A 57,671-nucleotide genomic window follows, 5' to 3' on the forward strand; every position below is an offset into this window, starting at 1 on the left:
CCTCCCCTGGGGGCCTGGGCGAGACTGGTGTGGAATCCGTCGGAGACCTCGGTCAGACGGGTACGGCCGGGTCCGGGTCGGCGGCCGCGAGGACCGTCCACGAGCCCTGGTCCGCCGGTACCGGCAGCGCCGCCGGGTTGCCGACCAGTCCCTCGTAATCGGTGCGGCCCTCAGCGGCGATCACCTTGGAGACGTATTTGCGCAGGACCGGGGCCATGTCGTCGGCGAGGTAGCAGCCCCACAGGTGCGCCACGGCCCCGGGCGCGAACGCCCGCGCGTCGGCCAGCCGTTCGTCGAGCCGGTCTTTGGTGATGATGGCCTCCCCTCTGACGCCGGTCGGGTCGCCTTTCACGTTCTTCCAGCCGTACTGGAGGAAGAACGCGTCGGAGCTGGAGTGGCCGAAGTAGTCGAACCGGGAGATCTTCACCTTCGAGCGGTCGATGGCGGCGTCGTCCCAGTACCGGGCGGCGGCGCTGTTCGGCGGGACGCCGAAGGCCACGAACCAGGTGCGGGTGTAGTCGCCGCCGCCGGGGCCCTCCAGGTCAGGCTGGTCCTCCTCGCTGCCGCCCGCGTCGAGGGCGTGCACCCACTTCTGTCCGGCGAGCAGGCCGTGGGAGATGTAGTCCACGGCCTCGCTGGCGTCGGTGATCATCAGGAGTTTGACGAGCACGCCGGGCAGGCGCGAGGCGCCGCTGAACGTGGGGCCTTTGAGGAGCCTCCTGGGCAGTTCGTAGATGTGGTCGAGGTTCTCCTCCAGCCGGGTCGGGCGCATCTCGTAGGTCTGGCCGGGGCGACGGTCCTGGCTGGTGCAGCGCATGAGGATCTCGTGGTCGATGCGGTCCTCGTCCACGTCGTCGGTGTTCATGCTGGGGCGCGGGCGGGTCCTCTTGGGCGTCGGTTCGGTCTTCGTCGGAATCGCGCCCTGTTGGCTGGCACGGACCCGGGGGTCGTAGGGGCTGCGGCCGAGCACCCAGGGTGAACCCCGCCACTTCGGGTTGTACGGGGACGCCTCCCAGTCGGTGTCGTTGCGCATGCCGAACGGCGGGTAGAACACGATGATGGTCACGATGTCGCCGGGTCGCGGGGTGGCGAGGCCGCGTTCGAAGAGGCGGGGAACGGGCTCGAGGAAGCTGCCCCAGTACTTGTCGTGCGTGACGTTGCCGAGGTTGGCGTTGATGTACTCGTTCACCTGGTCGACCGTGACCGGCGGGGGGTTGAGTTCGAACTCCACCTCGCTGCCGGGCGGGTCCTCGATCTCCTTGCCGAACCCGTTGTACCAGTTGGACGGCCCGCCGACGAGGATGACGTGCTCGGTCGGCAGCCGGCCGCGCGACCCCGCTGCCGCGAAGACGGCGTCGGGTTGTTCCACCGCGCCGCCCTCCATCCCGTAGGCGAAGGTCATCGGGTCGCTGGTGCCGTCCGGGGTGGTCACGGTGACGCCGGCCGTCCCGTCCCCGGGCGGCACGGTGAGCGTGATCTGGGAGTCGTCGTCGACGAACACGTTGGGCGCGGGCGCGGTGCCGAACATGACGGCCGTGGCCCCGGTCAGGCCGGTGCCCCGCAGGACGACGATGTCGCCGGGGTACCCGCCGGCCGGTTCGACGGACGTGACCGTTGGCTGCATCGTGGCTCCTTCAGGCGGCCGGGGGCGGGGCGAACGTGACGCCGTTCCAGACCCACGACAGCTTTGGGGCCAGCGCCGACGCGGCGATCTCCTGGGGCGGGTAGAGCAGCGCGAGTTCGTCGCCGAGCCGGGTGACGCCCGGCACGAGGCCGGCGACGTTGACCAGGCGGGCCCACGCGCGGTCGTCGGGGCCGGCGGGGGCTGCGAGCCGGTCGGGCGGGGCGAAGCCGGTGTCGGCGAGCAGCGGCCCGACCGGCAGCAGCCGGAACCCGACGAGCGGGAACTCGGTGAGGCCACCGGTGGCCCGGTCGACGGTCAGGGCGCGCCAGTCCTGGGGCGGGACCTGGTCGTAGCCGGGGGCTCTGGGGGTGACGTGGGTGGTCACCTGGTAGCCGCCGGGCGGGGCCGTCGCGAGCCGGGCCAGGACGATGGGGTCGGTGATCGGGTCGGTGAACGCTGCGGTGGACACGAGGTTGAGGACCCGGCCGAGTACGGCGAGGAGGTCCACGTCCCCGGACGGCTGGTTGCCCGGCGGGAGGACGGCGGGCGGGCTGGACAGCGGCAGGGCGCTGCCCCGGGCGCGGATCTGGTCGAGTGCCGCGCCGAGGGCCGGCGCGAAGTCGCCGCGCACCCCGATGGACAGCGGGGCGCTGAGCCCCGCCGCGCCGGGCGGGCGGTCGTTGGCGATGCTGACGGTACTGAGCGCCGGGGCCGTCGCCGTCCACCCGACCGGAGTGGGCGGGCCGGCGATGCCCAGGACGCTGGCGAGGGCCTCGGCGCGCAGGTCGGGCTGGTGGAGCGTGTCGAGGAGGTTGAGGTATCCGCCGACCTCGGTGATGTTGCGCGGGGCCGGGAGGCGTGAGGCGACGACGTCGCCCTGCAACGCCAGCCTGCGCAGCATGATCGCCTGGGCCTCGCCGACGGCCGGCGAGCCGCCGTAGCGCAGGACGTCGAGTAGCGCGTCGAGGGCGCGGTCCTCGAAACTGCTGGAGCCCGGACTGGTCATCGGTTCCCCCTCACGCCGGGACGGGTTCGCCGCCGGGGCCGGGCCCCTCACCGGTCGGTGTCGGGGGTGTCGCGGGCGGCGGGGTCGCGGGAGTGCCGCCGGGGCCCGGGGCCGGTTTCGGCGCGGGGGTCGGCTTCGGTGGTGGCTTGTCCGCGGCGGGCTTGGCGGTTGTCTTGGAGGTGGAGCCGGGCGTCGTTGCTCCCGTGGCGCCGGCCGGGCGGTAGTTGGCCGCGTACGCCTCGCCGCCCTTCGCCCCGAACAGGTTCCCGATCTGGGTCATCGCCTGCGACTGCAGCTCGGTGGCCCGCTTGAGCGCGTCGGCGCGCGCGGACTCCGCCGTGGTCTGGGTGGTCTTGACCAGGCCGGCGAGTTCGGCGGCGTTGGTCAGGCCGGTGAAGTCCTTCTGGCTCGCGCCGGCGGTGATCAGTGAGCCGAGCAGTTTCGTGTCGACGGGGATGGGTGGAGCGTTGTTGAAGTTCGTGATGAGCGGCGCGACACCGGTGAGCGCGTTGGGTGCCGTCAGGCCGGCGGTCAGGGACGGCTGTCCCGTCGGGAGGGTCACGTCGCTGATGCCGGGCGCGTTGTCGGCGGGCGCATCGGCCCAGTTCCAGAACCGGGTCAGGTCGATCTTCTCAGCGGAGGCGCAGTGTCCGAGCACGGCCTCGCCGAGCACACCGCGGGTGGGCAGGGCGATGCGGTTGCGGGGCGGGTCGAAGCCGACGCGGTGGAAGGCGGTCAGCGCGTCCTCGACGGCCGCGTTGGTCACGTCGTGGGTCTGGGCCACGATCTGCGGGATGATGAACGGCAGGATCATCGAGTTGCCGAAGAACCCGAGGACCTCGTTCGTCACGCAGTTGAGCAGGGGCACGTCCTGGGTGTCGTCGGTGATGCCGCCGTCGGGCACGCCGATCGTGAATCCCTCCAGCAGGATCGCCCGCTCCTCGTTGCTCAGCGAGGACCACACGAACCGCGAGTAGCGCAGCGCGTTGGCGACGACGTGGTGCAGGGTCCGCTCGATGCGCAGCAGGTCGTGGAAGCGCAGGATCGGCGCGAGTTGCACGGCGGCGATCGGCAGCGCGCCCGGGGGCAGCTGCACCCTGGCCCCGGCGTCGATGTGGTCGGAGACGAAGGATTCGGTGCCGGCCGCCGGCCCGGGGATCGTCGCCGTGAAGTTCCAGACGTAGGGCCCGCCGAGTTCGTGTTCCAGGCGGGGCGCCCGGATCCGCACGTGCCGGTCGGGCGCCGGGTCGATCGTGAGGTTCCCGATGGTGATCCGCGCCGGGTCGAACGGCTGCAGGTTGCTCACCCGGGCTGCGGCGCGCAGTTCGGGGGCGACGAAGTCGTAGTCGAGGTCGGCGATCCGGCGGGTCACCTCGAAGCCGACGACGTCGGTGCGGGCGAGCGCCGGCGGCAGGGCGAGGCGGGCGGTGAGCGTCGTGCCGGCGCTGGCGGGGCGGTTGCGCTGGTCGCGGAGGTACCCGAAGAGTTCGCCCTCGTGCGAGAACGCCTCCTGCGGTTCGGTCAGGCCGCCGGGGAGCGCGGGGACCGTGCCGGTCATGCGGACCGGGCCGATGCGGGTGCCGTGCCGGGTCACCGCCGCCACGTGGATCTCGTCAACGGGTACGAACGTGCCCTCGACGCTCACCGTGACGACGTCCTCGGCCTGGCTGGTGGACGGGTCCTGCACGTCGGCGCGGGGGTCGGCGGCGAACTCCCGCAACAGCGCCAGCCCGTGGTGGTGCGTCCGGGGCAGGAACCGGGCGAGCAGGTCGGCGTGGCGCAGCAGCTGCCCGTAGCGGTGCAGGACCTGCCGGCGCTGGGTGACCGGTCCGACGGAGTCGAGCGTGAGCGCCTCGCCCACGGGCAGGAACCGGATGACCTGCAGCGGGACGAGACACACGAGGGTCGCGCCCTGGATGGCGGTGGTGACGTCGAAGAGCCGGTGCACCTCCCAGTACTGCACGGTCAGCGCGCGGGTGTGATTGTGGTTGGTGATCACCTTCGTGGTGACGTCCTCGGACTCCGACGCCGACGCCAGCCGCACACTGGTGCGCTGGGCGGAGCGGCGGGCCGCCGCCTGGCGCTCGACCGCTGCGTGGGTGTCCTCGGCGGCCCGGGACGTCACGTCGCGCTGCCCGGCCATCCAGCTGGAGGTGCTGCCCGACGCGTGCGAGGAGCCGCCGCCCCCGCTGGCGATCAGGAAGTTCGTGCCCCAGGACTCCGACTCGGCGGCGGTCTCATACCGGCTGCCGCCGTTGGCCCGCTCCCGGAACGCCTGCGCGAACGTGGCCTCCGCGGAGGTGTCCTGCTCCTGTTGGAAGGACTGGGCCTCCACGATGTCGAGGGTCTCGACGTCGCGGACCGCCGAGGTGTCGCGCCGCTCGAAGATGGCCAGCCGTTGCTGCTCCCCCGGCGCCAGCGGCAGGGAGTACGTCAGGTCACCCAGCGTCAGGCCGACCGGGGTCCATCGCTGGGCCATCCGCACCACGTACCCGAGGCCGAGAGTGCCGGCCATCGGGACCAGTTCGTTCGGGAGCACCCGGCCGTCGGGGCCGATCCCGGTCAGTCCGTCGCGGAACCCGTCGACGCTGATCGGCTGGCCGATGGCGACCCGCTGCACGTACCGGGAGGCGAACCCGTCCGCCAGTTCCGTGAACGCCGGCACCGTCCCGTACGACTTGCCGTCCCGGAAGGTGAACCGCATGGCCTTCGCCATGACGCTGGTCCTCGGTTCGACGAGCCGGAAGAACACGGAGTAGGGGAACCGCTGCTCGGACGCGCCCTGGCCGAAGACCTGCCCGCACACGCCGTCGGTGTCCTCCCCGAGGCGCAGCACGGGCCGGTTGACCACCGGTTCGGCGGCGGGCTGGGCCGAACTGTCGAGGTCGGGTAGCGCGTCGATCAGCCCGGCGATGACGCTCTCGGGAAGCGCCACGAGGTGCCGGGGCAGCGTGAACTCCCCCACCAGCCCTGTCGTCCCGGCCCGGCGGGCGGGGACCGTCAGGGACTCCTCGCCGTTGGCGCCCCGGACCGTGAGCGTCAGGTGGTCCCCGGCGGACAGGCCGGTGCCGCGCGGCAGCCGGAGCGTGAACCCGCCGTCCGGGCCGGTCAGGCCCTGCGGGTCCGGTCCCCGCCGGGCGTCAGGCAGCCGCACCTCCACGTGCAGCCGGCGGCCGGGTGACCCGTCGGGTTGCGCGATCGTGCCCACGAGGTTCGGGGCGAGCAGCAGGTCCGGCAGGGCGTCGATCACCAGGTCGAGGTGGCTTCGCAGCCCGACGAGGCCCTGGTAGAAGTGGGTGGCGGACAGTCGGAGCTCCGCGCCGAGCGCGGCGGCGTCCACATGGTCGCGGGCACCGAGCAGGTCCACGGTGGGCACGGTGCGCCGGAACGCCGCGGTCAGCGCGCGGCCCGGGTGTTCCTCGGGAGCTGGCACCATCGGAACCTCCGGACGCAGGCCAACCTTTCCTGATGGTACGAGAGCCTCGCCGGATCCGAGGGGTTTTCCCGGTTTTGTACTGAGATCATCAGCCCGACGCCGTCCAACCACCCCTACATACTGGAAATTCCCTGCATAGGGGCACTTGAGTGTCCAACATGGACTTCTTCATACTCACGTTGGCAGATTTCAGCCTCCCCCGCCCCAGGAAGGTGCTGCTCATGCCAGCGCAGCAGCGCACGACCAACGTCCGCCGACTCCTCGGAGGGGTGCTCGCCCTGGCCACCGCCGGGCTGACCCTGACGGTCGCCGCACCCGCGACGGCCGCACCCGCGACCATCACCTCCGGCAACGGCACCGTGAACAGCCCCTGGGTGCCGATGCTCAGCGCCCACACCACCTGCCAGTCCACCGGCCTGTACGGCAACTACTACAACGGCCGGCACCTCGACAAGATCACCGACCTGCCGGCCGGTACCTGGATCGGCGTCCGCTACATCACCTCCGACGGCAGGTCCGCGGACGTGCTGTGGCACAACCACGGCACCTGGGGTTTCATGCTGACCAGCTGCTTCGCCTTCGACTGACAGGAATGGCCCGAGATGACAAGCAGACTCGCCGCGCTCGGCCTGATCACCGCCGCGCTACTCACCTCCGTCGGCGCGGCCCCCGCCTCGGCCTCGACCCCCACCACTCTGACGACCCGCCAGGTGTGCGCCCAGAGCCTCTACGTCCGCGCGACCGCCGCCGGCGTCATCATCGGCACGCTGTACTACGGCGACAACTTCGCCGTCGACCATTACTCCCCCAGCCGGCAGTGGGTCTACGGCCACGCCTACGGCAACGTGCACCAGGACGGCTGGGTCCAGAACGGCTGGTTCTGCTAGGCGACCTCGCACCGCCGACCTGATCGTGGATCGGGGCCCGGGTGATCTCGACGGACCTCCGGGCCTGCGAACCGCGGGCCTCGTGCGGCACACTGCCTGGGTGAGTGCGACCGAGTGGCACCCCGCGAACGGTGCGCGGCTGGCCAGACAATGGCTGGCCGCGTGCGGCGTCGTCCAGGGCGACGACGGCCTGTGGCATGGCCTCGGGACCGACGCTGCCACCGGCGTCACCGTCGGGCGCGTCTGGACGGCCACCGAACTCGCGCACGACCCGCCGGAACAGCCCGATCACCTCGCGGTCCTCGACGACCTCGACTCACTCAGGTTGTCGCTGGGGCTGCTTGACCTCCTCGACGACTACGCCGAGGCCATGTACATCCGGCTCAACTTCCTGGACAAGCCCGAACTCTGGGGCACGGTGTGGCAGGCCTACCGATACCGGCTTGAGGCGCCCGAGCCCGCCGATGTCGTCGAGTACTCGCTGTGGGTGGACTGGTTCGAGGATCGGACAACGGTGGAGACCGCGTTCGAGGCGGTGCTGGCCGGCGACGTGCGCGACGCCGAGGAGCGGGGCAGGATCGGTGACTTCGCCTCCGGCGGGTGGCGTCGGCGCGCCCAGCGGGTGCTCATCCGGTCCGGACCGGTGCCCTGGAGACTCAAACATCCGGTCTACACCGCGCTCGCGGAGGTCCCCGAGTTGCGCCACGCGCTGTTTCGGGGAGTGTTGCACAGCTACCACGACTACTTCGGCGACCTCGAGCCCGCGGCCGGACTCGACCTGCTCACCCACCTTGGCCTGCCTCCGGACACCGAACACCTCGCACCCCTGCTCACCGTGCTGCGCGCCGGGCACACCGGCCACCACCGCCAGGGCTCCGAGCACGCCTGGGACGAGGCCGTACCGTCATCGTCCATGACGTGAGGATCGCCAGTGTCTCGCCGGGCGCGTGAGAATCCGCCACTCAGGCGGACTCGCAGACGCAGAGTTGAAGCGGCGCGTCCCCGGCGAAGGGTCGACCGGACCAGTCGCCGAAGCGCTCGACGAGCCGAAGGCCGCCGAGAGTAAGGAGTAGCGGCAGCTCCTGCGGGAAGATGCTCCTGATGTCCAGCGGTGCGACTACGAAGTCGGGCTCGGAGTCAGTCGACAGGTGCCACGTCCCGCGTGTGACCTGCGCGGGCGCGTCGTAGATCTCAGCGACATCGACACTGACCTCGCCACGGTCGGGATCCGTGAACGACAACGATTCCCGGGTCCGCCGCACGCCATCGGCTTCGGCGAGAAGGCGCACGCTCGGGTTGAACACATCGAAGACGAACCGTGCTCCCGGTGCCAGGTGTCTTCGAACCGACCGGAAGCAGCTCACCAGATCCTCAGCCTCGTGCAGATGCAGGAGGGAATTGGCTGTGATGAACACGAAGTCGAATGTGCGGCCCAGATCGAAGGCCCGCATGTCGCCCTGGATCCATTCCACCGCCACGCCGCGCGCGTCCGCCTTACGCTGCGCCTCGGCCAGCATGTCCGACGAGTAGTCCACGCCGACGCACGGATGCCCGTCGGACGCGATGGGGATCAGCTTGTGCCCGGTGCCGCACCCCAGTTCCAGTACGCGCCCGCCCTGCCGACGGGCGTCGGCCCGGTAGAAGTCGACCGCGGGCCCACCGCCCGGGAACATCAGGTCGTACAGCCTCGCGTGCGAGTAGAACGCCTCACTCATCCAGCACCTCCTCCTTGCGACTCATCAGCGGTTGGCCGTGGTGGCCTGCTGTTTCCAGCGTGTCCACCGGTGGCCGGGTAGCAGGATACGGGCCCGGTAGTGCCGGTGGCTCCAGCTTTTCACCGCGCCCGGTGCGCTCGACCCGGACGACCATTGTTCATCCGTTCCACACCCGACACTTCTCCGTTGATCAACTTGGCCGGTTCCAATCGGTTCCCAAGATCAAATAGGGGGCGGTCGTGCGTCGCAGGATCCTGTTGGCGGGGTTGGGTCTGATCTCGGTTCTGGCGTTGCTCCCCGCACCGCCACCCCTGGCCGTCCAGGCGGCCCCGCCCGCGGTCGCCGGCCGGGACGCGGCGCCGACGAACACCCGCGACAGCGGCGGTCATCCGGCAACCGCGCCCACTGTGGACCCGGCTCCGGCCCCGGTCCTCCCGCCGGCCGGCTCCCCCGAACGCGAGCGCCTGGACCGGTTCACGGCGGAGAGCCAGGCCGTCCGGGAGCGGATCTCCGCCCGGGAGAACCCGGTCCGGGTCGAGGCCGTCGACCGGCCGGCCGAGCAGGGCGGTGTCCCCGCGCGGCGGTTCGGCAAGGCGGCGGAGGGCACGGCTGCCGCCGTGGACCCGTGCGCGCCGAACGGCTCCGAGCAGTGGTTCGCCCAGTACGCCGACGGGGCGGTCCTTGTCACCCCGACCGCGAACGCCACCGGCTCCGCCCGGCTCAGCCTGACCAACCGGGGCTCGGCGACCTGGCCGGCCGGGCGGACCTACCTCGGCTACCACCTGTTCGACGCGAACGGGAACCCGGTGGCCGGCGACTACCCGAAGACCGCGCTGCCCGGTGCCGTGCCCACCGGGGCCACCGCCACGATGAACGCGGCCATCGCCCCGCTCGCCCCGGGCGTGTGGCGGATCGGCTGGGACGTCTGGGTCGACGGGCTCGGCTGGTTCTCCGGCAACGGGGTGTGCGCGTTCACGGTGCAGTACACGATCCGCAACCAGGCGCCGAACCTGAGCCTGCAGAGCCCGCCGGCGTACGGCACGGTCACCACGCTCACGCCCCGGCTGTCGGTGGACGGCGCCGACCCGGACGGCTGGCCGGGCCAGCTCACCTACCAGTTCCGGCTGTGCCACGACCAGGCGCTGACCAGTGGCTGCGTCGAGTCCCCGTGGGTCGGCCTGTCCGGTTGGCGGGTGCCGGCCGGCACCCTGGCGTGGAACGACCTGTTCTACTGGTCGGCCAGGGTCAACGACGGCGAGCTGACCACCCCGCCGAGCGGCTGGCCGGCCCCGAACCAGGTCACCACTGTGGTGCCGGCGGCGGAGACCTGGCGGACCGTCGGCGCCGGGTTGGGGCTGACGAACATCGCCGGGGTGATCCTGCCGTACGGGATGTGGATCCACCCGGAGACCGACGCCAGCGTCCAGGGCGTCGGCCTGCCGTTGCAGGTGCAGCGGACGTACTCGACGGCGGCCCGGTACACCACCGGCGCGTTCGGCAACGGCTGGCTGTCGATGTTCGACGCCAGCGCCCGGTACAGCCAGGACTTCTCCCAGCTGACGGTGACCTACCCCGACGGTCGGCAGGAGATCTTCGCCCGGCAGGCCGACGGCTGGGTGACCCGGGCCGAGACCGGCTCCACGAACCGGCTGAAGACGGCCGGGGACCGGATCGTCGTCACCGGCTCCGGCGGCGAAGTGCTGACGTTCCTGCAGACGGGCGAGCTGGAGTCAGTGGCCGCGACCGGCGTCGGCCGGCTGGAGTTCCGCCGCGACGGCACCGGGCTCGTCGACCGGGTGACCCAGCGGCCCTCGGGACGGTCCATCGACGTCGGCTGGAGCCACGCCGGGGGCGCGGGCTGCGCCACCACCTGGCCGCCCATGGTGTCCTCCATCGACCTCGGCCCGGCCGAGGACGGCGGGCAGACCGTCCGGTGGGCGTACACCTATAAGTGCGGTGAGCTCGTCAAGGTCTGCGACCCGTTGAACACCTGCACCCAGTACGAACCGAACTACACCGCCACGTCGCCCTGGTGGCGCAAGAGCGCCGCCGGCCGCACGATGGCGCGTCCGCTGGAGACGTTCGCCTTCCGGGAGCAGACCCTCGACGGCCGGGCCGAGCGGGCCTTCCTGCGGGTGGACACCCCGGACAACAAGACCGTGTTCCTCGACGTGTGGCGGCCCCGGGCCGGGCAGCTCGACGGATACATGAACACCTACAACCCGTTCGGCGGGGTCACCGTGCAGGTGGCCAGCGCGGACAACGGCGCGACGCCGGACACCTACCGGTTCGACGAGCTCAACCGGTTGCGCGAGCTGAAACACGGCGGGTACGCCCAGACCGGCACCACCTCCCGACGCTGGGGCTACAACGCCACCAACGGCCAGTTCACCGGCTTCACCGACGAGAACCAGCACGGGGTCGAGACCCTCTACGACCCCGACGGCAACCTGCGGACCAGCCTCAGGTCGCGCGACCTGCGGACCGTGGTCGCCAGCACCGCATACTACGACCAGCCGTCGGCCGGGGGCGGTTGGCTGATGTCCAGCACGTACACCACGCCGCGGCAGGACAACCCGTACCAGGACCAGATGTTCCGCTACGACGGCCAGGACCGGCTGATCGAGCGGCGGGGCAACCCGACCCCGGAGAACCCGGCCGGCGCGCTGACCACGTACGAGTACGACACCTACAACCTGACGAAGGTGACCTCCGCCGGACAGGTCACCAGCTACCGGCACGACCCTCGCGGCGACCTGACGTCGGTCACCGACCCGGCCGGCCGCACCGTCGGCTACGAGTACGACCGGCTCGGCCGCCGGACCGCCCAGGTCGAGACCAGCACCGCCTACCCGGCGGGGCTGCGCACCGCGTACACCCTGGACCGGGCCGGCCGGGTGGTGCAGGAGCTGCCGCCGGCCACGGTCAACGAGGTGACCGGCGTCCGCCAGCAGCCCCGGATCTGCCGGACCTACGATGCCGACGGGCTGGTCACCCGGGTGGTGACCACGGCAGCCGCGCAGTGCCCCGCGCCGACCGCCGGCCGGCTCGCCGGCGACCGGACCACCGACACCCGGTACGACAACGCCGGCCGGCCGCTGGAGCTGACCGACCCGGCCGGCGGGAAGACCCGGTACGAGTACGGCGTCGGCTACCAGGGCACAGTGCTCACCGACTACGTCAGGGTGATCACCCCGGCCGGGCACTGGACCACCTCCTGGTACGACCACGCCGGCCGGCTCCTCAAGGTCGAGCGCACCACCCTGGGCCCGGACGCGCTGTACCAGTACGACGCGGCCGGCCGGCTCGTCGAGGAGTCCGACGCCCTCGGCCGGAGGACCCGGTACGACTGGACCGACGACGACCTGAACTACCGTGCCGTCCGACTCGGGGTCCGGCAGGCCGACGGCTCGACCCACGACGTCGAACTGTTCCGCCGGGAGTTCGACGGCGAGGGCCGGATCACGTCCGAGAAGGTCGGCACCAGGCTGTCGACCAGCACGTTCGACGGCGAGGGCAAGCTCGTCGACACCGTCCTGGACCCCGCCGGGTTGAACCGCCGGGTGCACCGGGTCTACGACGCGCGCGGGTTCCTGACCGGCGAGACGGCGACCGACGGCGGCCGCACCGAGAACCGGCTGTACGTCCCCGACGCGACCGGGCACGTGGACACCGCCACGGTGCTGCTGGACCCGACGCACGCACTGGTCACCATGTACCACCGCGACCAGCGCGGCCTGCCCGTGCGGGTGATGGACCCGCGCGGCTGGTTCCCGAACGCCGACCCCGACGAGTTCACCACCGACAACCGCTACGACGAGTACGGCCGGCTGGTCCGACAGACCGCGCCGGCCGTGACCGTGGAGGACGTCGGCGACCAGCCGGCCACCGCGCGGCCGGAGACAGCCTACGGGTACAACGCGTTCGGTGACCTCACCGAGGTGCGCGACCAGCTCGGCAACGTGACCGAGACCGTCTACGACGACGCCGGCCGGGCCGTGCTGACCCGGGGACCGGCCGTGGACGGCTCCCGGCCGACCGTCCGGCGGACGTATGACGCCGAAGGGCAGCTCGCCACGGTCGTCGACCCGCGCGGCAACCAGACCGACTACCACTACGACGAGTACGGCCAGGTGTGGGAGACCCTCGGCCCCGACGCCGGCCAGGGTCGGCCGTCGACCCGCGCCGAGCACGACCGGGCCGGCCAGCTCACCGCCACGGTGGACCCGACGGGCGCGCGGACCGAGTACGAGTACGACGCGCTCGGCCGACAGGTCGCCGCCACCCAGGTGGTCCGGCAGCCCAGCGGGCCGGCGCTGCGGTTCACCACGACCTCCGGCTACGACGACCAGGGCAACCTGACCTCCACCGTCAGCCCGTCCGGGGCCCGGTCCGCGTTCGCCTACAACGCCGCCGGTGAGCTGACCGCGAGCTGGCTGCCCGGGGTCACCAACGCGACGATCTACGGGCGGGACCTGGCCGGCCGGGTCACCCGGATCCAGGACCCGGCGGGGCGGATCACCGAGTACGAGTACGACCTGGCGGGCCGGCAGGTCCTCACCCGGCACCGGGGCCCCGACGGCACGGAGCTGGACGTCAGCCGGTTCGAGCCGGTGGACCCGTCCGGCGTGCAGGTCACCGTGTCGGGCACCGGCGGCCGGACCCGGCAGGTGCTCGACGCGCTCGGCCGGGTGACCACCGAGATCGGGCCGACGGGCATCGTCACGCGGACCGGCTACGACCGGCTCGGCCGGGTCACCCGGCAGACCGACGGGCGGGGCGACAGCACCCTGTACGCCTGGACGGCCCTGGGCACGGTAGCCACGGTCACCGAGCCGGCGACCACCGCCTACCCGAGCCTCGCCGACCGGCAGTTCAGCTACGGATACGACGCCGGCGGCTTCCTGACGAAGGTGGTCAAGCCCGGCGGGGTGATCGTCGAGCCCAGCTACGACGCGCTCGGCCGACTCGTCTCCGAACACGGCCACGGCCCCGGTGTCCCCGACAACACCCGCACCTTCGGGTACGACCTGGCCGGCCGGCTCACCTCGGCCAGCCACCCCGGCGGCACCCTCACCTACACCTGGTCGGACCGGAACCGGCTACTGACGGCGAGCGGGCCGGCCGGGGGCACCGGCTACCAGTACGACGCGGACGGCAACCCTGCCCGGCAGCAGGACCCCGTCGGCGTCACCACCCTGACCTGGCGGCCCGACGGCCGGCCGGCGACCGCCACCGACCCGCTCACCGGTGCGACCCGGACCTGGAACTACTCCCCCACCACCGGCGACCCGCTCGGCCACACCGTCGCCAACGGCCCCTCGACACAGTGGAGCCTGGACGGCCGGGGCCGGATCAAGAGCCTGACCGCGTTCAACCCCGCCAGCCAGGCCGTCTACCAGGCCAGCTACGGCTACGACCCCAACGGCAACGTCACGAGCAAGACGATCGGCTTCGGCGCCCCGGGCGGCGGCGGCAGCTACGGGTACGACCTGGCCGACCGGATGACCCGGTGGACCCCGGACGACGGCGGGGGCACCCACGAGTACATCTGGGACGCCGCGTCCAACCGGACCGCCGAGAAGGTCGCCGGCACCCAGGTCGGCAGCTGGACCTACGACCAGCGCGACCGGCTGACCGGCGCGCACACCGGCGGCCGGGACCTGACCTACGCGTACAGCCCGCGCGGCACGCTCGCCTCCAGCGGCGGCACGACGCTCACCTTCGACGCCTTCGACCAGCTGCTGTCCTACGGCACCACCGCCTACCACTACGACGCGCTCGGCCGGCTCGCCGACCGCAGCGGCGCGGCGTTCGGCTACGCCGGGCTCGACCGCCAGCCCGTCACGGCCCCCGGTGCCGAGAGCTACGCCAGGATGCCGGGTACCGGCCAGCCACTCGCCGGCCGGGTCGGCGGCCAGGTCGGCTTCCCGCTCGCCGACGCGCACGGCGACGTGGTCGCCTGGCAGCCCACCCAGGGCCCGGTCCTGACCGGCAGCACCAACTACGACCCCTTCGGGCTGAAGACCGGCGGCACCGGCCTGCAGTCGGCGCTCGGCTTCCAGGGCGGCTGGACCGACCCGGCCTCCGGCCTGGTGCAGATGGACGCCCGCTGGTACGACCCGGCGGCCGGCGGCTTCGTGTCCCGCGACAGCCTGGACGCCCGCGACCGGTACGGCTACACCGGCGGCAACCCGATGTCCCGGGTGGACACCACGGGCCGGTTCCAGGCGCCGATCCCGCCGTTCTCGCTGTCCGCGGTGCTCGGCGGCGGGGCCACGGCCGGCGAGGCCGCCGGGGGCGGGGCGGCGGCGGTCGAGGCGGTCGGCGGGGCGGGCGCGCTCGCGGCGGCGGCCCCGGAGCTGCTGCTGCTCGGCGGCGCGCTCGGCATCGGCTGGCTGGCCGACCAGTTCGGCCTGTTCGACAGCGGGATGGACCCCAAGTACACCTACTACAAGAACTACGACATCAGGTCCAAGGACTCCTACGCCCTCGCCGAGGACGGGGTCACGAAGATCTGGTGCGGCTGCCCGTGGGGCACGCCGACCCCACGCCCGGTCAACGTGCCCCGCACCCCGCCCCCGACCCAGACCCCGCCGGTCGCCGAACCGCCGCGCGGCACCCCGCCGCCGCCTCCGCCCCCGCCGCCGTTCATCGTCTACGAGAACACCAGCCACCTGGAGAAGACCTGGTCGGAGTGGACCTCCGGCAACGACGCGGCCTACCGGTGGACCCGGGTCGACAACTACCGGGAACTGCTCGCCCAGACGCTGCAGGTGTGGAACACGGGCGCGTGGGAGCGGTCCGACTGGTACCGGGAGTCGTTCGAGCACACCTGGCGGGTGTGGACCGTCGCGACCCTGGACGGCACCCGGGTCTACGGCCACTACGACGGCGGCGAGGCGTACGACTCGGGGCGCACCGACGGCGCCGTCGCGGCTGAGGGCGGCATCGGCTCGTGCGGCCTGAACGGCAGTCTGCTGTCCTGCCTGGCCGAGACCATGGTCTCCCCGGTCGGCGGCGGCTGCGCCGGCCCACTGGCCAGCATGTTCTCCTGCATGTTCGCCGAGCCGAGCCCCGGAAACGCCGGCGGACGCGGCCAGGCCGCCCCGACCGGCCCGGGCCGGGGCGCGGCCGCCGGCCGGCCGAACCCGAACATGATGCCGAAGCGGCAGCCGGGCGGGGCCGGTCAGCCGCCGAGCAACCGGCCGCCCGCCGCGAGCTGCACCCCCTCGGCGGACGGGCCGATCCCGGAGACCCTGTACCGGGGCGTCAACAAGGACGGCAGCGACGCGTTCACGGTCGACCCCGGCGAGTACAAGGTGGACAAGTCAACCGGGTTCGTCCGGAACGCCGCCGCCGTCAACCCTGACGGGCGGCCCGGCGGACGCGGGCCGTCGCTGTGGAACCGGGCCGGGAAGATCCCCGACCGGCTCGACGCCCGGGTGGTCGACCAGTCCTCACTGCCGGCCAGCCTGGTGATCGCCGACCGGGGTTCCAGCCCGGGGCACTACGAGATCATTCCCGCGCCGTGCGCGGATCTCAGCCCGGAGGAGTTCCAGGCCGCGCTGAACCAGATCAAGCTGAAGTGAGCGGGCGGTGCCCTGCCCCGGTCCGGGGCGGGGCACCGTCGTGCGGGCTTCCTGCCAGCCGGGCCAGCGCCGCATTGGCCACCGTCAGTCGTGGTCGGGGAAGCCGCCCCGGAAACCGGCACCGGGCGCCCGCCGACGAAACCGGTGGCACCGGAAGGTTTCCTGCACCCAGCCGCTGTTCGTGTCCCAGATCTCCAGCAGATCATCCTTGTCGCGCACCGCGAGGTATCCGGACACGTTGTCCCGGAAGCAACCGAGTCCGCCGAACAGCCCGCGCGACGCCCCGGGCCAGTAGTCCGAGAGCCCGCAGCTGACACAGGTCGCGATCTCCACGCCCGCCGGCACCTGCCGCGCCAACTCGGCCAGCGCCAGCTCGAACTCCGGCCACGACCGGCTCGACACGCCGTGCGCGGACGCGAGCCGGACGCCGATCCGGTCCCAGCGGCCGTCCACCCGGCGGCCCAGCTCGACGGTGACCAGCACCGGCAGTATGTCGTCTCGGCCGGCCACTGTCACAGGTAGGTCCTGGGAGTAGGTCAGCTCGCCCTCCTGGAGTTCGGGCAGCAGGCTCCCGAAACTGTCTCCCCGGTGCGGGATCCCGCCAAGGACGACCTCCAGGCTGCCGCCGTCCGAGCGGACCACGGCGGCGCGCACCCCGTGCCGGTCGCGGAACTCACCGGGCCAGTCGCTCAGCATGCCGCCAACCCTACCCGCGCCCCAGAAGAGCTCACGGGCGAGCGCGATCCCTGGGAGCGGTTCTATACCTCAATGTCTGACTACCGCGCACCGGGCCATCGGTGGGTAGGGTGTGCGACCGTGAGCGGAACGTTGGGGACGGTCGGCGCGGCGATCGGGATGTTCGCGGGTACGAACACCGACGATCTGATCGTGTTGACGGTGCTGTTCCTGTCGGCGCGGGCGGCCGGTCGGCCGAAAGTGTGGCAGATCTGGGTCGGGCAGTACACGGGTGTGGGCGTACTCGTCGCCGCCTCGGTCGTCGCCGCGTTGGGGTTGACGATCGTCCCGGACGGGTGGGTCGGGTTGCTCGGTCTGGTGCCGTTGGGCCTGGGCGTGCGAGGTGTGATCACCGCGATCCGCGCCCGGGCCGAGGCCGAGCCGGCGTCGATCGCCCGCGGACTGGCGGCTGTGGTCGGCGTGACGGTCGCGAACGGGGCCGACAATATCTCCGTCTACACGCCGGTGTTTCGAACGATCGGTGCCGCGTCGACCGGGGCGACGATCGCGGTGTTCGCGGTCGGGGTGGCGGCGTGGTGCCTGGCCGGGTCGTGGCTGGGGTCGCACAAGAAGGTCATCGCCGTGGTCGAGCGTTACGGGCACTGGATCGTGCCGGTGGTGTTCATCGGGATCGGTTCGGTGATCGTCGCCGAGTCGGGCGTGCTGACCAGGATCTTCTGACCCAGATCGGTGCCCGGCCAGAGGCCACCGCCACCGTGCGGTGGCCTCTGGCCGTCCGGTCAGGCGGCGATGTCCTCGGCGATGACCCGTTCGATGTTCCGCTCGGCCAGGGCCGTGACCGTCACGAACGGGTTCACGCCGACGGATCCCGGCAGCAGCGCGGAGTCGGTGACGTACAGATTCGGGCAGCCGAGGACCCGGCCGTGCAAATCGGTGGCCTTGCCGAGGACGCAGCCGCCGAGCGGGTGGTAGGTGAAGTCGTCGGCGAACGGCTTCGTGGTGCCGAACAGGTCATACCGGTACGTCGTGAGGTTGGCCTGGTTGATCCGGTCGAACAACGCCCTGGCCGCGTTGACCGAGGTGGTGTTCTGGTCCCGGGTCCAGGCCAGCCGCATCCGGTCGGTGGCGTGGTCGTACGTGAAAGTGCCCCGCTCGGGGTTCCGCGTGATCGCCAGGTACAGACTGACCCAGGTCTCCAGTCCCGCCGGCAGTGGCGCGATCTCGGCGAACACCGGGTTCTCATACCCCGCCCACGCGTCGATCGCCAGCACGGGGATCGCGGACTGCCTGCTGCCCGTCGGGTCCCAGAGGTGGTTGGCCCGGGCGGTCATGACGTTGCCGTTGGTCCCCCAGCCTCGCCCGACCTCGGCGCTGACGTCCGGCAGCGCGCCGGTCTCCCGGGCCCGGAGCAGCAGCTCGGTGGTCCCCAGGCTCCCGGCGCCGAGGAACAGGTAGGTACAGGAGATCTCCTTGCGGGCGATCACCGTGCCGGCGGTGTCGAACTGGTCGACGCTGAGCACGTACCCGCCGCCGGGGTGACGCCGGATCGCGGCCACCCGGTGCAACGCCTGGATGGTGACGAGGCCGGTGCCGACGGCCGCGGCGAGGTAGGACTTGTCCAGGCTGCGCTTGCCGTGGTTGTTGCCGTAGATGACCTCCTGGTTCAGCGCGGACTTCGGCACGGTACCCGCGTCCTCGCGCCGCATGTAGTCGAAGTCGTAGACGTTGGGCACGAAGGTGGTCCTCAACCCGGCCGCAGTCGCCGCCTTGCGTGACACCCGGGCGAAGCCGTAGTAGTCGGTCCGCTCGAAGAAGTCCGGGGCGATGGTGTTCACCCCCAGCATCCGGTTCGCCAACGGGAAGTACTTCGCGTACATCTCATCGGCGTTCACCCCCGGCAGGATCTCCTGGAAATAGGAGCGCAACGGTGTGACCGCCATGCCGCCGTTGACCAGCGAGCCGCCGCCCACCCCGCGGCCCGCGTACACCGACATCTCGTCGTAGTCGACCCTGTCGAGGACCCCGGCGTAGGGCTCGATGTTCCGGTTCACCACGTCCAGCCAGAGGAACGTGCTGAGTGGGGCGGCGGTCCGTGACCTGAACCAGTAGGACCGCCGGTCGGGGTTCACCATCCCGGAGAACACGTTCCCGTCCAGGCCGGGGGTCTGCCACAGCTGGCCCATCTCGAGCATCAGGGACGCGACGCCGGCCTCGGCCAGGCGCAGCGCGGTGACCGCCGCGCCGTATCCGGAGCCCACGACCACAGCGGGGGTGAACAGCTCCCCGGACTGGGCCCGGGCCGCCCCGGGGAGCGTCACCTCGGTGAGCCCGGCCGCGGCGGCGGCGCCCAGGGCGGACATTCCCAGCAACCTGCGGCGGGACATATGGACGGCGGACATGGGACTCCTCTGTGTCTGACCGGGTGCCGGGTTCGCGGCGGCGCGCGGAGCGGTCAGCTTCCACACCTGTAACGAATCGGCCCGAAAATTAGCACGCGGTGTGCAACCGGCTTCCACAACGGACATGGCGCGGGTGTGAAGCGGCCAAGAAAGGTGGTCGCCGCAGCAGATGGCCCGCCGGTTCGTATGACCGTCACGGCCTGGGAATTGAGCCGGTGGACAACGAACATAGACTCGAGGCCGGAGATTCAGCCGATCACCCTCGGGGGCAGCATGGGTAACGACAGCGTGACGTGCTTCGGACTGGATCCCGATTGGGCGCGGCTCGGCATGCTCAAGCGGCGCGCCGGGTACCTGGCGGCCATCGGCATCGTCCTCGCCTCCACGATCCTGCTGCCGGCCCTGATGGGCGGCACCGTCACGAGCGATGATGCCGCGACGCCGAACTGGTTGCCGTCCACGCTCCGCGCGACGTTCGCTGTGAACGTGACCATCGGAGGTTGCTTCCTGGCCATCGCCGCGATCGTGTGGATCGTGTGGCGGATCCGGCGCGCCGATGCCGACCGCGCCTTCGCCTCGTGCCCGCACCGTTCGACGTGCCTGCGCCCGCACGGTCCCGACGCCTCTGACGACGAACGCGTCGGGCCGGCGCGCTGCGGAGCCCGCAGGAGTGCGGTCCGACCGGGCCGGTAGACGGCCCCGTGGCACCGCGCGGCCTGTGGTGCACCCGTGCACCGTAGCTCCCGCCGGATGTTCCACCCGCCGAGCTACAACCATCTGGTCGAGCCGGCGCGTCTAGACGCCGTGGAGGAACACAGATGAACGAGGGCGACTTCCGCGACTTCGTGGCTGCCCGCTCGTCGGCGCTGCTTCGGACGGCGTACCTGTTGATCGGTGACTGGCATCAGGCTCAGGACTTGCTGCAGACGGCGCTGGCCAAGACGTACCTGGCCTGGCGTCGTCTCGGTGAGCTCGACGCCGTCGAACCGTATGCCCGCAAGGTCCTGGTGAACACCGTGACCAGTTGGAGGCGGCGGCGCTGGCACGGCGAGCGCCCGACCGGCGCGCTGCCCGAGCGGGTGGTCGGTGACGCGACCGATGAGCGGCTCGCGTCCGACGAACTGTGGCAACAGATCAAGAACCTGCCAGTACGCCAGCGGGCGGTGCTCGTGCTGCGCTACTACGAGGACCAGACCGAGGTCGAGACTGCACAACTGCTCGGGATCTCGGTTGGCACCGTGAAAAGTCAGCATTCCCGGGCGATTGCGTCGCTGCGGTCTCCACTCGCCCCGGAAGGAGCCGTGCAGTGAACCCGATCGCGGACGACATTCGGCAGACCCTGAGCGTCCAGGTGGCAGAGGCGCCGCAGGTGAGCGACGTGGCCGACCGGGCGATCGTCGTCGCCGACCGGATCCGCCGGCGCCGTGCGGTGACCGTCGTTGCCGGGCTGGTCACGGTCGTGTCTTTGCTAGGCGGCACCTGGCTTCTCCGGGGTCACAGCCTCGATCCCCGGCCGGAGGTGCCGCCGGGTTCGGTAGCATCGGTCACGGTGACCACCCCGCCCGGACTGAAAGTGGATCAGTTCAAGGAGGGCGAGCTCCTGACCGCCGACGGCCGCAGGCTCGCGACTCCCCCGCAGACCGACGCGATCTGGCGAGTCGACGGAGGCTGGTTGCTGAAAACCAGAAAAGGTGCGACGGCCGCAAGCCTGCTGTTCATGGACCGCGCCGGCACACAGAAGACGTTGCTCGACGGGGTGGACCGCTTCGCCCTCGCCCCGGACCGCGTCCGGGTGGCTTGGAACACGTCGACCCGGATGTCTGTTGGCAGGTTCGCCCACGGTGCCGTTGTCGAGGAACATTCGACGGTTGCGCCCGAGACCGGAGGCCAGATGATCTACACCGGCCGGGTGGTGCACTTCAGCGTCCTGCGACAGGGCGTCGATCACCAGGACCTGTGGGTCCCTGAGTTGGGCGGCTACCAGCGCTCCTACACCGTCGACCCGCTCACCACTCGTGTCAGCTCACCGACCACCGACGAGCAGTACTTCATCGGAAGCGTGGCGGGAACCCGCGGCGAGCGCGCCTGTCCCGCGCTGCTGGACGGCTTGAACGCACTGCGGGCGGTGCGGACCTTCTGTGATACTCCGGCAGGGGTCTGGCGATCTGGCGGCATCGCCGTCGCCGGCGACAACGTGTCCGCGGACGGAAGGCATGTCCTGTCCTATCAAGATCGCGGTGGCGACTCGGGGACAGTCGAGATCTATCCGACTGACGGATCTGTCATTCCGACCGCAGTCTGCTCCTTCCACGCCAGCGAACTCGTCTGGGAGGACGACAACACCGTGGTCGGCATCAACGGCAAGGAGAACAACACGTTCTACCGGTGCCATCTCAGTGGCGACGTCAGCACCCTGGCCGGCCCGTCGGGCAACGTCAGGTTCGTTCGGTAGCACTGTGGCGGGCCGTGCGCGAGAGGTGTCACCCCCGCGCATGGCCTGTCGCACGGCCGGCCGTCACCGAGCGAATCTGACCAGAGCCGCGAGAGAGCTCAGCTCAGCTGCTCGGCGAGCCCGAGGATGATGCCGCTGGGCCCGCGAAGGTAGCAGAGTAGAAAGCTGTCCTCGTAGCGCGTCACTTCGCCGACGAGTTCGGCGCCGTGCGGGCGGAGGCGGGCGAGGGTGTCGGCGAGGTCGTCGACGGCGAACATGACCCGGTGCAGGCCCAGCGTGTTCACCGGGGTGACCCCCGGATTCGGGGCGCCCGCCTCCGGGGAGTGGTACTTCGCCAGTTCGAGTCGGCCCGGCGCGCCCGGTATCCGCATCATCGCGATCTCGCTGCGCATGTCGTCGAGCCCGACGACCTTACCCGCCCAGCTTCCTTCGATCGGCATCCTGCCTTCCAGCTCCATACCGAGCTCGGTGAAGAAGGCGACGGCCGCGTCGAGGTCGTCCACGACGATGCCGACATTGTCCATGCGCTGAATAGCCATGCCCACGAGGATAGTGGCCGCATGGCTGTACGGCGCCGGCTCCGGATACCTCGCGGGCCCCGGACAGGGCGGCTCCCAAGACGGGCAGGGCACGGCTCCGGCTCGGTCGGGGACATCCACCGTCAGGAGCGCGCCCGGGAACACTCCTGGCCGCACTGACAACACTCAGGTCGCTATCTCCGCCGGCTCGGCGGCCGGCTTCCCGCGTCGGGCCGACGGCAGCACGAAAGCGCCGATCACGCCGGCCGTCACCACCAGCAACGCCGAGACCGTGAAGATCAGGTCGATCCGGCCGAGGTGGACGCCCGCGACGCTGGCGTGGAAGTCCCGGAGCGTCGTACTGGCCAGCGATCCGGCCGCCACCACCGAGAGCATGCCGGCGGCGTTGTTCACCGGGTTGAACACCGCCATCATCCGGCCCATGTACCCCTTCGGCGTTGCCTCGAGCAGCATCGGACTCAGCCCGGTGTTCAGCGCGGTCACCGGGATCATGAAGGCGACCGCGCAGGCCACGGCCGGCACGAAGCTGGTCTGCCGGGCGTAGACCGCGAACAGCAGGCCGCCGAGGAACAGGCCGCCCCAGGTGAGGTTGCGGGCGCCGACCAATGCCACCAATCGCCCGGAGAGTAGTGCGCCGACCACCGAGCCGACCCCGATCGCCATCGACATCACGCCGAGCAGGTTCGGCTGGACGTGCAGGTTGTCGGTGAGGAAGAAGATGTCCAGGGCGTTCATGGCGCCGGTGCCGAGCTGGGCGATCACGGCGATGCCGAGCAACGCGACCAGGAACCGGTTGGTGGCGAACATCTTCAGCCCCGCGCCGAACTCGGCCCGCCAGGACGGCTTGGCGGCCCGCTGCGCCGCCGGCCGGGCCTCGATCCGCACGCCACGGATCGCCAGGAACGACACCGCGTAGGACGCCGCGTTGAGCAGCAGCGCCCACTGGATGCCCACGCTGAACAGCAGTGGCGCGGCCAGCGGTGGGCCGACGATCACGGCGGTGGCCTGGGTGGCCTGGCCGAGCCCGAAGGCCCGGGCCCGATCAACCTCGCCGGGCACGATCTCGCCGATGGTGGCGAACCGGGCGGGGTTGAAGAACTGGCCGGCCGAGTTGACCACGAACACCACGAAGTACAGCAGTCCCAGCCACACGCCAATCGGCAGCGTGTCGGTGGGAAACAGCGTGACCAGGGTGAGCGCGCCTACGAGCACGCCACGCAGCACCTCGGTGCCGAGCATCAGCCGCTTGCGGTCCCACCGGTCGACGAACACGCCCGCGACCGGGCCGACCACCATGATCGCCAGCACGGTGCATAGCATCAGGCCGCTCACCGCAGCCGGCGCCCACTGGCTGCCGGCCAACAGGTCCTTGGCCACCCAGATGGTCAAGGTGGTGTCGAAGACGAAGTCGCCGACCACGGAGATCGCCTGCCCGGACCACAGCCGGGCGAAGTCGCGATTGATGAGAAATGAAAGCACCGCACTGTCTAGCACGAATCGACCGCGGCCGCTGCCCCACCATGGGCGTCGCCCTGAGCTGGGAACACCAGTCCCACCGTGGCTTCGTCGCCTCACTGCCGGAAATGCGACCGATCCCGCACCGACGGCCATCGGCAATGTCGATGGCGCCATCCACTGTGGCCGGCGTCGGGGCCTGTGATCCGACGCGTACTGTCACGGGATACTACCCGAGTTGATCATCGTGGGAGGCGGCCGGATGAGCGGGACCGAGGGGCGGCCAGGTCTGCACCGACGCCGACCGGCGCGGGCGTGGTGGATCGGGTTGGGTGGCGCCGGCGCGGCGGTGGTGACCGTGGCGGCCGTCCTGTTCGCGACGGCGGGATCCACGCCGCCGGACGCCGCCGCGCGCTCCACAGGACCGGCGTCGCTGTCAGCCTCGCCCGGGCCGACGGCGAGCGCCCCGGCTCCGACGGCGGCACCCGCCACACCGTCCGCGTCCCCTCCGGCCGGCGCCACGGCGATGCGGGCGCGGCCGAACGACGGTTCGGGCTACTGGCCGGACTTCTCCAACACCGGCTACCCGCGCACCCCGGCCAACGCCGGCGGCCTCGGCAAGGTCGGCTATCCGGGCCACCTCACCGACTACACGACCGGCATGAGCGCGACGAGGCCGTTGCGGGTGGAGTACCCCGACAACAGCGTCGTCGCCTTCCAGCGTTTCCTGTCGCTGAAGGTCTCGATCTACGGCGACAATCTCACCTTCGTGGGCTGCCTGTTCGAGGGGGCCGACCCCAACGACAATCTGGTGCAGATCTACAGCGAGCACACCATCACTTTCCGGTACTCCACGTTCAAGCCCAGCGCGTACGCCACCCCGCCCGGCAACGACGGCACGGTCTCCTCGGCGCACGCCCCGCCCGGTACCCCCTTCGACAAGTCCTGGCAGTTGGTGACCACCATGAAGGAGGCCGTCGCCGTCATGGACCACAACGACATCTGGGGCAACGCGGGGCTGGAGATGGTGACCGGGTTCGCCGGGCGGCCCTCCCGGTGGACCAACAACTACATTCACGACCTGGCCGACACCGCACGCGACGTCTACCACCACGACGGCATCGGCCCGCAGAGTGAGGGAAACGGCGGCCCGATGGTCATCGACCACAACACCATCGCCTCGCTGGGCAACACCAACGGGCTGGCGCTGCAGGGCGACGGCGTCTACGACCGGATCGCGTTCACGAACAACTACGTCTCCGGCTGGGGCTACGCAGTCAGCATCGGCGTGAAGGACAACGCCACCAACATCACCGTGACCGGCAACGTGTTCTCCGCCGAGCTGAGCCAGCTCTACGGGTTCCTGTACGGCGACATCTGGGGTGGCCGGCAGCGCGGGTCCACGTGGCGCGACAACCGGCTACAGGTGCGGGCGGGCGACGGCAACAAGCGCTACGCCCCGGCCGACGACGGCAGGTTCCTGTGGCCGTCCGGTGGCGGCGCGCACGCCACGGACTACACCGGCTGAGGGCCGCGCGGTGTCGCGCCGGGCGGCTCCCGACGCGACACCGGGCCCGGTCTAGGCCACCGGTTCGGGCTCCGGTGCCGGCCAGCCGGCCTCGGCGACGGGGTCCGCGGCCGGGTCCAGGGCCAGCAGGATCCGGTCGCTGTCCTCGGCCACCATCGCCATCCGCACCGCGCCGGGGTCGTACCGCAACCGGGGCACCGCGAACACCGCCGTCGCCGCCCGGCCCTCGTGGGAGCCCGAGTAGCAGACCATCCGCCACTCGTCCTCGTCCCACCAGTCCCGGACGTCGGAGCGCAGCAGGGGCGCGGCCTGCCGGTACGCCCCGCTGCGGTGCAGCTGCTCCACGGTGGAGCCGATCGGCACGTCGAAGGATCCACTGGGCAGCGGATGGGTGAGCGCGACCTTGATCCGGCGCAGCGGCTCCAGCCAGAAGACGTCCAGCTCTGCGGACAGCACCACCACTAGCGCGGCTTCGCCGAGCAGGACGGCGACGGAGGCCAGCGGGTGGCTGGTCACCGTCGACCAGGGGTCTCCGGTCGCGACGAGTGCCGCCACCAGCAGGCCACCGGCCCGGGCGAAGCTCCGCCACCGCACCGGCACCCGTCGGGCGCTCAGGCAGCCGCAGGAGGATTCGGGGGCCTTCCACCGCGCGTACCCCAGGAAGAGGAGAAAGCCGACCTGCGCCGCTGCGGCGCCGACGGTCTCGGCCGGCAGGGCCGGCGGTGCGATCAACGCCAGGCCGAGCAGGGCCTCGGCGACGCCGACCATCCGGTACGCCGTGACGGCGCCGTCGCCTACCAGTGGGACGAGCGCCGAGCGCCGGGCCGCGTCGGCGGCGTGCCGGCCGAGGAGTTTCACCGTCGCCGCCCAGAGCAGGACCGCGCCGATCAGGAGGGGCTGCAAGCTCGCAATCACGTTCGACTCCTTCGGCCCGGACCGGCCGCACCGTGCCGCGCGGCGGCGGGCGGGCCGGTCCGGGCGGGTCAGGCCGCCGCGTGGACGGTGGCGATCTCGATCTCGTTGGTGTCGGGGATCCACGCGCCGAGCACCTGGATGTGTGCTCCGACCTTGAGCAGCGACAGGTCGGCGACGGCGGGCGTGCCGTTGTACGCCGCCACCGACGTGCCCGGGACCACGTGGCCGACGATCCGGCTGCCCTTGTGGTCCATGTGCACGGTGTTGCGGGTGATGGCGGCGATGTGCACCTGGAGGTTGACGATGTTGACCCAGACCGAGTCGGCGGCCAGGGTGCCGTCGGGCAGTCGGACGCCGCGGGCGTACAGCCCGTCGCCGACGCTGACCTGGTCGAGCGTGGCGGGCCGCAGTTTCCAGATACTGGAGGCGCTGGTGACCCGGATCCGCCACAGCGTGCCGTCGGAGCCGGTGACGAGCAGCATCGTGTCGGCGACGCCGGTGACCCGGCCCTCGGCGAAGTTGGGGTCAGGCGCGTCGGGGTCCAGGGCCGACGGTGCGGCGAACGCGGCCTCGGGGGCCAGTGAGCCGAGGGCGGTGGCTCCGACCAGGGCGGCGGCACCGCCGAGCGCGGCGGCGCTGAGTACTCTGCGGCGGCTGAGGTCCATGGCCTCAGGCCTCGACCAGGACCGGGCGCAGCCCGCCGGACAGGCTGGCGATCGCGCTGAACGCGGCCGGGGTCAGGTCGATGATCCGGTTGGAGCCGCATACCGATCCGCAGCAGGTGCGCTCGCCGCACCACAGGTCGGTCTGCGGGCCGCAGTCGGCGATCCGGGTCGCGACCTGCTTCCCGTTGCACCGGTTGGTCGTGTAGTGGGTGAAACCGCAGCCGCGCCGGGCCAGGGTCTCGCCGCACCGGTCGGGCCGGGTGATGGCCAGGCAGGCGTCGGAGGTGTTGGGCCAGGCGTGCTGGTAGGAGCCCGAGTTGCACGTGCCGCAGGCCCCGTGCCCGGTGGTCGCGCACGGGCCCCAGGAGCTGCCGCAGCAGAACCATGACATTTCGCCATACAGTGCCACAGGTACCTCTCCTTCGAATGGGAGGGATTGCCGATGGCCATCGACGTTGATGCATATCATGGCGAAGGTTGGTCCGGCGATCAAGGGATCGAAGGTAAATTCCAGACCAGCGCCGGGCACGCCAAAGCCCTGGCCGACACGAAGGTCGTGCGGGCCAGGGCCTGCCGTCCGCGAGCTACAGGGCCGCGGTGATGCCGTTCCACAGGCGCGTGCGGGCCTGGAGGGTCGAGGTGACGGCCTCCACGCAGTCCTGCCACTTCCGCTGGTCGTCGCCGCAGATGTCGGCGAGCATCTGCATCGCCATGGGCGTGTGCACCTCGTCGTCGACCTGGATGTGGCGGCGCAGGTAGTCGACGAACAGGTCGAGCTTGCCTGTGTTCTCGTTGACGTCGACGACCTGCTGGAACATCTCGGGGATGAGGTCCTCGCGGCCGAAGGCGAACGCGGCCGCCTGGCAGTGCAACGGGTACTCCTGAATGAACGCGAACGTGCTGCGCACGAACTCCGCGGACGGCGCGGGCGCCCGCACGGCGTCGAGGGCCTCCGTCACCGGCGTACCGCCCTTGACCAGGTCGATGAACGACTCGATGGCCTTCGTGTTCGCCCCGGCCTGGCTCATGCCCTGCAGGTAGAGCTCGAAGTGGCTGATGAAGCCTTCGCCGTACTCGTCACTCTCCTCGACGAGCACGATGTCGTTGATCAGCCGTCGGCTCGACGTCGGCCCGGTCGGCACCCACGGGATCTCCACGCCGGTCAGGTTGCGCTGCAGCGACTTCAGCAGGGACATGAAGTCCCACACGGCGTAGACGTGGTGTTCCATGAACGTCACGATGGCGTCGTGCGAGTCCAGCCGCCCGTACATCTCGTGCGTGACCACCTGCGAGCGCGCCGAGGCGACCGCTTCCTTGAGCTGGCTGATGCCTTCGTGGGTCTGGTCCCATTCGTACCGGGGCATGGTCCACCCTCCCTCGCGTTGTAGGGCCGCGTTTCTGATTGGATCGCCATCAGGCTAGGCCGGTTCGGCGGCAACCCACAATGGGTTCCAGCGGCGCTTTCACACTTTAAAGTGAGGCACTCCTCGACTTTGAGGCTCTAAACGGAGGCGGCCCTCCGGTTGTATGCTGCGGCGCATGGCAACTCGCAAGGCCCCCGCCGGGCCGCTTCGTCAGGACGCGCGCCGCAATCGGACCGCGCTGGTGGTCGCGGCCAAGGCCGCCTTCGCCGAGGAGGGCCTCAACGCGGCGTTGGAGGGTGTCGCCCGCCGCGCGGGGGTGGCGGTCGGGACGCTGTACCGGCACTTCCCGACCCGGATGGACCTCGTCGCGGCCGTCATCGCGGACAAGAAGCGCGCCTGGATCAAGGCCGCCGAGGCCGCGGTCGTGATGGAGCCGGCCTGGGACGGGCTCGTGTTCTTCCTCGAGCGCACCTGCGAGCTACAGGCCGGTGATCTCGCCTTCAACGACATCGCGTCGATGCGGTTCCCGCACGCGGGCATCGAGGCCGCCCGCAAGCGCGCCTACGACCTCGGCCGGCGGATCGTCGAGCGGGCGCAGGCCGAGGGGAGTCTGCGCGCCGACGTCACCGCCGAGGACCTGGCATTCATCGTCTGGGCGCTCTCGCGGGTCAGTGAGGCGACCTTCGCCATCGACCCGAAGGCCTGGCGGCGCTACCTCGCGCTCACCCTCGACGGCTACCGCGCCGTCGCGGCCAACCCGCTGCCCGCGCCGCCGCTGCGCCCGCGTCAGGTGCTGCGGGCCCAACTCCAGCTCGGCCGCCGACGGCTCCGGTGAATCCGCGCCCGCCGACGGTGACCTACGGGCCCGTTCACCCGCCGTGCCAGGACCGCCACAGCGACGCGTACGTGCCGCTGGCGGCCACGAGTTCGTCGTGGGCACCGAGCTCGGTGACCCGACCGTGCTCCATCACCGCGACCCGGTCGGCGTCGTGGGCGGTGTGCAGGCGGTGTGCGATCGCGATGACGGTGCGGCCCTCCAGCACCGCCGCGAGGGAGCGTTCGGTGTCGCGCGCGGCGGTCGGGTCCAGCATCGAGGTCGCCTCGTCGAGGATCAGGGTGTGCGGGTCGGCCAGCACCAGCCGCGCCAGCGCCAACTGCTGCGCCCGGGACGCGTCCAGGGTCATCCCACCGGCGCCCAGCATCGTGTCCAGCCCGTCGGGCAGGTCCGCGGCCCAGTCCGCGCCGACCGCCGCCAGCGCCTGCCCCATCCGCTCGTCACCGGCCTCGGCCGCCGCCAGCGCCAGATTGTCGCGCAGCGTCCCCAGGAACACGTGATGCTCCTGGGTGACCAGGGCGATCCGGCGGCGCAGCTCATCGGGCGGCAGCTGCCCGACCGGGACCCCGCCGACGGTGACGCTGCCCCGCCCGGGCGTGTCGATGCCCGCCAACAACCGGCCCAGCGTCGACTTACCCGCACCGGAGGGACCCACGATGGCCAGCCGCTCCCCGGGCCGCACCGACAGGCTGACATCGTGCAGGACGTCATGGCCCTCGTGGTAGGCGTAGGTCACGCCGGACACGTCAATGCGGTCCCCGTCGGGCTCGGCGCGCTGCTGCGGCACCGTCGTCGGAATCCGTCCGATGCCCTCCAGACGTGCCAGGGACGCCGCACCGCTCTGCAGGGTCTCCATCCACTGCAGGATCCAGTCGACGGGCCCGCCCAGTCTCGTCAGGTACAGGGCCGCGGCCACCAGCGAACCCAGGCTCAGCCGGCCGTGGGACATCAGCACCGCGCCGACGACGAGGGCCACAGCCACCGGGAACGCGTGCGCGGCCTCGGCCACCGGGAACAGCACCGACCGCAGCGCGAGAGTGCGCACCCGCGCGGCGAACGCCGTGCCGATGCTCCGGTCACCGGAGCCGACGCGCGCGGGACGCATCCGCAGGACCTCGATCGTCCGGGCGCCCTCGGCGGTGGCGGCCAGTTCCTCGGACAATCGGGTGGTCGCGGCGCCCTCGGCCAGGTACGCCTCGCGGGCGCGGCGCAGATACCAGCGCGCCACCATCCACAGGGCGGGCGTCGCCACCAGCGAGCACAGTCCCAGGACAGGGTCGATGACCACGACCGCGCCGAGGATGAAGACGACCTGCACGACGCTGATGAAGATCTCCGGGGCCGCGTCGCGCGCGGAGGTGCCCAGGGCTGCGACGTCCACCGAGGCGCGGGTCATCAGGTCGCCGGTGCCGGCGCGCTCGACAGTGGCGATCGGCAGGTCCAGGGCCCGGTCCATGAACCGTTCCCGCAGCAGGGCCAGGGCGCGCTCGCCGAAACGGTACCCGGCGTAGCGGGCGGCGCGGGTCAGCAGGATCTGCGCGATCACCGCCACCACGGCCGCGCCGGCCAGCACGTCCACGGTCGACACGTCCGCGCCGTGCTGCACCTGGTCGATGATGCGGCCCACGAGCCACGGCCCGGCCAACCCGGCCAGGGTCGCCGAGCAGTACAGGGCCAGGACGGCGGCCATGGCGCGCCGGTCGCCGCGGATCAGCCCGACGGTGGCCAGGCGCACCTCGCGCCGGCCCGCGATCGGCAGGTGCGTCATCGGACCGACCTCTCCGGCTCGTGGTCGTCGCTGTCGCGGGTGACGAGGGCCCGGTAGCCGGGGTGCCCGGCCAGCATCTGGTGGTGCTCACCGGTGACGGCCCGGCCGCCGTCGAGGTGGGCGACGAGGTCGGCGACGTCGTGGATCAGGGGCGAGGCGCTGATCACGACCGTGGTGCGGCCCCGGCGCGCCTCGCGTAGCCGTCGGGCGATCACCGATTCGGTGTGCGCGTCGACCGCCGAGGTCGGCTCGACGAGGATCAGCACCTCCGGGTCGGTCAGCAGCGCCCGCGCCAGGCGCAGCCGTTGCCGCTGCCCGCCGGAGAGGGTGCGCGCCTGGTTGGGCAGCGGCGCGTCCAGCCCCTCCGGCAGCGCCTCGACCACGTCCTCGGCCGCGGCGGTGTGCAGCGCGGCGACCAGCGCCTCGCCTCCGGTTCCCGGCGGGGTGATCACGTCGCGGACGGAACCGGCGAACAGGTAGGACTCGTTGTCGGCGACGAGGACGCGGCGCCGCACCTCGTCCAGTGGCATCCCGCTCAGCGCCCGCCCGCCCCAGGTGACCTCGGAGTCGACGTGCCGGGACAGCCGGTCGGCCAGCGCGATCGCCGCGCCGGCCTCGGTGGCGGCCACCGCCAGGAAGGTCCCGACCGGCACGGTCAGCCCCGTCGCAGGGTCGTGCAGCTCGGCGGGCGCGGGCGGGGCCGGCACCGTCGCGGTGTCGGTCACGTCGGGAGACAGGCTCAGCAGCGTGGTGACCCGGCGGGCGGCGACGACGCCGCGGGTGAAGTCGTAGGCGGTCTCGATCAGGAAGTACACCGGCATGATCAGCACCGCCACGTACCCGTAGACGGCCACCATGTCCCCGACACTGATCTCACCGGTGGCGGCCAGCCGGGCCGCGAGCCAGGCGATCAGCGCCAGGAACATCGACGGCAGGCCCACCCCGAGGCTCTGGATCCAGCTCGATACGGCCCCGACCCGGTACCCCTCGGCCCGCAGCCGCGTCGAGCGTTCCCGGTAGCGCTCCCCGAACAGGTCCTTTCCCCCGATACCGGATAGCACTCGCAACCCGCCGACCAGGTCGCCGGCCAGCGCGGTCAGCGCGCCCTGCTGCCTGCGGTACTCACTCTCGACGCTTTGCAGGCGCCGCATCAGCGGGGTCATGCCCACCGCCACGGCTGGCACGCCGGCGAGGACCACGATCGTCAGCACCGGCGAGACCGGCCACAACAGCCCGGCGACGACCATGAGTGCGACGATCGCGCCGACCCCGGGCCCGACGAACGTGAGCACGTGGGCGATGTGGGAGATGTCGCTGCCACCGATGGCGATGATCTCCCCGGTGGACAGGCGGCGGGGCAGCGCCGCGCCCAGGGCCGTCGCGCGGCGGATCACGACCTGCACGGTGCGGTAGGAGGCGTCCAGCCGGATGAACGTCATGGTGCGGTGCCGCATCATGCCCAGGACGGCGTTGAGGCAGCCCGCGGCGATGATCGCCGCGCTCCACAGCAGCACCTTGCCCATGTCGCCGGGGCGCAGGCCCTCGTCGACGGCGCGGGACACGCAGTACGGCGGAATGGTCAATCCGACCATCCACGCCGTGCCGAAGAAGGTGCCGCGCAGCACCCGCACCGGTTGGCTCTTGACCAGCCACCACAGGTATCGGACCGGGCCGCGGGCGTCCGGCGTTCCGGGATCGGGGCGAGGGATGATCGGCATAATGCCGTGAGGCTACCCGGAACCGGTGAACCCGCCCAACAGGGTTTCGCCTCACCGCAGCCCGGGTGGTGGCGGGTAGCGTGACCTTCAGCCACCCGGTGGATCTGTGGCCGCTGGCCGCCGCACGACCCGTTCTCTAGAGTTCTTCCCGTGGTGGATCATCAGGACGAGACCAGGGCGGCCTACGACGGGGTCGTAGAGCTGTACGCCTCGCTGTTCGCGAACCGGCTGGAGGGGCAGCCGTTCTCCCGGGCCATGATCGCCACCTTCGCCGAACTGGTGGCCGCGGCGGGCAACCCGCGGGCGGCCGACGTCGGGTGCGGGCCCGGACACCTGACGGCCATGCTGTGCGAACTGGGCCTGGACGCCTTCGGACTAGACATCTCCCCCGGCATGGTCGACCACGCCCGCCGCGCCCACCCGACGCTGCGCTTCCAGGAGGCGCGGATGGAATCCCTGCCGATTGAAGACGGCGCGCTCGGCGGCGTCCTGGCCCACTACGCCATGATCCACACCCCGCCGGAGGAGTTACCGGTGCTGCTCGCCGAGCAGGTGCGCGTCCTGGCACCCGGTGGCCTGCTCCTGGTCTCCTTCTTCGGGACCGACGCGCCTGAGCCGGTCCGATTCGACCACAAGGTCACACCCGCCTACAGCTGGCCGGCCGACCGCCTAGCCGGACTACTCACCGACGCCGGACTCGCACCCTTCGCCCGGCTCCTGCACGACCCGGGCTCCGAACGAGGCTTCCTCGACGGCCACCTCCTCGCCCGCCGGCCGTAGGTCCAGCACGAACAAACCTCGCGCTCCGTCACCGCATGCGCCCCCGACGGGACCCTGACTCCACGTCCCCACGCATACGATCGGCCGATGCGCATCCTCATCATCGGCGGGACCCGGTTCATCGGCCGGCACATCGCGGCGACAGCCCTGGCCGCCGGACACGAGGTCACCCTCCTGCACCGGGGCCGCACCGGTGGCGACCTGTTCGACGGCGCCGCCCGGCACCTGCTCGCCGACCGTGACGACCCCGACGCGCTCGCGGCGACGCTCGCCGACGGCGAATGGGACGCGACGATCGACATCTGCGCGTACCTGCCGGGTCAGGTGACCACGCTCGCCGACGCGCTCGGCGCGCGCGGCGGCAGGTACGTCCTGATCTCCACGGCGTCCGTCTATGACCCCGAGGGTCCGGGGTTCACCGAGGACAGCCGGCTCCACGAACTCGAGGGCCCCACACCGACGGACGTGTCGGAGGTGACCTACGCCAACTACGGCGCACTGAAGGTCCTGTGCGAGCGCGTCGCCTCCGACCGGTTCGGGGACGCCATCCTCGTACTGCGGCCGTCGTACGTGATCGGGCCATGGGACCACTTCGGCCACGTCGACTACTGGGCACACCGGATCGCGCGCGGCGGCCAGATCCTCGCGCCCGGGGCCCCGGGTACCCCGTTGCAGGTCATCGACGCGCGCGACATCGCGGAGTTCACGGTCACTGCTCTGGCCGAGGGCAGGTCCGGGACGCTGCACCTGGTCGGCGCGTCCGCGACGTCCACCTATGCCGACTTTCTCGACGAGGTGCGTGCGGGCATCGGCGTCGCGGAGAGCACCGTCACCTGGGTCGACGACGCGTTCCTTCTCGCCGAGGGCGAGACGGTCGCGTCCCTGCCGATGTGGGCGCAGGGCGACCGCGCCGAGGAGCTGACCAGCGCGGCGGACCCTGCGGCCTCGCTGCGGGCTGGGCTGCGCCTGCGGCCTGTCGCGGAGTCCGCGCGCGAAGCGCTCGCCACCGGTGCCCCGTCGAAGAAGGCGCTGACCGCCGAACGGGAGGCCGAGCTGCTGGCCCGGTGGCACGCGCGCTGAGGGCCGACCGGTGCGAGGGCTGAGGTGGGCGGAACGCCTCCGCTTCCGTCCGCGCTGACCTCCAACGCCGTCCGTGGCGGCTCCCCGGAGAGTGCGCCGGATCCCCACTGCTCGGCGTTTGAGGGCGGCGTCACCGCCGCTCAGGCGTCCTAGGCGGCTAGCCATTCAGCCGGTAGCGTTCAGGTCGAGAGACGCGGGCGTGCGGCCTGAACGTCCGGACGACGGCCGTCTGTTCTCCCCGGCTAGCCTTGCGCGATGAAGCCAACGACCGGGTCGATCCCGCAGGGAATGCCAGACCCGATCGACATCGCCCACCGGGTCGGCCGAGGACGCAAGCTGTTCATCCCCCTCGACATGGACATGCAATCCGCCACGGCCATCGCGCGGACCTTGCGAGACGCGCTCCCGCCCCACGTGACTGTCTTCGCCGTGTCGGGGACGAGCCGGGGGTCGGGCCTCACGGTGCTCCAGCTCGTCACGGACGCGGAGGCTGCCGCCGTGCGCCCGGCCCTGGATCATCTTGTCGCCGAGTTTCGTCAGTCGGCCGACGCGCTGGTGGCCCACATGCTGGCCGCGATGGTGCCCGCAGGTGACCTCGACGGGGAATTCCCCGACACCGTCCGGATCCGGGACGCGACCTGGGACCTGGAACCGCACGGCGCACACTGCCGGTTCGAAGGCCCGAACGGCGAGGTCGTCGAGGCCGACATCTACTCCCCCGACACCATCGACCCGTACTTTCTTCTGCTGTACGCCGAGACCACAGGTGGCCACGGCGCGGTTCTCGACGCGTGCGTGGAAGGCTTCCACGACATGTGCCGGCTACTCGAACTCACCGGCCATCCTCCCCGGTCACAGCACTAGGGCGCGTTTGAGGAGCAGGCTCAGAGCCGGTCACGCGAGTAGCGCCTCGAGCTGCGGAAGTCGGCCGAACAGGTCCGGGAGGCCGCGCAGGCCGTTACGCACGGATTCGTGCGACAGTGCCAGGTCAGGGCCGGTGCTCGCCTCGACACCGGCGAGGCACCGGAGAATGTTCCACCTCGTGTGCCCCAGCCAGCCGCCGATCATGAACACGAACCAGCTTGGACCAGACGGCGGCAGCGCTCCGCCTCCCGCGACATAGCCGTCGAGGACCGAGCGGAAGATGGCGGGCTTGATGTCGTCGAAGCCAGGTCCCTTCGCCAGGCTCAGCGCGGTCGAGCCGAGTTCACCGGACAGGTCGAGCATCCCCGAGAGCTCCCAGTCGAGCACCACCGGGCGACCGTCCCGGGCGAGCAGGTTCCACGGCTGGATGTCCTTATGGGTCAGCACGCCGGGGCCTGGCCGTTCGCAGGTGTCGACGAAGTGCGCGATCGCGAGGAACGTCTCGACGCGAGCGGCGAGTTCGTCGGCCCACGGCAGTTCGCTCGCGGTCGCCCGCGCGGCGAGCTCGGGCCAGTCCCGTGGCGTCGGGTCCTCGACCGACGCATGGGTCCACGCGACGTCGAGCGCGTGGACGCGCGCGAGGATCTCACCGACCTCACACGCGTACGCCGCCGACACCGGTGCCTCGGGCACCGTTTCTCCCTCGACCCATCGGTGAACGAGCGTGTGGTGACTGGCCGAGATCGGCTCCGGCATCGGGACGCCGGCCGAGAATGCCGCCCGCTCGAACCTGAACACGTCCTCGACGTGATAGGTCCAGCGGCGGTCGAGGAGGTTCAACTCCTTCACCGCGAACGACCCTTGGTCGGTGTCGAGCCGGTACATCCGGTTGGCGAACCCGCCGTGGACGCGGATCATCGGCCCGATCGGCGCGCCGAGATGCGAAAGGTCCACCCACGCATGCTAGGACTGGCAGTTCATCGACGCACCGGATTTCCCGCGACACTCCCCGACCACGTACCAAACACGCCTAACAGGGTGCCGATGTCACCGTAGGTTGAGGGCGTGGAGTGCCGGTTGTCCCCCTCAACCCTGGGCCCTCGAAGCCAAAGGCGGCACCTGTCAGCGTCACGTCGGTCAGATTGGCGCCGCTCAACGTCGCGCCAGCCAGGCCCGCTCCAGACAAGTCGGAGTTGCTCAGGTCCGCTCCGGTGAGGTTCGCCCCGATCATCCAGGCGCACGAAAGATTGGCGAACCGCACCTTCGCATTGGTCAGGTCGACGCTCGTCAGGGAGGATCCGCTCAGGTCCGCCCCGTTGAGGATCGTACCTATCAGGCTCGTACCGGTGAGGTTGGCGCCACGCAGCCTGACGCCGAGAAGGTTGAGTCCATCCAGATTGGAATACGACAGGTCGACAGTCGAGTAGGACAGGTCGAACACCTGACGCTGAGGATCGTGCCGGGTGTCACGCCTGCCGATGACGGTCAACGCCGCGAGGAGGTCAACCGGTCGCCGACCGGCGGTCGCGCGTACATCTTCCCTCGTCAGCGTGGCCGCCGGAGCCGGACTCGGGCCAGGGAGCCGAGTGGCGTGACTGCGAACGAACGCGGCGAGAACTTCCACGATGGTCGGTTGGTCGATCGGGGAGTCGCGCATGAGCCGCTCGAGGGCGTAAATGCCTCCGAGCCTCACCTCGGGGGAATCCGACCCCAACTGCTCCACCGCCTGCGAATAACGGTCGGTCAGTTGGCCGTCCCTGGAAAGTTCGAGCTGCTTGTTGGTGGCCGTCGCGGAAATGCCATTGAAGATCAAAGCGCCGAGCGCTGCGACGATCGCGGTGCCGATGCCGAGCAACGTAGGCCAGTCCCGACGCCGCACGCCCGCACGCGAACCCTTATCCGCGCTGGGTGGACGCCACAGCCGCCGTGGCGACATACCAGACATGTTGGAGGTTCGTCCGCTGCGTCGTATCAGCATGGCTGTCAGTATTCCAGCAACGGCGCTTCTGCCAGCAACCGTCTTTGGCACTCAAGAATGACCCATCGAACGGGGTCTCGTATCATGATCATGAGGCGACCACATTCGACATGGCGGGGAGGCGCATCATGACCGGCACCGACGAGCGCGAGAACACGGACACCGCCACCACCCTGGTGCACCTCGACGGCCCCGCCGCCGTCGAGTTCGCCGACGACCTGGCAGCTCTGTATGCCGTCGTGTTCGGCGAGGCCCCCTACCACGAGGGTCCCGACGACGTCGCCCGGTTCCGGGCAGCCTACCCCGAGCAGACGACCGATCCGGGATTCGCGCTCGTCGCGGCCCTGCGCGGGGAGACGCTGGTCGGCGCGGCCTTCGGGGTCACGTACCCGGCGGGCAGATGGTGGCAGCGCGCCACCCAGGGCCCACCTGCCGCCGTGACCGGAGTCGACACCTTCGCTGTCAAGGAATGGATCGTGCACCCCGACGCGCGCGGCGGGGGCCTTGGCCGGCGGCTCCTCGACGCCCTTCTCACCGACCGGCCCGAACCGTTCGCGACACTGGCGGCCAACCCGCTGGCCCCCGCCCGCCAGATCTACCACCGGTGGGGCTGGCGGCACGTCGACACCTCGGACGACACCGGCCCGCTCGGCGTCATGGACTTCCTGCTCCTCCCCGTGCCCCGGTCGAGCCAGCGCCCACAGACCGGCGCGTAGCCGCCGCCCGAGCATCGCCACATCCGTCGGGGCGTGCATCGAGCTGACGGGTACCCGACGGCCAGGGTCCGGGTCGCGCGGAAGCCGACCACAATGGTCGGGGTGTGGTTGACTCGTCGTGGCCGTTCGTGGTGGTCGGGGCTGGCCGCGGTCGGCGTCCTGCTCCTCGTCCTCGGGGCTCTCGTTCTCGTCCTGCTGTATCTGCGGTCCGGCCCGACCGGGCGGCAGGAGACCTGGGACCGCCTCGCCAGTGTCGGCGGCCTGGTGCTCGGCGTCGCCGGCCTCGGGATCGGGGTGCTGGGCACCTGGGCCGCGCTGCGCACCCCGCCGGGTGATCCCGATGTCCAACTCGACCGTGCGCTGGCCGATCTGGTCCAGCGGCTGCGGGCGCAGTGGGACACCGAGGCCGAGGACCGGGGCCTGTCCGGGCCGGACCCGATACCCGTGCGGTGGCGGCCCAGCGAACGGGCCGTCCAGCCCGCGCTCTCCGAGGTGGTGTTCGGGCCGGGCTGGCGGGCCACCGGGCTCCGGATCCGGGGCGGACCGGGTGACCTGGCCCGGTGCTGGCTGGGCCTGCCGCTGCGCCAACTCGTCGTCATCGGCGCGCCCGGCAGCGGCAAGACCTCCCTGGCAGTTCTGCTCCTCACGGAAGTGTTGCGGGGCTGGGCACCCGGTGACCCGACCGCGGTGCCGGTTCTGGTGAACCTGGCCGGCTGGGACCCGCGGGCCCGGCACCTGGACACCTGGTTCGCGGGCCGGCTGGTGGAGCAGTACCCGTTCCTCGCCGACCGGGACCGCTACGGTCCGGACGTGGCGGCGCGGCTGGTGGCGGCCCGCCGGGTCGCACCGGTCCTCGACGGACTGGACGAGATGCCCAAGGGCATGCACCCGGAGGCGCTGGCCCAGCTCAGTCGGGCGCTCGGCGGTCGTCCGGTGGTGCTGACCTGCCGCACCGACGAGTACGAGGAGGCGTGCCTCGAAGAGGACCGCCCGTTCGGCAGGGCGCTCGTGGTGGAGATCGAACCGGTCACCGCCCGGCAGGCGGCGGACTACCTGGCCGCCGGCGGCGTGGCCGGCGCGCGGCGGTGGGCGCCGGTGCTCGACGTCCTCGCGGCCGAGCCCACCGGAGCGCTGGCCACAGCGTTGTCCACTCCGTTGACGGTGTTCCTGGCCCGGGTGGCCTACCGGGCCACCGACCGCGATCCCGCGGAGCTGACCCGGTTCCCCGACGCCACCGCGATCACCGACCACCTGGTGGACGCCTTCCTGCCCGCCGTGTACGCCGACTCCGGGCCCCCGGCCCCCGGCGCGCCCCGACACCCGAGGTACCCCGCTGACCGTGCCCGACGCTGGCTGACGTTCCTGGCCACCCGGCTCCTGGAGCCCGGCGACAACGAGATGGCCTGGTGGCGGCTGGCCAGGGTGCTCGGTCCGGCGTGGGACAAGACGATCCCGGCGATCGTGGTCACCCTGGCCGCCGCGGCCCCGTTCGGGTTTCGTTCCGAGGCGCTGATCGTCGCGGGAGTACTCGTGTCCACGACGATATTTCGGCTCACGGAGGTCATGCCCCGGCGGATCACGCTCCAACCCTGGCGGACTGTGATGTCGCTGGGGCTGTGCGCGTTACCGACGACCATCGCGTTCACAGCGGCCCGCGACACGGTGCTGTTCCCGCACTGGCAGGTGCTCTGGGCCGCCTTCTTCTTCGCGATGGCCCTGGCCATGGGGCTGGGCGGCCCGCTGTCCCGCGCGGACCTGCTCGACCCGCGCAGCACGATGCGCGACGACCGGCGATCGGCGATCGCGGCCGGTGCGCCCGCCGCGCTGATCGTGGGGGTACCGGCCTGGATCCTGCTCGGCCCCTTGTACGGGCTGCGGTTCGCCGTCGGTGCCGCCATCGTGATCGGGCTCGGCAGCCTGCCCGGCGAGGCGTGGCTGCGGTTCACGATCGCCCGGTTCGCCCTCGCGGCGCAGGGCGAGTTGCCGTGGCGGCTGGTCCGGTTCCTGGCTGACGCGCGGCGGCGGGGAATGCTGCGGCAGACCGGGGCGGCGTACCAGTTCCGGCATCTGCGGCTGCAGGAACGGATACTGGCCGCATATCCGGACCCCGCGATGGCAGACGAGGATGCCCCGGTCAGGTCTGATTCGTCCCGGTGACGTCAGGGACCCGGAATCGGGGGCTCCGTGCGCTCTGGGCGCGTGCGGAGGACCCGGCGCTTCGCCGTCAGGTGCCGACGAAGCAGAACGGCGCCCAGAACCGGGGTGCCGCGTACGCCCGGGCTCCCCGCCACAGCCTGAGGGCCGCCCCGGCGAGGGCGGGTTCCGGCCACAGCTGGGGGAAGGCCGCCCGCTTCTCCGCGTTGGTGCTGTCGCGGGCCCACCGCTGCGCCGCGCGCAGGGCCTCGGGCGCGCTGATCCCGCCGGCCCGCCACTCGGTGTGGAACCGGGCCATAACCAGGGCCGCCGCGGCGTCCGGCACCGGGCGGAGAGTGCCGACCACTCCGGCCGCGCCGGCCGCGAGCAGCCCGGCCGGCAGGCCGAGCGCCTCGTCGATGACGTCGATTCCGGGTACGGAGGTCTCGCACGCCGACAGCACGGCGAGCCGGATGTCGGGCAGCCGCTGGTCGATCAGGCGGCGCAGGGTCAGCACCTGGCCTGCGGCGAGGACCAGACCGCTGTCGAGTGGCTGGAGCGGGTCGTAGCGGCCGTGGCAGGCGAAGTGCAGCACGTGGTGTTCGGCCAGGGCCCCGACCACCGTGTCGAGCGCCGCGGCCGGGCCGAGCAGGGTGCGGCCGGCGGGGAACAGCGGGCGGACCAGCTCCGCCTCGATCCTGGTGTAGGGCAGCTCGGGTCCGGCCTGGCCGCCGGGATCGGCGACGACGAGGACACTGTCGGCCCGCGCGTCGGCGGCCCGCCGGACGCTGGCCCGGTGGGCGGCGGCGCTCGGCGCGTAGCGGATCGCCACGTCGTCCAGCGCGTACCGGCGGCCGGTGGCCGCGGCCGGGTCCGGGCGCCACGCGGCGTGCAGGGGCAGCAGCGACAGCGGGCCGCTGGCGATGACCACGGCTGTGCCAGCCCCGGCCGCCCGCCGAACGACGTGGCGCATGACCGCCGTCCACAGCCAACCGGTCACCTCGTCGTCGCTGTCGCCGTGGAGGAGGAACGCCGTGACGGATTCCTGCAGGGTGCGTAGCCGGGGGTCCGCCAACCAGTCGAGATCCGCCCCGGTCGGCCGCACCGTCAGGGCCAGGCCGCCGAGTTCGGTGCTGGCCAGGAACACCAACGGGGCCTCGGCGGCCAGGGCGAGGAGGTCGGCGCCGGTCAGCGGGCGGAGGAAGTTCTCGAAGCCGGGTACGTTCCGGATCCGCGCCACCACCGTGGCCAGTTCCTCGCGGGCCCGGGCGAGGTGTGCCCGGCTGTCCGGGCCCGGGGTGTCGTCCGCGCGCCGCTCCAGGGCCTGGACCTGTTCCGACGCGGCGACGTAGTCCCGGCGTAGGTGGTCGTGGCCGAGCACGCCGAGTTCGTTCAGTGGGCCCGGGTCGCGGCCGAGGGCCTGCTGGAGGAGGAGGGCCCTGCCCCGTTCCAGCAGGACGGCGGCGTCGAGCGGCCTGTCGAGTCGCGCCAGCGCGTATCCGCCCCGGGCGGCCAGGCCCTGGCCTTCGCGGGCCCAGCCCAGTGTGTGCACCGGGGCGTGCTGGCCGGCCACCAGCCGGTCGAGGATCGACAGCCCCTGTTCGGCGGCTGCGGCGGTGTCCTGCCACGCCCGCCACCGCAGGGCGAATCCGCACCAGGCCACGGCGGCGTTGAGGTGGTGCCTGCCGCCCCGGCCCAGCCCGTCGGCGCACACGGCGCGGAACCCCTCGACGGCCGCTGCCCGGTCCTGCGGTCGGTCGTCTCGGTCGTGCCGGGCGGCGCGGGTGATGGCGAGGTTCGTCATCCGCCCGGGCCACCGCCGATCCTCACGGTCGGTTCCGGCCACGGCCTCGGCGCACACCTCGACCGCCTCGTCAAGGCTCGCGGCGAGATGCCCCCGGCTGGCGGCGAGCGCCAGGTTGGCACCGAGGTTGTCCAGATAGGTGGTCCGGATCGGCGCGTCGGGTCCGACCAGGTGCAACGCCCGGCGGTAGTGGTCCACCGTCGCGCCGGCGTCGTCCTCGTCCCCGGTGAGTTCGTACCGCTCGGACAGCGCCCAGCCGAAGTTGTTGGCCACCCGGGCCGCCGCTGAGCCGCCCAGCCCGGCCGTCGCGTCCTCGGCCTCCTGGAACAGCGCGATCGCCTCGGTGAGCAGGTCCTCGTCGCGGGTGACCCGGTAGCGTTCGGTGAGCGCGACGCCCAACTGCTCGGCGGCGGTCAGGCGTTCGGCGGACCGGGAGCCGGCCGACTCCAGTGCCTCGCGGCCGACGCGGACGGCGTGTTCCAGGTCGGCGCCGGCGCCGCTGTCGCGGTATCGCAGCAGCAGCCCCTGGCACAGCATGCTGCCGTGCAGCGACGCGTCCCCGGCCACGCCCCCGAGCCGGTGCGCCGTTTCCAGGGCCTCCATTCCCTGGGCCAGGTCGTGGGGGTCACCGGTGAGCTGGAACCGGCTGAGCAGTGCCGCGCCGAGGTCGGCGTGGCCGAATTCGACCTCGTTGGCGTCCAGGTCGGCCGCCGCCAGGCCTGACCGCAGCGCGGCGATGGCCGGGTCGAGTGCCCGGGGGTCCTCGTCCCACCGCCACAGGGCCATCCTGCACCGGCCCTCGGCCACGGCCGCGACGGCCCGGGCCGACGGGGACCATCGGGCCGCGTGGTCGGGGTCCGCGCACAGCGCCAGCAGCCGGTCGGCGTCGGACCGTTCTCCGGTGGCGTTGACGAGTCGGATGACGGCGACGGACAGGTTCGCGAGCACCTCGGGATCCGGAGACTGGTCCGGGCGTGTTCCGGCGAGGCCGTCGAGCAGGGTGATCGCCCGGCGCAGGTCCGTCAGCTCGTGGTCGTGGTCGTACCGGGCGATGTGCACGTTCGCGAGGTGGAAGCCGGCTCGGAACCGGAGCCCTGGGTCGTCCGGCGCGAGGGCGAGCACCCGGCCGAGCACCTCGGGGGCCTCGTCGAGAGCCCCGCGGTCGGGCCGTTCCAGGCACTGGACCATCAGGATGTACCCGAGCCGGTGCAGGCGCCCCGCCCGCTCGTGATCGGGTCCTGGCTCCTCGACGGCCGCCCGTGCCGCCGTGACCGCCGCGCGCAGGTCGGCGGGCTCCCGGCCACGTTCGTAGCGGCCCAGTGCCGCCTCCGCGGCGTCGCCGGCCGCGCTGGGTGGGAATCCCGCGCCCGCCGGTCCGGGCGGGAGCCCGCGTGCGCCCCCGCCCGGGTCCGGCGGACCGGCTGCCAGGCGGCGGGCCCGCGCTTCGATGGCCTCGGCGTCCTCGTCGCGACCCGACAGGCGCAGGGCCCGGGCCTGTTCGACGAGTAGCTCCGCCGCCTCCGGCCCGGCCAGCTCCGGGTGCCGGCGGCGCAGGTCCCACAGCTCCTCGTCGTCCTGGGCCTCCAGCACCCGTACCAGCGGCGCGACAAGCCGGGCGGTGGCGGTGCGCGGCACGACCGCGGTCTGGTCCGGGGTGTAGCCCGGCGATCCCCGGCGGGCGGCACGCGGCAACCGGGACCGGGCGGCCCGGATCTCGGGCAGTAGGTGGGCCGCCGTGGAGTTGTGGGCGGCCAGCCGGTGCGCGAGGTCGAGCTGTTCCCGGGCCCCGTCGTGCTCGTCCAGATCGGACAGTGCACTGGCGAGGTGCAGGGCGGTGATCGTGACGTCGACGGGGGCGGCCTGGTCGCCGACCCGCGCGTACACCTCCATCGCCCGGTCGAAGCAGCGCCGGGCGTCGGCGAGCTGACCGTGTCGGAGCAGAGCCCCGCCGAGGTTGTCCCAGAAGATCGCGGCCCGCCCGTCGCGGCGCCGGGGGCGTTCGGACAGCAGCACGACGGCGTGCTCGAACGGCGCCAATGCCTCCTCGACCCGGTCCATCGCCAGCAGCAGGCTGCCGAGGTTCGTCAGCGCGGTGCCCAGATCCGGGTGCAGCGGGCCGACGCGGCGGCGCAACGCCCCGACCGCACCGAGCATGTTCGCCAGGGCGTGGTCATACTCTCCGGCCGCGCGCTGCAGGCCGGCCACCCGCAGCATCGCCACGATGGCGCGCAGCTGCTCCGGCCCGCCCGTTCGCTCCAGGACCCGCACCGCGACACGGAGCTGGGCGGCGCAGGACGCCAGATCGCCGCCCAGCCGGAACGCCTCGGCCAGCGGCAACCGGGCCTCGGCCACCGCCGGATGCCGCTCGCCGTGCGCCGCGATCCGGATCCGCACCGCGTACTCGAACAGGTCCTGGGCGGCGGTCACGCGCCCGCGTTCGAGGTCCGCGTGCCCGGCCGTCGTCACGGCGTCGGCCACCGCCGGGTCGTCGACGCCGAGCCCGACGGCCGCCGCGCCGACCGCCAGGGCGCGCCGGGACAGCTCCTCGGGCGCCAGCCCGGACCCGGCGAGGTCGGCCGCCCGCTGCCGGACGTCGGCGCGCCGGTCCTCGCGGTCCGGGCCGTCCAGAGCGGCGAGCTCGTCCTGCCACTCAGCGCGCCACTGGCGCCACAGCCACAGGTCCAGGACCGGGGTGGGCGCGGCGAGGATGGCCCGGCTGACCAGATCGACCGCCTCCTCGGCGGCATGCTCTCCGCCGAGCTCGCGGGTCACCCGGGCCAGGTTCACCCACCGCCAGCGGATGTCGGGGTCGGCCGGGTCGCTGCCGGCGACCGCGGTGCGCAGGTAGCGGGCCGCCGTGTCGAGGTCGGTCCGGTCCGCGGTGTGCTGGAATCGGCGGAAGTGCGCCTCGCCGGCGTTGTTCTGGTGCCTTGCGAGCTCGGGATCGCCCGCGGCGGTGAGCCGCACCAGCCGCGTGTGCACGGCGACGATCTCGTCGGTGGGAATGTCGCCGGGTTCCCCGTGCGATTCCTGCCAGGCCAGCGCCTCGCCGAGGTTCGTCAGCCGGCCGGGCAGGCGGGGCGAGTCGTCCGGGGTCGCGTCGACCACGGCCCGCCAGGTGGCCACGAGTTCGGGCAGGTCCTCGAGCCGCGGGTTCAGTTCGTAGCGGCGCAGCAGGCACACGCCGAGGTTGTTGCGGTGCAGGACCGAGCGGACCTCGTCGCCCCCGGTGGCCAGGGCCCGCCGGCACAGGTCGATCGCGGTGTCCAGGTCGGCGGCGGAGCCGGTGTGCCCGTGCCGGCCGTGGTAGGCGAGCGCGAGGCTGTCGAGCAGCGCGCCGCGCACCTCCGCCGGTTCCTCGGCGAACTCCGCCCTGGCGATCAGGCGCTCGCCGAGGTCGATGGCCCGGTCGAGGCTGTCGCGGTCCCCGGCTTTGAGGTATCGGTGCAGCGTCTCGGCGCCCCGGGCACCGCGTCGCCGGCCTCGTCCGAACATGTGACCCCCTTGCCGCGATCCTGCCCGGGCCGGCGCCGGCCCGTACCCGCCGTGTCGGGTTTCAGTCCCTCGGCCCGGTGAACCGGGGATGGGCGGCGTCTGACCCCCGCAACAGGTACCGGGTGAGCAGCTCCCCCTCCGCCCGCTCCGCCCCGGGGTCGCCCGGCAACGGCCAGCGCAACTGGGTGTAGAGACTCCCCCGGTACAGGTCGAAGGCCGCCTCGACCAGTTCCGCGTACGTCCGGGCGTGCGTGGGGGCCCAGACGAGCCCGGCGAGCAGGGCGACGCCGAGCCCCACCGGGGCCGCCCACGGGGACACCGGGGTGAACAGCGTGAACAGCGACCCCCACACGAGGACCCCGACGGCGGAGTCCAGCGCCCGGCGGGCGGCGGCGACCTCCGCGCGGGCGTGCTCGGGCAGCAGGAACCACAGGTGCGGCCACACGACCACGGCGTCCAGCCCGTACTTGTCCCCCGGCCGGGTCTCCGCCGCCCGGATGATGTTGCCCAGCCGGGTCGGCAGGTACCGCCCCCGGCTCGGCAGCCGGCGCAGCCGCCCGTCGAGCGCCGCGTACTCCTCGCACTCGTCCGGTGTCGCCTTCCCGGACTGCACCGGCCCGGCCAGCTCCTGGAACCGCCCGCGGTCGGCCGTCGCGGCCCGGTCGACCCGGGCGAGGAGCCGCCGGCGCAGCGGGGCAAACGGGGCCGGCCAGTACCCCTCCATCAGCACCAGGGCGGTGCGCGTGCCCCGGCGCACGACCAGGCCCGACGCCGCCACCGCCAGCAGCGCCACCGCCACGCACCCCGCCTGGGTGAGGGCGGGCTGGCCGCCCAGCCAGTCGGTGGCGGCCCGCGGCGCGCGGAGGTCACCGCGCCGCGCGCACCAGGCCAGGAGGCCGCCGAGCCAGAACACGAGGGCCGGCAGGGACACCGCGGCCCACCGCTCCGCGAGCGTGCCGCCGACCCCCTCCCAGAACTTCGTGATCATGACGGGTCGGCCACCAGGGCGGTGTCGAGGTGGTCCGGGCAGACCGGCACCGGTTCGCCGACCGAGATCCGCCACCAGGCGTAGTTCCCGTCCACAGGGCACACGTACCGGGTGGCGGGCACCGGGCCGCCGCCGTGCGGGTGGGGCAGACCCGCGTAGCCGCCGGCCGGATCGGCCGCCCGCAGGTCGAGGTCGGCCGGTGGGCGGTGCCGCTCGTCGGCGAGTACGGCCGCCGCCCAGGCGTGCGTCGCCGGAGAGCCGGTGAGCAGCGCCAGGAGTTCGGCGTCCACGTCCTCGCCGGCCCGGGCCCGGACCAGCAGCGCGCGCAGCCGCTGGTCGAACTCCGCCGCGCCGGCACCCACCAGGCGGTCCAGGTACGGCCTTATGCTGCGGGCCACGTCGATCAGATTCTCGTCCACACCACTCCGTCCGGACCGACCCGCCGTACGCGCCGCGCCGGCCCCGACAGGGATTCTTCCCGACGGCAGCCGTGCCCGGAAGCCCCGCCGGCGTCCGACTGTCGCGCGCCGGCCAAGCCCCACCGGACAGCGCAGGTCAGCTCTCACCACCCTTTGTCAGCGTCCACGTCAGACAATGATTGCGAATGGCCTTCACGATAGACGTCGACCGGGTGCTCGGCAGCGCGCTACGGCCGCCCCGAACGAGTGACATCGCGCACGGAATTCGCCTTCCGGTGGAGTTTCGCGACCGAACGCGCACTGGCGACCAGGCCGCACCTCATTTCGCGATCACAGCCGTGCGCAGTGTGCGAGCAACAGATCACGGCGCACGCAGCCAAGGCTCCACTTTGACCCTGAAGCACCCGATATTACAGTCCGGGTGGAATCATTTTCAGATCCGGCCGTGCGCAATCCGCACGGTCGATGACTGAAAGTACGAGAATTCCCGCGAACGGCTGCGCATTCGAACTCGAAACGTCGCCAGCCCTGAAAGGGACGCTGATGACGAACGATCCCATCTATTGGTCAACGGGTTGACGCGTTTCGCAGCCCCGGTAAAGTCCCCGCTGCGTGCCCGACACATCTTCAGGGTCGGGCATGGTCGTATTCACGGGGAGAACGAATGCTGCCTTTCGCCATGGACAGAAAACGACCTGACGGCATCGGTGCCGTACGGCGACGTGGTTTCGCCGGCTGAGCGGCCGTTCCTCTTCCAGACGACTTTCCTGCTTGCTTTCCAGACGACACGACGGCGACGCGACGTCGCTGTCGAGAAGCGTGCCGGGCGGCCCCTCGCATCGCCGAAAAGCCGCGGCCACACCCCACGGGAGCGTACCCATTGATGTCCGAGACCTTGACCTGGGACAGCGAAACCACGGCAGCGGTGGAACGCCTGGCGAAGGCGTCCGTCGACGACTACTACAACCCCTACCAGGCGTTCGACTGGCCGGCGGAGATTCCATCCGACGCCATGTGGATGAGCCCGCAACTCCTCACCGTCCACGGCACCGACGCGGCGGCGGAGTTGAGCCAGCAGCAGCTCCGTGACCTTTCCCGCTGGGAGAGCATCCACTTCTACAGCCTCAACGTCCACGGCATCCGCGAACTGCTGACGGAGGTGATCCGGCGCATCCACACCCCGGGTTTCGAAGTCCCTACTCCGTTCTTCCACCACTTCGTCGGCGAGGAGAACGAACACATGTGGTTCTTCGCCGAATTCTGCCTCCGGTACGGAAAACTCTATCCCGACAGGTCCATGCCGTTCCCCGATCAGGAACAGTCCCAGACCCTGGCGAATTTCCTCGTGTTCAGCCGGGTTCTCATCTTCGAACAGATCGTCGACTACTTCAACAGCACAATGGCCGCGGACAAGTCGCTCCCCGACACCATTCGGGCCATCAACAGGATCCACCACCAGGACGAATCGCGTCACATCGCATTCGGCTGCCAACTGGTGCGCGGGCTCTTCGACAATCTCAGGAAACAGGCCGACAGCCGGGGCGACTACGCGGAAATCGATTTCGCCCAGGAATACGTCGACCGCTATATCGCCACGTCACTGGCCCAGCTCTACAGTGTGGACGTCTACCGCGACGCCGGCATTGCAGAACCGCACAAGTTCCGCGCGCGACTCGTCGCCGACCCCGCGCGCCGGCGGGAGCACGACCGGGTCACCGCCCGGACCCGCTCTTTCTACCAGCGCATCGGGCTTTTCGAATCCACTCCCACCGCGGCACGTTGAGAGGTCATCCGCCATGCGCGTATCCCCCGATGGTTTCACGCTCGCCAGCCCTGGTGCCGGCCTCGCGGTGCTCGACCCCGCGCAGACGGCGCTGCGCAACGATCTCGAGGCAGCGTTCCTGCGGCTCGCCGCCCAGGTGCTCGCCCCCGAGGTGGTCCCGCCCGCGTTGCTGCCCGTCGCGGGCCTCGCCGAGCTCGACTACTTCAAGAACTTTCCGCACCTGTGCGTGACGGCCGACCGGTTCTCCCCGCCCGCCGTCGAGGCGTTGGGAAGCGGGATGCCCGTCGGCGACCTAGCCGACGGTCTGCGGCAGTCGACGGGATTCGTCCTGCCCTCGGCCACGTGCTACGGCGTGCTGCTCGCCCTGCGCGACCAGCAGCTGGCGACGGAGGTCCGGCTCACCGCCGTCGGCAGGTGCTACCGCAACGAGGACCACTTCGACGGGCTGCGCCGGCTGTGGGGCTTCCACATGCGGGAGGTCGTCTACGTGGGCACTCAGGACGGCGCCGACGCGCACCTGAAGGTGTCGCGCACCTTCATCGAACAGTTCGCCGCGCTCGCCGGTCTGGAACTGACGGTGGTCGCCGCCAACGACCCGTTCTACGACACGGACGGCTCCCGGGCGACGCTGACCGCGCTCGACCCGGTCAAGCACGAGTTCCTCGCCCCCGACGGCACGGCCATCGCCTCCGTGAACCGGCACCGCAACTTCTTCGGCACCCGGCTGGACATCACCCATGAGGGCCGGGCGGCGTACAGCAGTTGCACGGCGTTCGGGATCGAACGGTGGATCCACGCGCTCACCCTCGCCCACGGATCGGCGGAGGCCGCACGGGACAGGCTCGCCCGTGGCTGACATCGCCGACGGAGCCCGCGCGCTCGGGGTGGAGTTCCCCCTCGTCCAGGCGGGGATGGGTGGGATCGCGAACCCCGACCTCGCGGTCGCCGTGTGCGAGGCGGGGGCGTTGGGCACCATCGCGCTGTACAAGCTCGACGCCGAGCGGTCCCGGGACTTGGTGGCCGAGACCGCGGAGCGCACGGGGCGCGCCTTCGGCGTGAACGTCATCCCGGAGGTGGCGGGCGAGGCCCTACTGCGCCGCCAGCTCGACGCGGCCCTCGGCGGCCTCCCGGCGGGCCGGACGGCCGTGCTCAACAGCTACGGCCTGCCGCCCCGCTGGCTGGCCGAGGCACTGCGGGGCGGTCCCTACCGGCTGCTCGTCCAGGTGGGCACCGCCGACGACGCGGCCCGCGCGACTGACCTCGGCTGCGCCGTGGTGGCGTTGCAGGGCACCGAGGCCGGCGGTCATCTCCTCGGACGGCTGACCAGGTCCGCGCTGCTCGCCGAGACCGCCGGTCGGGGGCTCGGCGTGCCCCTCCTGGCCGCGGGCGGGCTGAGCCACGGGGCCGAATTGGCGGCGGCGTCCCAGCAAGGGGCGGCCGGCTGGATGTGCGGGACGGCGTTCGTCGCGGCCGTCGAGTCGGGCGCCCATCCGCGCTACAAGCAGGCCCTGGTGGCCGCAAGCCCCGGCGACACGGTTATCACCGACCGGTTCGACATCGGATGGCCCGGCCGCAGGCACCGGGTGCTCCGTGGGGTCGTGACCGACAGCCCGGCCCCGTTGCCCTCGTCGTTCATCGCCTGGACGACCGTCGCCGGGGGCCGGCAGCCGGTCCCCCGTGGTTCCGCCGCCGCGCCGACGGCGGAGGCGGAGGGCGGCGTGGACGAGATGGCCCGGTACGCCGGCACCGGCTGCGTCGCCGTCACCGCCGTGACGGGCGCGGCCCGGATCGTGACCGACCTGCGCACCGGTTTCCTGCACGCACTCAAGGAGTCGAACACACATGGCCGTTGACCTGGGAATGGCACAGATCAACCAACTCGCCTTCGGGTACTGGCAGTCCCAGGTGCTGTTCGCCGCCGTGCGAACCGGGGTCTTCGACGCGCTCGCCGCCGAACCGTTGCCGGCCGGCCCGGTCGGCGACCGTTGCGGGCTGGAGGCCGGCCCGGCTCTGCGCCTGCTGGACGCCTGCGTGGCGGTCCGGCTGCTCACCCGCTCCGCCGACGGGATCTACGCCAACGCCGGCCACACCCAGCGGCTGCTCACTACCGGCTCCACCGAGTCGGTGGTGCGGTGGGCGCGGGTGATGTCGCGCTGGTACGAGCCGTGGGGGAATGTCACCGAGGCGCTGCGCAGGGGCGGGTCGGTGGAGGAACGCGCGCTGCGCCTCGGCGACGACCCCGCCTACGCGGAGGACTTCATTCTCGGCATGCACGAGTACAACGCGCGGTCCGCCGACGCGCTGGCCCGGTCGATCGACCAGCTCGGCGCCCGGACCCTCGTGGATGTCGGCGGCGGGGCCGGGACGTACAGCGTCGCGTTCTGCCGCGCGTGGGACGACGTGCGGTGCGAGGTGGTGGACCTGGAGTCCGTCGTTCCGCTGACCCGACGGACGGTCGAGGACGCCGGGTTCGCCGACCGGGTGACCGTGCGGGCCGGTGACTACTACAGGGACTCCTTCGGTTCCGGGGTCGACGTGGTGCTGCTGTCCAATGTGCTGCACCAGGAGAGCCCGGCGCACTGCCTGGACATTCTGCGCCGGGCGCGCGCCGCGCTGGTCGACCGCGGCCGGGTGCTGGTGCACGGTCACTTCCTCGACGAGGACCGCACCTCACCGGTGTTCACCACGCTGCACAACCTGTCCGCGCTCGTCCTGTGGGACGGCGGGCGCAGTTACACGACGGCCGAGATGGCGGAGCTGATGGCCCAGGCGGGCCTGACGGATGTGCGGGAGTTCCCGGCGGCGGAGCCGTCCGCGAAGCTCCTGATCGGACGGACACACGAGGCAACCACTGAAGGAGCGCACCCATAATGGACGACGTCGTCGCCTGGATCCGGGACCGGAACCCCGAACTCGCGCGGACCCCGGCCCCCGACGAGGACCTGATCGAGGGCCGGGTCATCGACTCCCTGGCCTTCCTGGAGTTCATCTACCTGCTGGAGGAACTGACCGGGAGGCCGATCGACCTGCAGAGCGTCACCATCGAGGACTTCCGGACGCTGGCGACGATCGAGCGGCGCTTCTTCGCCGGGGTGTCCTCATGACCTTTGATGATCCCTACACCGCGCCGCACTTCGACTCCGCCACGCTCGTCACGATCGACGTGCAACGCGACTTCCTTTCCGAGGCGCCCCACGGCGTGCCCGGCACGACCGAGGTCCTGCCCAACCTCCGGGCGGTGATCGCCGCGTTCCGGGCGGCCCGACGCCCCGTGATCCACATCGTCCGGCTCTACGACGTCGGCGGCGCCAACGCAGAACCATCCCGACGCAGACTTCTGGAAAGCGGTGTACAGCTCGTCGCGCCCGGCACACCCGGCAGCCAACTCGCCGACGGCCTCGCACCGCCGAACGCACCGGAACTCGACCCTGACGCCCTCCGCGCCGGCGAACCCCAGGTCCTGGGACCGGACGAGTACGCGCTGTTCAAACCCCGGTGGGGAGCCTTCTACGGCACGACACTCGACGAACTGCTACGGACCCTCGGCGTGGACACCCTGGTATTCGCCGGATGCAACCTGCCCAACTGTCCCCGAGCCAGCATCATCGAGGCCAGCGAACGCGACTACCGCGTCATCCTCGTCCCCGACGCGGTCTCCCGCACCACCGACACCGGCCTGAGCGAGATCGCCGGCCTCGGCGTACACCTCATCTCCACCACCGCACTCATCAGCCACCTCGCCGGCTGAGCCACCACACCTGTCTGGAGAACAACCATGCTCGGACGCCCACCACTGGGCCGGGTCGACCGCGGAGGCTGGATGCCGGCGTCGTTCACCCAGGAGGAGCGCCTGCTGGTCGGGCGCGGTATCCACGTGCCGAACAATTCCGTCGCGATCGGGCTGCACCTGCTCGGCCCGCTGGACGTCGGCGCCCTGGAACGGGCGGTCGCCGCGCTCGTCGCGCGGCACGAGATGCTGCGGTCGACCTTCCCCGAGGACCCGGCCGGCTGCCGGATCGCCGTGACCGACGGCCGGGACATCACCCTGCGTCGCCTGCCCGCCTTCGGCGGCGTGGAGCAGGCGCTCGCGGCGTTGGCACAGGCCGCGCAGGTGCCGTTCGACCTGGCCGGTGGTCCGCTGTTCCGGGCCACCCTGGCCAGGATCTCCGACGCCGAGCACATCCTGGGACTGACGCTCGACCACATCCTGGTCGACGGCCTGTCCTGCCAGATCCTGCAGCGCGACCTGCTCGCCCTCTACGACCGGGAGACCGGCCAGGGCCCCGACCTGTCCCCGCTCGACCTGCAGTTCGCCGACTACGCGACGTGGGAACGCGCCTACCTGCGCGGCGAACCGCTGGAGCGGCTGATGGGCCACTGGCGCAACGCGTTGGCCGGCATCGACGCGATCCCCGCCTCCGGCCTCACCGACCCCGACGCACCGGCCGGGCGAACGGCCGGGCTGGCGCTCCGCAAGGCCGCCATCCCGACCGACCTGCGCGACGCCCTGGACCGGACCGCCCGTGCCGGGCGGGTCTCGCTGTTCGCGGTGCTGTCCGCCGCGCTCAAGGCGGTCGTGCACGGCCGCCGACGGCGACTGCGGGACGACGACGCGGCGGACGTCGCCGTGCTCGGCTCGCTGAGCAACCGCGGCCACCGGGCCATGAAGGACGTCGTCGGCTACTTCGCCACCCCCACGGTGCTGCGCACGAACCTTGCCGGCGACCCCACTCTCGCCGAGCTCGCTACCCGGGAGGCACAGGTCGTGTTCGGCGCGCTGTGCCACCAGGAGGTGCCGCACGCGTTGATCACCCGCGAGCTCAGCCCCGGGCAGTACGGCATCAGGCACCGGTTCGGGCAGGCGGACGTGCCCCGGTACATCAACTTCGACATGGCCCAGGACTGGGGTGCCGCACTGCGGCAACCCGCGCGTCTGCGGGTACGCACCGCCCGCGTCCCGGTGTCCGAGGTGCCCCGCGGCGGCCTGCGCCTCATCGCGCGGGAGAAGGCCGACTCGCTCGTGCTGGAGTTCCGGTACCGTACGGACTTCTACGGCGCGCCCTGGGCCGAGACGTTCCTGGCCGACTATGTCAGGCTGCTGAACCTGTGGCCGACCCGGCCGAGCAGCCGGTTGTCGGAGCTGGGGCTGTGACGCCGCCGTACCGGCTGGTCGCCACGGATCTGGACGGCACCCTGCTGCGTTCCGACGGTTCGCTGCCGGCGGGCACCGTGGAGGTGCTTCGCCACCTGCGCGGCCGGGGTGTCGAGACCGTGTTCGTCACCGCGCGGCACCCGAGTGCCGTCCTCGCGTTGGACGTGCCCCGGTCTGCGGTCGACCTGGCGATCGTCTGCGCCGGGGCGGCCTGGTACGAGTTGCCCACCGGCCGGTTCCTGCACGAACAGCCCCTCGGCCCCTCGGTGTGCGCGCACCTCGTGCACGAATTGCGGGCGGCGGTGCCCGGCGTGCGCTTCGGGTGGAACACGTCGGAGGTTCCCGGCGACGTTGTCGTCGAACCCGGCTACTTCCCCGCCGGCACACCGGCCGGTTGGCGGACCGCGGCCACGGGGAGCATGGACCGCCCCGTGCTGAAGTTGTTCGCCCGCGCCCCACGCGGCGGTGAACGCGACTTCGCGGCGGTCGCCGACGGCCTCCTGCTCGGCAGGGCCCGGATCGTGCACAGCACCGTCGGCTTCGTGGACCTCACCCGTCCCGATGTGAGCAAGGTGTCCGCACTGCGGGCGCTGTGCTCCGAACGCGGCGTCTCCGCCGCTGAGGTCCTCGCGTTCGGCGACGCGGGTGCCGACCTGGAGATGCTGCGCTGGGCCGGCCACGGGGTCGCCGTCGCCAACGCGGAACCGGAAGTACGCGCGGTCGCCGACGCGGTGGCTGGGGACTGCGACGACGAGGGCGTGGCCGCCTACGTGAGCGCGTGCTTCCACCTCGAAGGGCTGGTGTGAGATGAGTCCGCGCCGTCCCTCGGGCATGCGGGGCTACACCGTCCTGTGGGCCGGGCAGGTGATGTCGGTCAGCGGGGCCCGCATGGTCGCCTTCGCCTTCGGCATCTGGTTGTTCCAGCGCACGCACAGCACGGTCGACCTGGCCGCGATGACCATGACCGCGTTCGTCGCGACCATGGCGTGCAGCCCGTTCGCGGGCGCCGCGATCGACCGGTTGCCCCGCCGCCTGACCATCGTGGCCAGCGACGCGGGCTCAGGCGTCGTACTTCTCGTGCTCGCGATCCTCTTCGCCACCGGCGGCGTCGAGGTGTGGCAGCTGTACGCGGCGAACGCCGTGATCGGAGCGTTCGTCGCGTTCCAGGGCCCCGCGTACTCGGCGACGATCGCCGTGATGGTCGACGAGAAGCACTACGTCAGGGCCAATGCGATGCGGTCGATGGCCGAGTCCATCCCGAGCATCCTCGCCCCGGCCTCGGGCGCCGCCGTCTTGCAACTCGTCGGCATCGAGGGGGTCGTCCTCGGCGCGCTCGCCGCCTCCCTCGTGGCCGTCGGCACCGCGTTCTGCGCGGCGATTCCGGACGCCGGCGACCGGGGCGCCGCCCGGCGGCAGGGGCTGTGGTCGGGTGCCTGGTCGGGGTTCCGCTACATCGCCGGACGCCGCGGGCTGCTCGGCATCCAGCTCACGTTCTTCGCGATCAGCCTGATCTCCGCGATGGGATGGCAGGTCCTCACCCCTATGGTGCTGCTGCGCACCGGGGACGACGAGGTTGCCGCCGGCCTGGTCCAGACCGTGGGGGCCGTCGGCGGCGTCGTCGGCGGCCTGGTGATGACCGCGTTGCCGTCCCCGGCCCGGCGGATCCGGGGGGCACTGGCGGCGATCATCGTCTACATGCTCCTCGGGCGGCTCGTCCTGGGCGTCGGCGACGGCCCGCTGTGGTGGGCGGCCGGCTGGTTCAGCGCCTGGTTGTGCATGCCGTTCCTGCGCGGGTACCTCGACGCGATCTGGCAGCGAAAGGTCGACACCGGCATGCAAGGCCGGGTGTTCGGGGCGCGCCAGTTCCTCGACAACCTGTCGCTGCCGATCGCATTGGGTGCGGTCGGCCCGCTCGTCGACCGGGTGCTGGAGCCCGGCATGCGTGAGGGCGGGGCACTGGCGGCGGTTTTCGGCGGGCTGGTGACGCCCGGCCCCGGCGGGGGCATGGCACTCGTCTTCCTGGGTACCGGAGCCGTCGGCACCCTCGTCGGCGTGGCCGCGTTCCTGGTACCGGCCATCCGCGACGTGGACACCGACCTCCCCGACCACGACCACCGCACGCCGTCGACGACCGAGGAACTGGTGCAGGCGTGATCCCCCTTGACACAGCGACAGCACCGAGAGCAAAGGAAACGGCCATGACCGAAGCGGCCTTCTACCAGAACATGACGGCCTTCCTCAGCCAGCTCGACGACGAGGCCGGGGCGCCGGACATCGGACCAGACGACAACCTGTTCGACGAGGGCCTGGTCACGTCCATGTCGGTGGTGCGGATCGTCGCGCACTTCGAGACACTCGTCGGCCACCGCGTCGACGTCGCCCGGCACGGCCTCGAACGGTTCTTCACCCTCCGCGAGATGTACCAGCTGGCGAACGCTCTGGGAGCTCCCGGTGCGCGCACCTGACCGGCCGGCGGCCCGGCTCGACTTCACCGATCCCGGATTCCAGACGAACCCGTGGCCGCTGTACGACTGGCACCGACGCCACGAGCCGGTCACCTACTCGGAGGCGATGAACTGCTACTTCGTCTTCGGCTACCGACACGTCAGGCACGTGCTGACGTCGCAGGACTTCACCGCACACCACCCGTTCCGGCGTAGCAGGGTCGCGTTCGGCCCCTCGGCGCTCGACAGCGAGGGGGTCGTCCACGCCCGGCTGCGCGGCTCGCTCACCGAACCGTTCCGGCCCAGGACGGTGCTCGGGTACCAGCAGGTCATCTCCGACATTGTGCGGAGCCTGGTGGACGAACTGCTGCCGTCGGGGCGGCCCGACTGGCTCGACGAGCTCGCGTGGCGGCTGCCCACCCGGGTGGCCTGCCGGATCCTGGGCCTCCCCGAGGACGACGACCGGCTGCTGTACCAGATGATGCGGCCCTTGATCCTGTTCGTCGACCACGCCACGGTGGGCTACGCCGACGTGGTGGGGTGTCGTGACCGGCTCCGCGCCTACCTGCGCGACACCATCGACCTCGGGCTGGACCGCGAAGCGATGCTGCGCGGCATGGTCGAGTCGAGGACGCTCACCGACGGGGAGATCGTCGACAATGCGATCCTGCTCCTCGCCGCCGCGACGGAAACGACCTGCTCGGCCGTCATCAACCTCCTCGCGCGGGTGGCGGGCACGCCCGGGCTGTGGGCGTCGTTGCGCGCGAACCCGTCGCGCGTGCCCGCCGTGGTGGCCGAGACGCTCCGCCACGAGCCGCCGCTGCACGTCACCTTGCGCTACGCGGCGGCGGACGTGGAGCTGGCCGGTTGCGCGATCCCGGCCGGCGCCCCGGTGCAGGTGTGCCTCGCCAGCGCCAACCGCGACCCCGACGTGTTCGCCGACCCCGACACGTGGGACTCGGGCCGCGAACGCCACGTGCCGATGACCTTCGGGGTCGGCAGGCACCACTGCCTCGGATCAGCCCTGGCCCAGGCGGAGTTGGAGACCCTGGTCCATGAGCTGCTCGGCCGGTTGGCGGACCTGTGGACCACCGCACCGACCGACCTCGCACCGCGCGGGCGCACCTTCCGGAGCGTGCAGGGCCTCCGGCTGGGCCACCGGCCGTGAGCGCGGCGATGGATTCGCTGGTCGCCCGGTTCGCGGCCAGGGTCGCCGCCGCGCCCGGGGCACCCGCTGTCGTCGACGGCGCACTGTCACTCAGCTACGCGGACCTGGACCGCTGGTCCGACGCGGTGCACGCCCGGCTGCTCGCGGAGGGCGTCCGGGAGGGGCAGCTGGTGGGGTTGAGCGTGTCCCGCGGCGCGCGGGCCGTGGCGGGGATCATCGGGATACTCAAGGCGGGATGCGCCTACGTCCCGCTCGACCCGGCCTACCCGGCGG

General features: G+C 71.8%; 46 protein-coding genes (1 of these 46 cut by a window edge). 27 read left to right on the forward strand and 19 right to left on the reverse strand.

The genetic code is table 11. The features are described 5' to 3' along the window. Positions 1-52 precede the first annotated feature (52 nt). The 3 genes from IW245_RS09400 to IW245_RS09410 are packed head-to-tail and all read right to left on the reverse strand — an operon-like array spanning position 53 to position 6,066. Positions 53-1,624, reverse strand: a complete 1,572-nt coding sequence (locus IW245_RS09400) for an IPT/TIG domain-containing protein (protein WP_197002785.1) — start codon at positions 1,622-1,624, stop codon at positions 53-55. A 10-nt stretch (positions 1,625-1,634) separates the two neighbouring features. After that, positions 1,635-2,630 carry a hypothetical protein gene (locus IW245_RS09405; protein ID WP_197002786.1) on the reverse strand — a complete coding sequence of 332 codons (996 nt, stop codon included), beginning with the start codon at positions 2,628-2,630 and terminating at the stop codon, positions 1,635-1,637. Positions 2,631-2,640: 10 nt separating this feature from the next. Continuing rightward, on the reverse strand, positions 2,641-6,066 hold the full coding sequence (locus tag IW245_RS09410; protein WP_197002787.1) for a hypothetical protein: 3,426 nt from the start codon (positions 6,064-6,066) through the stop codon (positions 2,641-2,643). Between the two features lie 221 nt (positions 6,067-6,287). On the opposite strand from IW245_RS09410, the gene IW245_RS09415 reads away from it, so the two are divergent. The 3 genes from IW245_RS09415 (at position 6,288) to IW245_RS09425 (ending at position 7,875) form a co-directional block, all read left to right on the forward strand. Next, positions 6,288-6,653, forward strand: a complete 366-nt coding sequence (locus IW245_RS09415) for a hypothetical protein (protein ID WP_197002788.1) — start codon at positions 6,288-6,290, stop codon at positions 6,651-6,653. A 15-nt stretch (positions 6,654-6,668) separates the two neighbouring features. Continuing rightward, positions 6,669-6,953 (forward strand): hypothetical protein, encoded by a 285-nt coding sequence (locus IW245_RS09420; RefSeq protein ID WP_197002789.1) that lies wholly within the window; start codon positions 6,669-6,671, stop codon positions 6,951-6,953. Between the two features lie 100 nt (positions 6,954-7,053). Further along, a complete protein-coding gene (locus IW245_RS09425; RefSeq protein WP_197002790.1) occupies positions 7,054-7,875 on the forward strand; it encodes a hypothetical protein in 822 nt (273 codons plus the stop codon). Positions 7,876-7,915: 40 nt separating this feature from the next. Here the strand turns inward: IW245_RS09425 and IW245_RS09430 are convergent, their stop codons facing one another. After that, a complete protein-coding gene (locus IW245_RS09430; RefSeq protein ID WP_197002791.1) occupies positions 7,916-8,668 on the reverse strand; it encodes a class I SAM-dependent methyltransferase in 753 nt (250 codons plus the stop codon). 239 nt (positions 8,669-8,907) lie between these two features. On the opposite strand from IW245_RS09430, the gene IW245_RS09435 reads away from it, so the two are divergent. Then, complete coding sequence (locus tag IW245_RS09435) at positions 8,908-16,260, forward strand: RHS repeat-associated core domain-containing protein (RefSeq protein ID WP_197002792.1); 7,353 nt, start codon at positions 8,908-8,910, stop codon at positions 16,258-16,260. Positions 16,261-16,344: 84 nt separating this feature from the next. On the opposite strand, the gene IW245_RS09440 is transcribed toward IW245_RS09435, so the two are convergent. Beyond that, positions 16,345-16,956 carry a DUF6304 family protein gene (locus IW245_RS09440; protein ID WP_197002793.1) on the reverse strand — a complete coding sequence of 204 codons (612 nt, stop codon included), beginning with the start codon at positions 16,954-16,956 and terminating at the stop codon, positions 16,345-16,347. Between the two features lie 120 nt (positions 16,957-17,076). On the opposite strand from IW245_RS09440, the gene IW245_RS09445 reads away from it, so the two are divergent. Next, positions 17,077-17,676 carry a cadmium resistance transporter gene (locus tag IW245_RS09445; protein WP_233472422.1) on the forward strand — a complete coding sequence of 200 codons (600 nt, stop codon included), beginning with the start codon at positions 17,077-17,079 and terminating at the stop codon, positions 17,674-17,676. Between the two features lie 59 nt (positions 17,677-17,735). Here IW245_RS09445 and IW245_RS09450 read toward each other — a convergent pair whose 3' ends face one another. Beyond that, the gene (locus tag IW245_RS09450; RefSeq protein WP_231398728.1) at positions 17,736-19,355 is read right to left on the reverse strand and encodes a GMC oxidoreductase; all 1,620 of its coding nucleotides are present in this window, start codon (positions 19,353-19,355) and stop codon (positions 17,736-17,738) included. 273 nt (positions 19,356-19,628) lie between these two features. Between IW245_RS09450 and IW245_RS09455 the strand changes: the two genes are divergently transcribed. The 3 genes from IW245_RS09455 (at position 19,629) to IW245_RS09465 (ending at position 21,807) form a co-directional block, all read left to right on the forward strand. Continuing rightward, entirely contained in the window at positions 19,629-20,048 is a 420-nt protein-coding gene (locus IW245_RS09455; protein ID WP_197002795.1) for a hypothetical protein, read from the forward strand. A gap of 125 nt (positions 20,049-20,173) precedes the next feature. Further along, a complete protein-coding gene (locus IW245_RS09460; RefSeq protein ID WP_197002796.1) occupies positions 20,174-20,665 on the forward strand; it encodes a SigE family RNA polymerase sigma factor in 492 nt (163 codons plus the stop codon). Then, positions 20,662-21,807: a hypothetical protein gene (locus IW245_RS09465; protein WP_197002797.1), complete on the forward strand. Its 1,146-nt coding sequence runs from the start codon at positions 20,662-20,664 to the stop codon at positions 21,805-21,807. The genes IW245_RS09460 and IW245_RS09465 overlap by 4 nt, the downstream gene beginning before the upstream one ends. A 98-nt stretch (positions 21,808-21,905) precedes the next feature. Here the strand turns inward: IW245_RS09465 and IW245_RS09470 are convergent, their stop codons facing one another. Both IW245_RS09470 and IW245_RS09475 read right to left on the reverse strand, forming a co-directional pair. Then, the gene (locus tag IW245_RS09470; RefSeq protein WP_197002798.1) at positions 21,906-22,346 is read right to left on the reverse strand and encodes a VOC family protein; all 441 of its coding nucleotides are present in this window, start codon (positions 22,344-22,346) and stop codon (positions 21,906-21,908) included. A 165-nt stretch (positions 22,347-22,511) separates the two neighbouring features. Further along, complete coding sequence (locus IW245_RS09475) at positions 22,512-23,825, reverse strand: MFS transporter (RefSeq protein ID WP_197002799.1); 1,314 nt, start codon at positions 23,823-23,825, stop codon at positions 22,512-22,514. A gap of 214 nt (positions 23,826-24,039) precedes the next feature. Between IW245_RS09475 and IW245_RS09480 the strand changes: the two genes are divergently transcribed. After that, positions 24,040-25,329: a hypothetical protein gene (locus IW245_RS09480; RefSeq protein WP_197002800.1), complete on the forward strand. Its 1,290-nt coding sequence runs from the start codon at positions 24,040-24,042 to the stop codon at positions 25,327-25,329. Positions 25,330-25,380: 51 nt separating this feature from the next. On the opposite strand, the gene IW245_RS09485 is transcribed toward IW245_RS09480, so the two are convergent. The 4 genes from IW245_RS09485 to IW245_RS09500 all read right to left on the reverse strand — a co-directional run bounded on the left by IW245_RS09485 (position 25,381) and on the right by IW245_RS09500 (position 28,273). Then, the gene (locus tag IW245_RS09485) at positions 25,381-26,244 is read right to left on the reverse strand and encodes a MauE/DoxX family redox-associated membrane protein (protein ID WP_197002801.1); all 864 of its coding nucleotides are present in this window, start codon (positions 26,242-26,244) and stop codon (positions 25,381-25,383) included. A gap of 68 nt (positions 26,245-26,312) precedes the next feature. Continuing rightward, positions 26,313-26,909: a cell wall protein gene (locus IW245_RS09490; RefSeq protein ID WP_197002802.1), complete on the reverse strand. Its 597-nt coding sequence runs from the start codon at positions 26,907-26,909 to the stop codon at positions 26,313-26,315. A 4-nt stretch (positions 26,910-26,913) separates the two neighbouring features. Next, positions 26,914-27,318 (reverse strand): septal ring lytic transglycosylase RlpA family protein, encoded by a 405-nt coding sequence (locus tag IW245_RS09495; protein ID WP_197002803.1) that lies wholly within the window; start codon positions 27,316-27,318, stop codon positions 26,914-26,916. Between the two features lie 175 nt (positions 27,319-27,493). Further along, a complete protein-coding gene (locus IW245_RS09500) occupies positions 27,494-28,273 on the reverse strand; it encodes a DUF3050 domain-containing protein (RefSeq protein ID WP_197002804.1) in 780 nt (259 codons plus the stop codon). A gap of 175 nt (positions 28,274-28,448) precedes the next feature. On the opposite strand from IW245_RS09500, the gene IW245_RS09505 reads away from it, so the two are divergent. Next, positions 28,449-29,108, forward strand: a complete 660-nt coding sequence (locus tag IW245_RS09505; protein ID WP_231398731.1) for a TetR/AcrR family transcriptional regulator — start codon at positions 28,449-28,451, stop codon at positions 29,106-29,108. Positions 29,109-29,142: 34 nt separating this feature from the next. Here the strand turns inward: IW245_RS09505 and IW245_RS09510 are convergent, their stop codons facing one another. Both IW245_RS09510 and IW245_RS09515 read right to left on the reverse strand, forming a co-directional pair. Continuing rightward, positions 29,143-30,876 (reverse strand): ABC transporter ATP-binding protein, encoded by a 1,734-nt coding sequence (locus IW245_RS09510; RefSeq protein WP_197002805.1) that lies wholly within the window; start codon positions 30,874-30,876, stop codon positions 29,143-29,145. Beyond that, on the reverse strand, positions 30,873-32,501 hold the full coding sequence (locus IW245_RS09515) for an ABC transporter transmembrane domain-containing protein (protein WP_372445306.1): 1,629 nt from the start codon (positions 32,499-32,501) through the stop codon (positions 30,873-30,875). Before IW245_RS09515 ends, IW245_RS09510 begins: the two co-directional genes overlap by 4 nt. A 243-nt stretch (positions 32,502-32,744) precedes the next feature. On the opposite strand from IW245_RS09515, the gene IW245_RS09520 reads away from it, so the two are divergent. The 3 genes from IW245_RS09520 to IW245_RS09530 all read left to right on the forward strand — a co-directional run bounded on the left by IW245_RS09520 (position 32,745) and on the right by IW245_RS09530 (position 35,318). Continuing rightward, entirely contained in the window at positions 32,745-33,374 is a 630-nt protein-coding gene (locus IW245_RS09520) for a class I SAM-dependent methyltransferase (protein WP_233472421.1), read from the forward strand. 87 nt (positions 33,375-33,461) lie between these two features. Next, positions 33,462-34,454, forward strand: coding sequence for an NAD-dependent epimerase/dehydratase family protein (locus IW245_RS09525; RefSeq protein WP_197002807.1), 993 nt, complete (start codon positions 33,462-33,464; stop codon positions 34,452-34,454). Positions 34,455-34,709: 255 nt separating this feature from the next. Continuing rightward, positions 34,710-35,318 (forward strand): DUF6896 domain-containing protein, encoded by a 609-nt coding sequence (locus IW245_RS09530; RefSeq protein ID WP_197002808.1) that lies wholly within the window; start codon positions 34,710-34,712, stop codon positions 35,316-35,318. 30 nt (positions 35,319-35,348) lie between these two features. On the opposite strand, the gene IW245_RS09535 is transcribed toward IW245_RS09530, so the two are convergent. Next, positions 35,349-36,272 (reverse strand): phosphotransferase family protein, encoded by a 924-nt coding sequence (locus tag IW245_RS09535; protein WP_197002809.1) that lies wholly within the window; start codon positions 36,270-36,272, stop codon positions 35,349-35,351. Between the two features lie 76 nt (positions 36,273-36,348). Then, positions 36,349-37,173, reverse strand: coding sequence for a pentapeptide repeat-containing protein (locus IW245_RS09540; protein WP_197002810.1), 825 nt, complete (start codon positions 37,171-37,173; stop codon positions 36,349-36,351). A gap of 251 nt (positions 37,174-37,424) precedes the next feature. Here IW245_RS09540 and IW245_RS09545 point away from each other — a divergent pair, with 251 nt between their 5' ends. Together IW245_RS09545 and IW245_RS09550 are read left to right on the forward strand one after the other, a co-directional pair. Beyond that, positions 37,425-38,012 carry a GNAT family N-acetyltransferase gene (locus IW245_RS09545; protein ID WP_197002811.1) on the forward strand — a complete coding sequence of 196 codons (588 nt, stop codon included), beginning with the start codon at positions 37,425-37,427 and terminating at the stop codon, positions 38,010-38,012. Between the two features lie 33 nt (positions 38,013-38,045). Continuing rightward, positions 38,046-40,169 carry an NACHT domain-containing protein gene (locus IW245_RS09550; RefSeq protein WP_197002812.1) on the forward strand — a complete coding sequence of 708 codons (2,124 nt, stop codon included), beginning with the start codon at positions 38,046-38,048 and terminating at the stop codon, positions 40,167-40,169. Positions 40,170-40,236: 67 nt separating this feature from the next. Here IW245_RS09550 and IW245_RS09555 read toward each other — a convergent pair whose 3' ends face one another. The 3 genes from IW245_RS09555 to IW245_RS09565 form a co-directional block, all read right to left on the reverse strand. Then, positions 40,237-45,444 carry a CHAT domain-containing protein gene (locus tag IW245_RS09555; protein WP_197002813.1) on the reverse strand — a complete coding sequence of 1,736 codons (5,208 nt, stop codon included), beginning with the start codon at positions 45,442-45,444 and terminating at the stop codon, positions 40,237-40,239. Between the two features lie 61 nt (positions 45,445-45,505). Then, positions 45,506-46,432 carry a hypothetical protein gene (locus IW245_RS09560; protein WP_197002814.1) on the reverse strand — a complete coding sequence of 309 codons (927 nt, stop codon included), beginning with the start codon at positions 46,430-46,432 and terminating at the stop codon, positions 45,506-45,508. Continuing rightward, complete coding sequence (locus IW245_RS09565) at positions 46,429-46,851, reverse strand: hypothetical protein (protein WP_197002815.1); 423 nt, start codon at positions 46,849-46,851, stop codon at positions 46,429-46,431. Before IW245_RS09565 ends, IW245_RS09560 begins: the two co-directional genes overlap by 4 nt. 883 nt (positions 46,852-47,734) lie before the next feature. On the opposite strand from IW245_RS09565, the gene IW245_RS09570 reads away from it, so the two are divergent. The 12 genes from IW245_RS09570 to IW245_RS09625 form a co-directional block, all read left to right on the forward strand. Further along, positions 47,735-48,634, forward strand: coding sequence for a diiron oxygenase (locus IW245_RS09570; protein ID WP_197002816.1), 900 nt, complete (start codon positions 47,735-47,737; stop codon positions 48,632-48,634). Between the two features lie 13 nt (positions 48,635-48,647). Then, positions 48,648-49,490: an aminoacyl--tRNA ligase-related protein gene (locus IW245_RS09575; RefSeq protein WP_197002817.1), complete on the forward strand. Its 843-nt coding sequence runs from the start codon at positions 48,648-48,650 to the stop codon at positions 49,488-49,490. Beyond that, entirely contained in the window at positions 49,483-50,487 is a 1,005-nt protein-coding gene (locus IW245_RS09580; protein ID WP_197002818.1) for an NAD(P)H-dependent flavin oxidoreductase, read from the forward strand. Before IW245_RS09575 ends, IW245_RS09580 begins: the two co-directional genes overlap by 8 nt. Then, a complete protein-coding gene (locus IW245_RS09585) occupies positions 50,477-51,505 on the forward strand; it encodes a methyltransferase (RefSeq protein ID WP_197002819.1) in 1,029 nt (342 codons plus the stop codon). The genes IW245_RS09580 and IW245_RS09585 overlap by 11 nt, the downstream gene beginning before the upstream one ends. After that, complete coding sequence (locus tag IW245_RS09590; protein ID WP_197002820.1) at positions 51,505-51,738, forward strand: hypothetical protein; 234 nt, start codon at positions 51,505-51,507, stop codon at positions 51,736-51,738. Before IW245_RS09585 ends, IW245_RS09590 begins: the two co-directional genes overlap by 1 nt. Continuing rightward, positions 51,735-52,382, forward strand: coding sequence for a cysteine hydrolase family protein (locus IW245_RS09595; protein WP_197002821.1), 648 nt, complete (start codon positions 51,735-51,737; stop codon positions 52,380-52,382). The genes IW245_RS09590 and IW245_RS09595 overlap by 4 nt, the downstream gene beginning before the upstream one ends. 72 nt (positions 52,383-52,454) lie before the next feature. After that, entirely contained in the window at positions 52,455-53,786 is a 1,332-nt protein-coding gene (locus tag IW245_RS09600; RefSeq protein WP_197002822.1) for a condensation domain-containing protein, read from the forward strand. Continuing rightward, positions 53,783-54,592 carry an HAD family hydrolase gene (locus tag IW245_RS09605; RefSeq protein WP_197002823.1) on the forward strand — a complete coding sequence of 270 codons (810 nt, stop codon included), beginning with the start codon at positions 53,783-53,785 and terminating at the stop codon, positions 54,590-54,592. Before IW245_RS09600 ends, IW245_RS09605 begins: the two co-directional genes overlap by 4 nt. Position 54,593: 1 nt before the next feature. Further along, the gene (locus tag IW245_RS09610) at positions 54,594-55,940 is read left to right on the forward strand and encodes an MFS transporter (RefSeq protein ID WP_197002824.1); all 1,347 of its coding nucleotides are present in this window, start codon (positions 54,594-54,596) and stop codon (positions 55,938-55,940) included. A 44-nt stretch (positions 55,941-55,984) separates the two neighbouring features. Further along, entirely contained in the window at positions 55,985-56,251 is a 267-nt protein-coding gene (locus IW245_RS09615; RefSeq protein ID WP_197002825.1) for a phosphopantetheine-binding protein, read from the forward strand. Then, complete coding sequence (locus tag IW245_RS42125) at positions 56,238-57,398, forward strand: cytochrome P450 (protein ID WP_197002826.1); 1,161 nt, start codon at positions 56,238-56,240, stop codon at positions 57,396-57,398. The genes IW245_RS09615 and IW245_RS42125 overlap by 14 nt, the downstream gene beginning before the upstream one ends. 8 nt (positions 57,399-57,406) lie before the next feature. Further along, positions 57,407-57,671, forward strand: partial view of an amino acid adenylation domain-containing protein gene (locus IW245_RS09625; protein WP_197002827.1) — the 5' end (the start) only. It continues 1,247 nt past the right edge of the window; the window shows 265 of its 1,512 coding nt (coding positions 1-265); the start codon lies at positions 57,407-57,409; its stop codon lies beyond the right edge, outside the window.

This window comes from Longispora fulva (assembly GCF_015751905.1).
GTDB classification, from domain to species: domain Bacteria; phylum Actinomycetota; class Actinomycetes; order Mycobacteriales; family Micromonosporaceae; genus Longispora; species Longispora fulva.

Bases quoted from the DNA above. Each gene is read 5' to 3' on its own strand.
- IW245_RS09510 (WP_197002805.1), bottom strand. From the start codon at position 30,876: ATGACGCACCTGCCGATCGCGGGCCGGCGCGAGGTGCGCCTGGCCACC.
- IW245_RS09595 (WP_197002821.1), top strand. From the start codon at position 51,735: ATGACCTTTGATGATCCCTACACCGCGCCGCACTTCGACTCCGCCACG.
- IW245_RS09590 (WP_197002820.1), top strand. From the start codon at position 51,505: ATGGACGACGTCGTCGCCTGGATCCGGGACCGGAACCCCGAACTCGCG.
- IW245_RS09555 (WP_197002813.1), bottom strand. From the start codon at position 45,444: ATGTTCGGACGAGGCCGGCGACGCGGTGCCCGGGGCGCCGAGACGCTG.
- IW245_RS09450 (WP_231398728.1), bottom strand. From the start codon at position 19,355: ATGTCCGCCGTCCATATGTCCCGCCGCAGGTTGCTGGGAATGTCCGCC.
- IW245_RS09490 (WP_197002802.1), bottom strand. From the start codon at position 26,909: ATGGACCTCAGCCGCCGCAGAGTACTCAGCGCCGCCGCGCTCGGCGGT.
- IW245_RS09570 (WP_197002816.1), top strand. From the start codon at position 47,735: ATGTCCGAGACCTTGACCTGGGACAGCGAAACCACGGCAGCGGTGGAA.
- IW245_RS09405 (WP_197002786.1), bottom strand. From the start codon at position 2,630: ATGACCAGTCCGGGCTCCAGCAGTTTCGAGGACCGCGCCCTCGACGCG.
- IW245_RS09500 (WP_197002804.1), bottom strand. From the start codon at position 28,273: ATGCCCCGGTACGAATGGGACCAGACCCACGAAGGCATCAGCCAGCTC.
- IW245_RS09600 (WP_197002822.1), top strand. From the start codon at position 52,455: ATGCCGGCGTCGTTCACCCAGGAGGAGCGCCTGCTGGTCGGGCGCGGT.
- IW245_RS09410 (WP_197002787.1), bottom strand. From the start codon at position 6,066: ATGGTGCCAGCTCCCGAGGAACACCCGGGCCGCGCGCTGACCGCGGCG.
- IW245_RS09615 (WP_197002825.1), top strand. From the start codon at position 55,985: ATGACCGAAGCGGCCTTCTACCAGAACATGACGGCCTTCCTCAGCCAG.
- IW245_RS09460 (WP_197002796.1), top strand. From the start codon at position 20,174: ATGAACGAGGGCGACTTCCGCGACTTCGTGGCTGCCCGCTCGTCGGCG.
- IW245_RS09415 (WP_197002788.1), top strand. From the start codon at position 6,288: ATGCCAGCGCAGCAGCGCACGACCAACGTCCGCCGACTCCTCGGAGGG.
- IW245_RS09610 (WP_197002824.1), top strand. From the start codon at position 54,594: ATGAGTCCGCGCCGTCCCTCGGGCATGCGGGGCTACACCGTCCTGTGG.
- IW245_RS09470 (WP_197002798.1), bottom strand. From the start codon at position 22,346: ATGGCTATTCAGCGCATGGACAATGTCGGCATCGTCGTGGACGACCTC.
- IW245_RS09530 (WP_197002808.1), top strand. From the start codon at position 34,710: ATGAAGCCAACGACCGGGTCGATCCCGCAGGGAATGCCAGACCCGATC.
- IW245_RS09400 (WP_197002785.1), bottom strand. From the start codon at position 1,624: ATGCAGCCAACGGTCACGTCCGTCGAACCGGCCGGCGGGTACCCCGGC.
- IW245_RS09505 (WP_231398731.1), top strand. From the start codon at position 28,449: ATGGCAACTCGCAAGGCCCCCGCCGGGCCGCTTCGTCAGGACGCGCGC.
- IW245_RS09575 (WP_197002817.1), top strand. From the start codon at position 48,648: ATGCGCGTATCCCCCGATGGTTTCACGCTCGCCAGCCCTGGTGCCGGC.
- IW245_RS09525 (WP_197002807.1), top strand. From the start codon at position 33,462: ATGCGCATCCTCATCATCGGCGGGACCCGGTTCATCGGCCGGCACATC.
- IW245_RS09560 (WP_197002814.1), bottom strand. From the start codon at position 46,432: ATGATCACGAAGTTCTGGGAGGGGGTCGGCGGCACGCTCGCGGAGCGG.
- IW245_RS09420 (WP_197002789.1), top strand. From the start codon at position 6,669: ATGACAAGCAGACTCGCCGCGCTCGGCCTGATCACCGCCGCGCTACTC.
- IW245_RS09440 (WP_197002793.1), bottom strand. From the start codon at position 16,956: ATGCTGAGCGACTGGCCCGGTGAGTTCCGCGACCGGCACGGGGTGCGC.
- IW245_RS09545 (WP_197002811.1), top strand. From the start codon at position 37,425: ATGACCGGCACCGACGAGCGCGAGAACACGGACACCGCCACCACCCTG.
- IW245_RS09585 (WP_197002819.1), top strand. From the start codon at position 50,477: ATGGCCGTTGACCTGGGAATGGCACAGATCAACCAACTCGCCTTCGGG.
- IW245_RS09430 (WP_197002791.1), bottom strand. From the start codon at position 8,668: ATGAGTGAGGCGTTCTACTCGCACGCGAGGCTGTACGACCTGATGTTC.
- IW245_RS09455 (WP_197002795.1), top strand. From the start codon at position 19,629: ATGGGTAACGACAGCGTGACGTGCTTCGGACTGGATCCCGATTGGGCG.